Here is a 57,671-nt window from a genome sequence, read left to right as displayed (position 1 = left end):
GGAGGTGCCCCGGCACGATCTGGACCGGATGAGCGCCAACGGTCTGCACCAGGGCGTGGCGCTGCAGGTGCCGCCGTATCGGTACGCACATCCCCACGATCTGATCGAGCGGGCACGGATCGATGGCCGGCCGCCTCTGCTGGTCGCACTCGACCACATCACCGACCCGCGCAATCTCGGGGCCGTCGTGCGCTCGGTCGCCGCCTTCGGCGGGCACGGAGTGGTGATCCCGGAGCGCCGCAGTGCTTCCGTCTCCGCAGTGGCGTGGCGTACCAGCGCCGGGGCCGCGGCCCGGATTCCCGTCGCTCGTGCCACCAATCTCACTCGGACACTGAAGGATTGGGCGTCGAAGGGCGTCCAGGTGGTCGGTCTCGATGCGGGCGGCGACACCTCGCTGGACGATTTCGACGGCAGCGGTCCCGTCGTGGTCGTCGTCGGCTCGGAGGGCAAGGGCCTGTCCCGGCTGGTGCGTGAGACGTGCGACTCGGTGTTGAGCATCCCGATGGCGGGGCCGGTGGAATCGCTGAACGCCTCCGTCGCTGCGGGCGTCGTGCTCGCGGACGTCGCGCGCAGCCGCCGCTGAGTTCTGCGAGTTGTACCAACTCGCGAATGGCGCGTCTTACCGCTCCTGCCTGTCACTGCTCCGGCCGTAGTCGCCACTCCTGATATGCGAAGTGCCCGACGAACACGTTGGGCGCATTCAAACTGGTCGACTCGGCCGTGCGTTGGTACCGTTATGCGGGACAACGGGGGGTGTGAAGTGGGCGAACTGAATGTGTCAGTTGACGAACTGATCGACGCCAGCGTCAGTGTGGAGAACATCGCGAATGACATCGATGGCGGCGTGCGTGCGTTCGCGGCCGAAGTCGACTGCCTGCTTTCAGAGTGGTCAGGATTGTCGGCCAACCAGTTCGAAGGCTCTTGGGTCGAATGGCAGGACGGCGCCAGCCGCGTAGTCGAGGCGCTCCGCATGTCTTCCGGCCTGCTGGCCGATGGCGCCCGAAGCTACGCCAGCCAGGATACGGCGACCAGGGAGAATCTGGGTGGCATTCAGGGGCAGCTGTGACTAGTTTCGCGGTTGACCTCGAACGATTGGCTCAGATCGTCGACCGGGCCGGTGAGCTCACCCGAAGCGTCGACCAGTGGTTGGACGACCTTGATGCACGCGTGACTCGATTGCACGAGACCTGGCAGGGTGACGCTGCCTCGGCCCAGCTTCAAGCGCACCTCGAATGGGCGCGGGGAGCTCAACAGATGCGTGAGGCGCTCGCGGCACTCGAAGTATCTGCACACACAGCTCATTCGAATTACACGTCCGCTGTGTCTGCGAATCTGAGAATGTGGTCGTGACACCGCTCGTATGTGAGGGGCTGGAAAGTTCTCGGACAGCGAGATTTGGTTATCTCAAGCCGCCTGATTCTGCTGGAACCACGCGGACTCTACTTCGTTCGGCGTGTGGTAGTCAATTCCGGAGTGCAGACGAATCTGGTTGTACCGCAACTCGATATAGCGGGTGATATCCCTTCGAGCGTGTTCCCGGGTCGGGTATTGAGTGCGGTTCACGCGCTCATTCTTCAGGGTTCCATTGAAAGATTCCGCCCAGGCATTGTCATAGCAAGTTCCCGTGCGGCCTACCGATCGCACGATGCCGAGTTCTTGTGCCACTGAGGCGAATTCAGCGGAAAGGTACTGGCTGCCGCGGTCGCTGTGGAATATTGTTCCTTCGACCATGATGGGCAGGTTCCGGATGGCCATGCGCAGGGCGTCGGTCACCAATTCGGTGCGCATATGGTCCGCCATCGCGTACCCGATCACCTTCTTCGAATAGCAGTCGAGCACGGTGGCCAGATAAAGCCACCCTTCCCAGGTACGGATATAGGTGATGTCACCGACGAGCTTGCGTCCCGGCGCGTCGGCGGTGAAGTCGCGTGCCACCAGGTCGGGCAGGTCGGCGGCGTCGCCGGCGATGGTGGTGACCGGTCGGAACGGCCGGGGCTGGCACGGCACCAACCCCAGCTCACGCATGATTTTCCGAACGGTGTCCGGATCGACCTGGGTTCCCCACCGGGCGAGCTGGGCGTGGACGCGGCGGTAACCGTAGGTGCTGTCGGAATGATCGAAGCAGAACCGGACTTCTGCTTCGAGGATTTCCCGCCACCGCGCGGTGGCCGAGGGTTTCCGGCTTCGCCAGTCATAGAATCCTGAGCGGGAAACTCCTGCCCACCGGCACATATCGACCACAGCGTAATTGCCTTCTTCGGACGCGATGAACGCGTACTTGACCGTTACCGGTGCTTCTTCGCGAAGAAGGCCACCGATTTTCCCAGGAAGCGGTTCTCGTCCTCCAGTTCCCGGACCCGCCGCTCCAATTCCTTCAAGCGGGCACGTTCCGGCAAAGACAACCCGGTATCCGCTGCCGAGTTCGTGCGCTGGAGCTGTTTCACCCAGTTCCGGATCGTCTGATCGGTTACCCCGCAATCGCGCGCGACATCGGCGATCGGCCGAGACTTCTCGAACACCTCACGTGCCGCCGTTTCCCGGAACTCCGGGCTGAACTGACGCGACTTCTTCTGTGCCACAAACAACTCCGTTCAGTCACCCAAATCTTACTTTGGGTCGCTGTCCGAGAAAGTTCCGGCACCTCAATGCAGGCCTGCGGACTACGCGACTGCCGGTGAAGCTGTAGGCAGAACCTACGAAGAAGTCGACGCCGTTTCCCAACACGCGCTCTCCGAGCTCTCGGGGCTTGCGGGCATGGCTGGATGGGACAGTGCAGGACAGGAGTTTGCTGCAGCGTACGACGACGCAGCGGGTGCTCTTTTCATCTCGATGTCGCATCTGATCGACGGGGCCGGTCAGATCGCGGACCTCCTACACGCGACTGGATTCAACCACGCCAACGCCGACGACCCGGGTTCCGCTCCCGACGCCGCGGCCTCGGACTACCCTCCCGCTCCGAATCTTTCGGCGATATCGCGGCCGGCAGTGCGGACACCTCCGAGCGCGAATGGTGGGGACGACGACCCGCCCTGGGGCTGGAGCCTGGTGGAAACTGCAGTGGGCTACCTGTGGCCGAACGGCGATGAATCCAAACTTCGCTCGGCAGCATCGGCTTGGCGCCTGGCGGGTGCCGGCTTGGGTACAGCGGCTCTTCCCATTCATGATGCGATCGACATGGTTGCTGCGCAACAGTCTCCAGAGGTAGGCGTCGTTACCGACGCATGTGAGGAGTATCGGGCGCAGCTGCTCGACATTGCCGACTGCTGTGCAAGTCTGGCGGCCGCATGCGATGAGTACGCTGACCATCTCGCCACCGCGCACGAGGAAATTCTCGATCTGCTGAACCAGCTTCTTTGGGAAACGGCAGTCATCGGCACGATCGGAGTCGCCGGAGCCTTCGTCACAGCCGGGGGCGCCGCAGCCGGAGGCAGTGCCGCAGTGGCTGCAAGGGTGACCATGTACGCCGCAAGGATCAGCACGGTGATCGACAAGCTCGTAGCCGCGACCGGGTTTGTCGGCCGAACGATTATTGCGATCGTTGGCCGAAGTACCGAGGTTGGCAGCCGGATTTGGGCAGCAGTGATGTCTCGATCGCAGGTCCTGGCGAGCAAGATCCCAGGCGTCAGTCACCTCGGACGCATTCCGTTGAAGCAGGAGTTGGACAACGCGCAAGTATGGCGTGGGAGGTTCCCCAATGACGGTGGGCCACCGAATGGGTTCTTGGTCCGCCGCGACCAGCAGGGAAACGTCACGCACTACATTCAGTATGACAGCGACGGCAAAGGGATCAAGCGTGTCGACATCACCGGTGCTAGCCACGCTGGTGTGCCTACCCCACATGTTGTCGACATCTGAGGGGCTGGAAAGTTCTCGGACAGCGAGATTTGGTTATCTCAAGCCGCCTGATTCTGCTGGAACCACGCGGACTCTACTTCGTTCGGCGTGTGGTAGTCAATTCCGGAGTGCAGACGAATCTGGTTGTACCGCAACTCGATATAGCGGGTGATATCCCTTCGAGCGTGTTCCCGGGTCGGGTATTGAGTGCGGTTCACGCGCTCATTCTTCAGGGTTCCATTGAAAGATTCCGCCCAGGCATTGTCATAGCAAGTTCCCGTGCGGCCTACCGATCGCACGATGCCGAGTTCTTGTGCCACTGAGGCGAATTCAGCGGAAAGGTACTGGCTGCCGCGGTCGCTGTGGAATATTGTTCCTTCGACCATGATGGGCAGGTTCCGGATGGCCATGCGCAGGGCGTCGGTCACCAATTCGGTGCGCATATGGTCCGCCATCGCGTACCCGATCACCTTCTTCGAATAGCAGTCGAGCACGGTGGCCAGATAAAGCCACCCTTCCCAGGTACGGATATAGGTGATGTCACCGACGAGCTTGCGTCCCGGCGCGTCGGCGGTGAAGTCGCGTGCCACCAGGTCGGGCAGGTCGGCGGCGTCGCCGGCGATGGTGGTGACCGGTCGGAACGGCCGGGGCTGGCACGGCACCAACCCCAGCTCACGCATGATTTTCCGAACGGTGTCCGGATCGACCTGGGTTCCCCACCGGGCGAGCTGGGCGTGGACGCGGCGGTAACCGTAGGTGCTGTCGGAATGATCGAAGCAGAACCGGACTTCTGCTTCGAGGATTTCCCGCCACCGCGCGGTGGCCGAGGGTTTCCGGCTTCGCCAGTCATAGAATCCTGAGCGGGAAACTCCTGCCCACCGGCACATATCGACCACAGCGTAATTGCCTTCTTCGGACGCGATGAACGCGTACTTGACCGTTACCGGTGCTTCTTCGCGAAGAAGGCCACCGATTTTCCCAGGAAGCGGTTCTCGTCCTCCAGTTCCCGGACCCGCCGCTCCAATTCCTTCAAGCGGGCACGTTCCGGCAAAGACAACCCGGTATCCGCTGCCGAGTTCGTGCGCTGGAGCTGTTTCACCCAGTTCCGGATCGTCTGATCGGTTACCCCGCAATCGCGCGCGACATCGGCGATCGGCCGAGACTTCTCGAACACCTCACGTGCCGCCGTTTCCCGGAACTCCGGGCTGAACTGACGCGACTTCTTCTGTGCCACAAACAACTCCGTTCAGTCACCCAAATCTTACTTTGGGTCGCTGTCCGAGAAAGTTCCGGCACCTCAATCGTCCATGACCTGAATCCGCATACAGGGCTTACGGTTCCACGTGAACTCAAGCGTACCGTTCGACCTGCAACCCCAGGTGAGGTGCCATGATCGACGATATGAACAACCCCGACGGACGGGAAGCCGTCGATATCCTGATCCAGGCGTCGCACTCTTCCGAATGGAGTTTGCGAGAGCGGGCATGCTATGCGATGTCCCCGCACATCTCCGATCAGGCAATCGCAAATCGGTTGGCCGAGATGCTTCATGATCCGGACATCGCAGTGCAGGTTGCGGCGGCCGAAGTGCTCGCCCGTCGGGGCGGACGTTCCGGGCTCATCGCAGTGCTCACGGAACTCGGCCGACGAGTCGACGACCCGGATGCCGACCACATCGCATACAAACTTCAGGAGCTGCAGGGTCTCGACGACCTCCCGATTCTACGGGAAACAAGAGACGTGGTTTCAGACGGTACCGTTCCCGAAGTCGTAAGGGCCGGAGCCTCCGAGATAGAAGCACTTTTCGGCCACTATTCCCCGTAAGGACAACGCATGCCTCGCTATCCAACCGATGCTGACCAAGGTCAAGTCCCAGGGCGTGGTGTACGACGGTCGTCGCGTGACTCCTCGTGGGGTTATGCGGTCAGAGCCGCCGGCGTCACCTCCTCGGTAGGTTCGTGGGTGCCGCGGGACCGAGTCAGCACGTCGAGGCCGAGGTAGCGGCGGCCTTCGATCCACTCGTCATGCTGCTCGGCGAGTACCGCGCCGACGAGCCGAATCAGGGCGGTGCGATCGGGGAAGATCCCGACCACGTCGGTTCTGCGCCGGATCTCCTTGTTGAGCCGTTCCTGAGGATTGTTCGACCAGATCTGCCGCCAGATCTGCTTCGGGAAGGCCGTGAAGGCGAGGAGGTCTGCCCGCGCGGAGTCGAGATGATCGGCTACCGTTGGGAGCTTCTCCGACAAGGCGTCGATCACCCGATCATATTGAGCATGAACAGAATCGGCGTCCGGCTGGTCGTAGACGGAGTGCAGGAGCGCACGCACCCAGGGCCACGAGTTCTTCGGTGTCTGGGACATGAGATTGGTCGAATAATGCGTCCGGCACCTCTGCCAAGCGGCCCCGGGCAGGGTGGCGCCGATCGCCGACACGAGGCCGGCGTGGGCGTCGGAGGTCACCAACCGCACTCCGGACAGGCCGCGGGCGACCAGCGACCGGAAGAAAGCCAACCAACCGGCCCCGTCCTCGGCGGAGGTCACCTCGATTCCCAGGATCTCGCGGTAACCCTCGGCGTTCACTCCGACCGCGACCAGGGCGTGCACGTTCACCACCCGGCCGTTCTCGCGGACCTTCAGGACGAGGGCGTCGGCGGCGACGAACGTGTACGGGCCGGCGTCGAGCGGGCGGCTGCGGAACGCCTCCACCTGGGTGTCGAGGTCCTTCGCCATCACCGACACCTGGGATTTCGACAGGCTGGTGATGCCGAGCGAGTCGACGAGTTTCTCCATCCGTCGGGTCGAGACCCCGAGCAGGTAGCAGGTGGCCACCACCGACGTCAGGGCCCGCTCGGCACGCTTGCGGCGCTGCAGTAACCAATCAGGAAAGTACGAGCCCTGACGCAGCTTGGGGATCGCGATGTCGAGGGTTCCGGCGCGGGTGTCGAAGTCCCGGTGGCGGTAACCGTTCCGGCTGTTGGTGCGGTCCTCGGAGCGTTCACCAAAACCGGCGCCGCACAGGCTGTCGGCCTCGGCGCCCATCAGCGCGTCGATGAACGTGGACAGCAGGCTGCGCAGCAGGTCGGGGCTGGCGTCGGTGAGGCGATCGGTCAGGAACTGGTCCAGGTCGATATCGTGGGCAGTGGTCATCGCGTGCTCTTTCGTCGAGTCGAGTTGGTAGCTCTCTCGAAGAATCACGCGATGACCGCCTACTTTCCGGCTACGACACGCCGGTGACGTCCTGATCCGGCTCTTACACCATCGTCATGGACGCAACCCTGACCAATGGATGCATGAAAATGCCGAGAAACTCGCTCAGATCCAAGCCACGGCCGAACGGACACGTCAAGTAATCGGATCTATCAAGGGGTGCTCACGAAGCCCTGACGGATTCGTGGAGGTGGTCGTTGATGCTGCGGGAGAACTCGAGTCGCTTCATATCAGTCGTGCGGCTATGTCTTCGAGTCCCGATGTCCTTGCTCGTACTTTGATGTCGACCATACGATCCGCTCGTGCGGAGGGTGCGGCAGAACTACGAAAGCACTTGAGTTCCGACCCAATTGCCCAGGAAGGAATCGATGTTCTGGAGATTCTGGGAGTTTCTGATGAGGAGTGTTCCGAAACCGTCCGGCCGGCCACACCTCGGGACATTCCCAGCGATGAGCCGTGGGGGCAGCGCAGCATTCTCCACCGTCCGTAGTCGTACCAGGGCGCCGGGCTGTGGGGGTGTATCCATCCGGTGGAGTCGCTGAACGCCTCCCTCACGCGCAGCCGCCGCTAGGACGCGCCGCTCCGCGACCTGTTGGCCAGTTCGATCAACTGGCGCACTGCGGCGGCGTCGAAGCCGATTCCCGGGATGGCGGGCAGTCTCCCGACCGGGAGTGAGCCGAGCATCTCGAGGGTGCCCCTGTCCTGTTCCAGGTGCCCCGCGGCGTCGGCGCCGATCGCCTGTTCGGCGAACTTCAGCACCACCTCGCGCACCTCGGGAATGTGCATCAGTTCGCCGAGCGTGGACTCCTCGGTGGCAGGCACGATCGGCTCCTCGCCGATGACCTGCACCTGCGCGCGATCGCGGATGTCCCGGCTCGATTCGCCGACCTCGACGGTGTAGGTCCCGCTCTCGACCACCCAGCCCCCGCTCCGGATGTCCCAGTACGCCAGGTCCTTTCGTGACACCTCGACCGTCACCCGCCGCGACTGACCGGCCTCGAGTTCGACACCGGCGAAGCCCTTCAGCTCGCGGGGCGGCCGGGCCACCGCGGAGCGGGCGAGGCCGGTATACACCTGGACGACGGCCCGTCCGGCCCGCGGCCCGGTATTCGACACCGTCACCCCGACGTCGAGCCCTGTCTCGGTGACGGTCACCTCGAGGTCGGTGTAGTCGAACGTCGTGTAGGTGAGACCGTGCCCGAACGGGTACTCCACGTCCTGCTCCCGCGCGTCGTACCAGCGGTAGCCGACGAACAGCCCTTCCCCGTACCGCACGTGTGCACTGTCGCCGGGGAAGTCCAGGTAGGCCGGGGTGTCCTCGAGTCGCCGGGGGATCGTCTCCGTGAGCCGCCCGCACGGCGCGACGTCGCCGTAGAGGACGTCGGCGATCGCACCACCGCCCGCCTGGCCGAGCAGCCACGCCTCGACGATCGCCGGCACGGCGGACCCGAAGGGTGTCAACTCGACCACGCCACCGTGGGAGAGCACGACGACGGTGCGGTGATTGGCGGCGAACACGGCGTCGAGCACGGTGAGTTGAGCGTCGGGCAGGTGCAGGTGCGTCCGGTCGAAGCCCTCGGATTCGGCATCGGCGGGCAGCCCGAGGAACACGACCGCGACGTCCGCTGCCGCGGCCACGTCCACGGCGTCGGCGAGCAGCGTCGCCGCAGCGCCGTCGTCGACCGCCTCCCGGTCGAGAGTGAAGCCGGGAGCGAACCGCACCCGTTCCTCTCCCGCGAGTGCGCGCATCTCGTCGAGCGCGTTGTCCAGCCGCGTGGGGTGGATCCGGGAGCTGCCGGCACCCTGATAGCGCGGCGTCCTGGCGAACTCGCCGATCACCGCGACCGAGGCGTCACGGTCCAGCGGCAGGAGGCTGTCGTCGTTCTTCAACAGCACCACGCAGCGCGCGGCGACGTCGCGGGCGAGGGCGTGATGAGCCTCGTGATCGGCGGTGGCCGTCGGATCGGCGTTCGCGGCGGCGCGGCGGGCGAGGGTGACCACCCGGGCCGCGGCCTCCTCCACGACGTCGTCGTCGAGGTGACCCTCCGCCAGTGCGCGCAGCACCCGCTCCTCGCCCACGCCGCCACTCGACGGCATCTCGAGATCCAGGCCCGCGGCGATCCCGGCGACGCGGTCGTGGACGGCGAACCAGTCCGAGACGACGAGGCCCTCGAAACCCCATTCGCGCCGGAGGACGGCATCGAGCAGCCAGGCGTTCTCGGTGGAGTACACGCCGTTGATCCGGTTGTAGGAGGCCATCACCGTCCACGGCTGTTCGGTGGTGACGACGTGCTCGAACGCCCGCAGATAGATCTCCCGCAGCGGACGCGGGTCGATGTCGGCACTGACTCGGAGCCGGTCGTGTTCCTGGTTGTTGGCCGCGAAGTGCTTGAGCGAGGCCCCCACGCCCCGGCTCTGCAGGCCGCGCACGAGGGCGGCCCCGGCGACTCCGCTGACGTACGGGTCCTCCGAGTAGTACTCGAAGTTGCGGCCGCACAACGGTGACCGCTTGATGTTGATTCCCGGCCCGAGGACGACGCCGACGGACTCGGCGAGGGCTTCGTCCGCGACGGCACGACCGACCTGCTCGATCAGGTCCGGGTCGAACGAGCAGCCGAGGGCCACCGCGGGCGGAAAGCAGGTGGCCGCCACGCTGTCGCCGAAGCCGAGACCCTCGCCGTCCTCGTTCTGCTTGCGGAGCCCGTGCGGGCCGTCGGTCAGCATCACCGAAGGGATGCCGGCACGGGCGATGCCCTTCGTGTGCCAGAACTTCTCGCCGGTGGTCAGCGACACCTTCTCGGCGGGTGTCAGTCCGGTCAGGGCTGCGCGCGCCGGATCGTCTCGATTCGCGTCGTGGGCGTCCATGTCCGCCATCTTCCCGGAGCCACCCGGTCAGGGGTGTGGATTCGCGCCGGGACGGGCGCGGAAGCGGAGCCGGTCACCGGGACGCGCCTGCGCTGCGGCGGACAGATCCTCCTCGTCGACGACGGCGATCACCGGATAGCCGCCGGTGACCGGGTGGTCGGCGAGGAACAGAATGGGCGCCCCGCCGGACGGCACCTGGAGCGCGCCCGCGACCATCGCCTCGCTGGGTAGTTCTCCGCGGCGGGCACGATGCAGGGGGCCGGGTCCGTGGAGCCGCACGCCCACCCGGTTCGATTCGGGGGTGACGGTCCACTCGTGCTCGAAGAGCGCTCGGATCGAGGCCGGGGTGAACCAGTCGTCCCGCGGGCCGAGGTCGACCCGGACCACGGTCGGTCCGGCGACGGCCGGTGGCGGCGGAATGATCTCCTCGGCGGGCCATGCGCCGACGTCGGCGCCGACCAGCAGCCGGTCGCCCTCGGTGAGCGGGGCGGGCCCCACTCCGGACAGGGTGTCGGTGGAGCGGCTCCCCATCACCGGCGGCACGTCCAGTCCGCCTCGGACCGCCAGATAGCTGCGCATGCCGGTGACTGCGTGGCCGACCTCGATCAGGTCACCACCCGCCAGGTGGAGCAGGGCATGGTCGGGGCGGTCGGACCCGTTGACGGTCAACGGCACTCGGGCACCCGTGACGGCCACCGAGACCGGACCGACGGTGCGTACGGCCAGTCCGCCCACGGTGATCTCGAGGGTCGCGGCGCCGGAGCGGTTGCCGACCAGGCGGTTGGCGGCGTCGTGAGCCGCCAGGTCCGCTGCACCGGACCGGCCCACACCGACGGCCGCGAATCCGGGTCGGCCACGATCCTGCACCGTCGTCCGGATTCCCGGTCGCACCACTTCGAGCCACGGCATGTGCTTCTCCTCTGTCACGCTCAATTGTGCGCCACGACCGGGCGACTCACAGCTCACATCGCGGTGAACCGCACCCGCACCCCGGGCCGCAACAGGGCAGGCGGAGTGCCCTCGGGATCCCACACGACCGTGTCCGTGGTGCCGATCAGCTGCCATCCTCCCGGCGACGAACGCGGGTACACGCCGGAGAACTCGCCGGCCACCGCGACGGCGCCGGCCGGGACGGCGGTGCGTGGTTCGGCGCGTCGGGGCACCCGCAGTCGGGGATCGCCGTCGACGAGGTAGCCGAAGCCTGGCGCGAAACCGGCGAAGGCGACGATCCACGGCGTTCCGGTGTGCGCTCGTACCACCTCGTCCACGGACAATCCGGTGTGTTCGGCGACGTCGGCGAGGTCGGGGCCGTCGTAGCGGACGGCGAGCTGCACTTCCTCGGCCTCGCCCGGGTCCGGCGGCGGCAGGGCGGTGGCGCCGGTGATCCACTCACCGACCGAGTCCCGGGTGACCTGTGCGGGGTCGTAGCGGACGAGGAGGGTCCGCGACGCCGGGACGATTTCCTGAACGCCGCGCACCGGGTCGGCGTCCAGCGCCCGGAAGTAGCCGAGCACGGTGTCGAGATCCTCGAACTCGGCGAGTATCGCGGATCGTCCGACGTCCCGGAGACGGATCACGCGAAGGGCTCCACGGTGATTCCCTCGGCGTCCAGGACCGTCCAGATCTGCGAGGCCATCTCGACGGCGGCGGGTGTGTCGCCGTGGACGCAGACGGACTCGGCGGTGATCGGGAGCAACGATCCGTCGACGGCCTCCACCACGCCGTCCACCACCATTCGCCGGACGCGCGCGGCCACCTCCTGCGGATCGTGCAGCACCGCGCCCGGGTGGGAGCGGGGCACGAGTGTGCCCTCCGGCGTGTACGCGCGGTCCGCGAACGCTTCGGTGACGGTGCGTAGACCGACCTTCTCCGCCTCGCGCAGGAACTCCGATCCGGGTAGTCCCAGTACGGGCAACGAGTCGTCGTAGGCGCGTACCGCGGTCACCACCGCCCGGGCCTGGTCGGTGTGGTGGACGATGGCGTTGTAGAGGGCGCCGTGCGGTTTGACGTAGGCGACGCGGGCCCGGGTCGACTTCGCGAGGCCGTCGAGGGCGCCGATCTGGTAGATGATGTCGGCCGTGAGGTCGGCGGGCTCGACGTCGATGAAGCGCCGGCCGAACCCGGCCAGGTCGTGGTAGCCGACCTGGGCGCCGATCCGTACCGACTGATCGGTGGCTCGCACGCAGGTGAGAAGCAGGGTCTGCGGGTCGCCCGCATGGAACCCGCAGGCGACGTTCGCACTGGTGACGACCTTCAACATGGCGTCGTCGTCGCCGAGGCGCCACTGCCCGAAGCTCTCGCCGAGGTCGCTGTTCAGATCGATGGTCGTCACACCACCGATTTTAGGCCTCGGCGAGAGTTCGGACGTGGTCGGAGCGATGAGCGACGAATCAATCGATCGTCTCCGCGGGGTCGGTCTCGACCGGTGTCAGCCCGAACTCGGCCACCTGCCGGTCGTACACGTACACGGTGCCGTTGTAGACCCCGTCCGGCCCCTCGGTGATCCGGTCCTGGAGGAACCCGAGCCCGGACGGCGTGTAGTCGATGATCGTCTCGCCGTCCTCGTACGTGGTGGTTCCGGGGAGTCCGTTGAAGCCGAACACGAAGTTGTTGCTGACCGTGCCCTCCCCGAAGGTCTTCCCTTCCCAGATCAGCTCGCCGCCGGGCACGTCCGTGCTGCCGTCGTACGTGCCCGGTGGTACAGGATCTGCTGCGGCTACGCCGCCACCCAGTGCCCAGGCCCCGGCGGCGAGTCCGGCAACGGTGATTCCGGAGGTGATCGCAGGCGTCAATCGGCGCATGTGTCATCCCTTCGTCGTTCCGGTCGGGAAGTTCCCGTCCGGACCCGTGGGCTACCCGCTCGAGTCGGGATGAAACGTCGGCGGCTGCCCGCCTCAGGGTGAGATGTCGGCGGCTGCCTCAGGGTGAGATGTCGGCGACGACCCGCCCCCTGGTGTCCCGCCGGGACCGGCCGGCCAGCCGGCACACCAGATAGATGACGAAGGAGATCGTCGTCACGAAACTGGACACCGGAACACCGGGAGCCAGCGAGATCAGGATGCCGCCGACCGCGGCGACCTCCGCGAACACGACCGCCAGCACAGTCGCCTTGAGAGGGCTCGCCGTCAGGTACGCGGCCGCGGCCGCAGGGGTGATGAGCAGCGACATCACCAACAGCGCTCCGACGATCTGGACGCCGAGCGCCGCGGTGATCCCGACGAGCACGGCGAAGACGATCGACAGGCCCCGGACCGGGACACCCCGGGCCAGTGCCACCTCCGGGTCGGTGCTCGCGAACAGCAGCGGCCGGTAGATGAAGGCCATCACCGCGAGGACGACCACCGCGCAGATGCCGAGCAACTGCAGCCCGGTGCTTCCCGGCGCGACGATCTGGCCGATGAGCAGCGAGAAACTCGTCCCGGTCCGGCCGTCGTAGGCCCAGATGAACAGCACCGACAGGCCGAGCCCGAACGCCATGATCACACCGATCACCGAGTCCCGGTCCCTGGCCTTGGTGCCCAGCAGCCCGAAGAGGACCGCCGCGACCACCGAGCCGACGATCGCGCCCATTCCGACGCTGATACCCAGCAGCAGCGCCGCGGACGCGCCGGTCAGCGACAGTTCGCTGGTGCCGTGGACGGCGAACGACATCTGGCGACTGACGATGATCGGGCCGATGACCCCGGCGAGCAGCCCGAGCACCGCGCCGGCGACGAGCGCCTGCTGCACGAAGTCGTACTGGAGCAGGTGCCACGTCTCGCGGAAGTCGAACATGCGCGACATCGCGTCGGCGAACTTGCCGTTCATGGGTGTTCTCCGTGGTGATGGTGGTGCACACCCTCGCCGGGCCGCAGGCCGCCTGCGCTCCCGAGTGCGTCGATCGCATCCCCGGTGCCGACCACCACGAGTCGGCCGCGCACGTGCAGCACCTCGACGTCGGTGCCGTAGAGCTGGGACAGCACCTCCGAGGTCATTACCTCGTTCGGCGTGCCGATCCGGAACTGGCCGTCCACGAGATACAGGACACGGTCGACCATCGGCAGGATCGGATTGATCTCGTGGGTGACGAACAGGACGGCGGTGTCGTGCGTGTGGCGCCGCTTGTCGATCAGCCCGGACACGAGTTGCTGGTTCGCCAGGTCCAGGCTCAGGAGTGGCTCGTCACAGAGCAGTACCCGGGGGTCCCCGACGAGTGCCTGGGCGATCCGCAGCCGCTGCTGTTCACCGCCGGACATCGAGCCGATCGGGGCGTCGGCGAAGGCCTGGGCGCCGACCTCGGCGATCGCGTCGTCGACGACGGCACGACGGTGGGCTCGGTACCGCAGGCCCGTACCCCACTTGTGGCCGTCGACGCCGAGGCCGACCAGATCGCGTCCGCGGAGCGGCAGTCCCGCATCCATCGACTTCTGCTGGGGGATGTAGCCGACGTGCGAACTGGCTGCCCGGGCGGGAGCTCCGGCGACGCGGGCCACGCCGTCGCTCAACGCCAGCTGGCCGAGCAGGACCTTCAGCAGAGAGGTCTTTCCGGATCCGTTGGGGCCGAGGACGGCGACGAACTCGCCCGGCCGGACGGCGAGGTCGAGACCGTCCCACAGCACACGGTCGCCGAAGGCGAGACGTGCACCGGACAGTTCGACAGCCGGGACGATGCCGGAGGTTCTGCTCGGGATGCCGGGCGTCCCAGGGTGTGTGTCGGTCACTGTCGTTTCTCGGTCACTGTCTTCGCTTCTCTACTTCCCGCTGCTCGGCTACTCGGTCGCCGTTCGCCACTCCGACGCCCGCTACTCCGACGCCCGCTACTCCGACGCCCCGCTACTCCAACGCTGAAGCGAGGGCATCGACCGTCCGAGTTTGCCACTGAATGTAGTCGAGGCCTTCCGGGAGGGTCTCGGTAATCTCCACGACCGGTATCCCGGCCGTCTCGGCCGTGGACCGGATGTCCTGGGTCACTCGATCCTGCGTCTGGACGTTGTAGACGAGGACGCGGACCTGGTTCTCGGCGAGCAGCGCCCGGGTGGCGGCGATCGCGGCGGGGGCCGGGTCGGTCTCGTTCTCGATGGCGCTGACGAAGTCCGGTGGCGTGAGATCGCGCAGCTGTGCGGCGTCGAGCAGGTACTGGGCGACCGGCTCGGTCTGCGCGACCGGGTCGCCGCCGTGTGCGGAGGCGATACCGTCCACGACGGTGCTCACGTCCGCCAGCTGAGCCGAGAAGGTGTCGGCGTTCGCGCGGTAGGAATCGGCGTTGTCGGGATCGAGGCGTGCGAGTTCGTCCGCGACGGCGTGTGCGGTGGCGTCGACCGTCGGCAGGTCGTACCAGACGTGCTCGTTCACCGAACCGTGGTCGTGCCCCGCATGGTCGTCGTGACCGCCCTCGTCGTGGTCGGCATCGTGGTCGTGGTCGTGGTCGTCCGTCGTGCCGTGCGTCGCCTCGAAGAGCTCGAACGCCGAGACCGTGGCCCGCCCCGAGTCGTCCGCGATGATGTCGTCGACGAACTGGTCGTAGCCGCCCCCGTTGTAGACGAGCAGCGATGCGCTGGTGATCCTCGCCGCGTCGGAGGGGCTGGCCTCGAAGGAATGTGGGTCCGCGGACGGCTCGGCGATGATCGAGCTGACCTCGAGGTGGTCGCCCGCGACGGCCTGGGCGACGCTGCCCCAGACGTTCGTGGAGGCGACGACGGTCAGCTCGTCGGAGTCGGGGGAGGTTCCGCACGCGGTGAGTGCGAGGGCCGCGGCCAGCGACAGTCCGGCGGCACCGGCCACCGCACGGCGTGGGCGGCGGCCGCCGCGGGAGTTCTCTGGTCCTGGGTGCTCGGGCACGGACTGCTCCTGACGAGTTCGTTCGACTACTGCAATCTATTGGAAATGATTACCAGTTCTCACTGTATCGGATCGGCCCAGGTGGTCCACTCGCGGGGACGGCCGCGCACGCGGCTTCCGACGCCAGGTACTAATGTCCGCATATGCCGAGGTCACGTCATCCACGCCGTCCGGCCACGCTGGCGTCGCTCGCGGCGGAGCTGGGCGTCTCACGGACAACAGTGTCCAACGCGTACAACCGACCGGACCAGCTTTCGTCGGAATTGCGCGAACGGGTCCTGCTGGCAGCCAAGCGCCGCGGTTACCCCGGGCCGGACCCGGTGGCCCGCTCGTTGCGGACCCGGAAGGCCGGCGCCGTCGGTCTGCTCCTCACCGAGGATCTGAGCTACTCCTTCCGTGATCCGGCGGCGATGAGCTTTCTCGCCGGCCTCGCCGAGTCCTGCGAGGTAGCCGGACAGGGGCTGCTGCTCATCCCCGCCGGGCCGGGCACGGGCAGCGGCGGGGCCGACCCCGCGGCGGTGGTCCATCAGGCCGCGGTGGACGGATTCGTCGTCTACTCCGTCGCGGACGACGACCCGTACCTGGCGGCCGTCCGCGAGCGTCATCTGCCCATCGTGGTCTGTGACCAGCCGCGCGGAATCTCGGACGCGGCGCTCATCGTCATCGACGACAGCGCGGCGACCGGCAAGGTCACCGAGTACCTCCTCGGGCTCGGCCACCGACGGTTCGGTGTCCTGGCGATGCGTCTGGGACGCGAACGCGCGGACGGCCCCGCGGCAGCGGAGCGGCTGCGCTCGCCGCATTTCCACGTGCAGCGCGAACGGATCGCCGGCGTCCAGGACACCCTCGCCGCGGCGGGCGTGAGTCCGGCCACCGTCATCGAACGCTACGACCACACGGTGGCGGCAGGAGCCTCGGCGGCCGCGCAGGCGCTCTCGATCGACCCGGAGATCACCGCACTGGTCTGCACCTCGGACGTGCTCGCGCTCGGCGCGCTCGACCATGCCCGCCAGGCGGGCATCGACGTGCCGGGACGCCTCTCGGTCACCGGATTCGACGGTGTCGAGGCCGCGACGAGGGCGGGCCTCACCACGGTCGGGCAACCGCAGGAGGAGAAGGGCCGCCGTGCCGGGGCACTGTTGATGTCCTCGGCACGATCGGGTGTGGCGGGCATCGAGACCCTGGACACGGAACTGGTCGTCGGTACGACGACGGGCACCGCGCCCGCTGCCGACCCGAATCGACGAGGAAGGTAGGCGAGATGCGGACGAACGAGACTCCGGTGTGGCGCGCCGTCGGCGGAGCGGGACGCCGACGCACCGTGCTGGCCACCGCCACGGTGTTGAGTGCAGTGCTGCTCGGCGGGTGTGGCGACGGAGGGACGGATCACCCTGACCCCACCCCGGAGGCCACGGTCGACGCGGGCGCCGCACGGACGAGCGATCCGGCAGTGGTACCCGCAGACGACTGGGCCCGCCTGTACGCGAGTTACGGGCCCCGGCTCGGCGCGATCGACTGCACCACCGACGCCGATCCGGTCCGTTGCATGAGCGAGCTGGCAGACCTGGAACGGGCGCTGACCGCCGAAGTCGAGCGGTCGGCTCCCGGAGCAGTTCGTTCCGAACTCCTCGATGCCCTCGACGATCTCGAGGACGAGATCGAGGACTACTACGACGATCGGTGCGATACGAACCCCGGTGACGCGGAGTGCACCGAGGAACTGAGGGAAGCCGCCGACGAGGCCCGTGAAGTGCACCGGATCCTCGAACGCCGGGGCGGGCCGAACTGACCCGGACCGCCGGTGCGTGCGTGGACGCCGCTCAGGCCAGCAGCTGCGCGCAACGCAGCAGGCCGAGATGGCTGTACGCCTGCGGGTGATTCCCCAGTGACCGTTCCGCGACCGGGTCGTACTCCTCGCTGAGCAGGCCGGTCGGGCCCGCCGCATCCACGAGCTGGGCGAACAGTGCCTCCGCCTGCGATCGCGCTCCGACGAGCAGGTAGGCCTCGACCAGCCACGCGGCACACAGGTGGAAGCCGCCCTCGACCCCGGGCAACCCGTCGTCGTGGTGGTAGCGGTAGACCGTCGAACCGCTGCGCAGTTCACGCTCCGTCGCCACCACCGTCGCGCGGAAGCGTTCGTCGGTCGGGTCGATCAGCCCGGACAGGCCGATGTGCAGGGTGGCGGCGTCGAGGTCGGTGCCGTCGTAGGCGGCGGTGTAGGAGCGGACCTCGTCCTTCCAGCCCTGTTCGACGACCTCCGTGGCGATCTCGTCGCGCAACACGCTCCAGCTCGGCTCCGCGTCCCTGCCGAATCGTTTGGCGAGTTCGATCGCCCGGTCCACGGTGACCCAGCCCATGACCTTCGAGTACACGTGGTGCCGCGGGTTGTCCCGGATCTCCCAGATGCCGTGGTCGGGTTCGAACCAGCGACGCTCGACCGCCTCGACCATGGCGCGAACCAGTTCCCAGTCGCGATCGCCGAGTGCCGTCGCGCCGTCGGGCGCGCCCTGCTTCTCGCGGGCGTGCGCCAGCTGGGCGATCAACTCGACGATCGGGCCGAACACGTCCAGCTGAACCTGCTGGTTCGCCGCGTTGCCCACGCGCACCGGCCGGGAACCGGCGTACCCGGGGAGCGAATCGAGGACGGCCTCCGGCGGAAGCGTGGTGCCCCACAGCGTGTACAGCGGGTGCAGCCGCTCCGGTCCGGGGAGAGTCTCCAGCACGTCGTGCACCCAGTCGAGGTAGTGCTCGGCCTCGCCGAGCGAGCCGAGGCTCACGAGCGCGGACGCGGTCAGTGCGGCGTCCCGCAGCCAGCAGTATCGGTAGTCCCAGTTGCGGACACCGCCGATCTCCTCCGGCAAGGACGTGGTGGCCGCCGCCATGATCGAACCCGAATCGGCGTGGACCAGGCCCTTGAGCGTGAGGGCGGACCGCTTCATCAGGTCCGGCTTGAGTGCCGGGAGATCGAGCCCGGAGACCCACTCGGACCAGTACGATTCGGCAGCCGCTCGCCGCTCTTCCTCCGGAACGGTGGAGGGGCCGAGATCTTCGGTGCCGCAGCGCAGCTCGAGAACGATGTCGCCGTACGCGGGCTCCACCGTGGCGTGTGCGGTCTGCTGGGTCCCGTCCGTGGTGATGTTCCACTTCACGCCGGGGGAGCGGAGCACGAACGGCTCGTTGGAACCGAGGACGCGCAACCCGTCCTCGTCTTCCTCGAGCAGTACCTGGCCCTGGCCGAACTCCGGGCGCGGCGCGAACGTGACGACGGCCGGCGCGACTCCGCTGATGACCCGGGTGAGGTCGGTGCGGCCGGAGGGGACGTCGTGCGGGAGATAGTCGGTGACCGCGAGGCTCGCCCACCGCGTCTGGACCGTCATGGTGCCGTCGATGTACCGCTGGCTGAGCGGGAGCGCGGACCGCTGCGGGCCGACACTGAAGTGGCCGGCGGCGACGCCGCCCAGCAGGTGAGCGAACACGGCGGCCGAGTCGGGTTCGGGATGGCAGAGCCAGGTGACGGTCGCGTCCGGGGTCAGCAGCCCCACCGTGCGCGGGTTGGCGAGCATCGTCAGTCGCTCGATCGGCGGGGCGTCCGCGCCGGACAGCCAGGTGCGCCGCTCCTCGACCAGGAAGGCGAGCGCCGCACTGACGTCTTCGGTGGTGTCCACCCGGTACTCGGCGAGGGATTCGCCGCCGCCGACCTTGATGCCGACGTCCGGTCCCTGTAGCCGGTCGAACGCCTTCTCGTCGGTGACGTCGTCACCGATGAACACGGCAGCGGTGGCACCCTCCTGGTGGCGGATGGTGTCGAGGGCCTGCCCCTTGTCGGTGGGGATCACCGCGAGCTCGATGACGGACTTGCCTTCGGTCACCTGGACGCCGGCCCACCGGGCGGCGTCGGCGCGCGCCTCGTTCAGTGCTTCCTGAGCGTGCTCGGGGGTGACGGCGTTGCGCACGTGCAGGGCCGCGCTGGCCGGTTTGACCTCCACGCCCGTTCCGGGGTGACGGGTCGAGATCTGCTGGAACTCGTCGACGATCTCGCCGAGCAGCCGGCGGGCGTCCGCGTCGATCGCATGGATGAAGCCGACGTCGAATTCGGAGCCGTGGCTCCCGACGAGCTGAACCTCGGCGGGAAGCCGGGACAGTGCGGCGAGGTCCTTGAGTGCGCGACCGGAGATGACCGCCGCGGCGGTGCCGGAGAGGGAGGCCAGGGCGCGCAGGGCACGCACTGATTCGGCATGGGGAAACGCCTTGTCGGGATCCGAGACGATCGGGGCAACGGTGCCGTCGTAGTCGGACGCGACCAGGAGTCGGGGCGTCCGGGCCACGGTCGACAGTGCCCGGCGGAGTTCGATCGGCAGATCTTGCGCGCTCACGTCCACAAATCTAGGCGATGGTGCGTGCCGCGGCGCGTTGTCGTCCCGGACTGCCCGGACGGCGGCGTCACAGCGCCCGTTCGTCCCCGCCGCCCAGCAGCAGCTCCACGGTCAATTCGAGCCGATTGGCGACGTCCGTGGCGGACGAGCGGCGTGTGAGCCACGCAACGAGATTGGACAGCCACACGTCGGAGATGACGCGAGCGATGGCCAACTGGTCCGCGTTGGGCTCGTCGTCCGTCATGGCCCGGGCGAACAGCCGGTCCATCAACTGCCCGACCTGGTCGACCTCGGCGGACGCGGAGGCGTCGGCGAACATGAACGCCCGGGTCATCGCCTCGGTGAGCAGGGGATCGCGCTGCATCGCGCGGGTGATCTGCGAGAGGATGAGCCGCATCTTCTCGAGCGGATCTCGGCCGGGAGGTGTCTTGCCCTTGGAATCGATCCGATCGAACTCGCGGGCGAGCGCCGACACGAGCAGGTGCACCTTGGACGGGAAGTAGCGGTAGAGCGTGCCCACCGCGACATCGGCGCGTTCGGCGACTGCACGCATCTGGACCGCTTCGTACCCGCCCTTGGACGCCAGGGTCAGGGTGGCGTCGAGGATGCGCTTGCGCCGTTCGCGCTGCGCCTGGGAACCGAGATCCTCCTCGCCGAGCGTTGCAGTGGCAACCGGCGTGGATCGTGATCGAGAAGATGCTGTCATTGCCCGCCTATTCCTTCGCGCCTCGCCGTGCCTTGACTCTGGGCCAGGTGTCATATTAGAACACGTTCTAGACTTGTGTGTCATTCCGAAGAGACGGGAACCGGCTGTGACAATTGCCACCACCGACGAGCAACGTGCGGCGGTCGACGCGGTGCGGTCGTGGGCCGACGCGGTCGATCCTAGGGCTTCCACGAGGCAGGGACCTGCGGGTTCGTGGCGGGGCACATGGCAGGGCCTGTCGGAATTGGGAATCTTCTCGGTCGCTGTGCCCACGGACATGGGCGGATCCGGTGCCTCGATCGCCGATCTCGCCGCGATGGTCGAGGAGGCTGCCCGTGCCCTCGCACCGGGTCCTGTTCTCACCACTGCCGTGGCCGCCACCGTGGTCGGTCGCAGTGGCGGCGTTGCCGCGAAACGCTGGGCCGCGGAACTGGCGGACGGGGCGCTCCCGTGCGCACTGATCGCGCCGGCAGACGTGGGGGAGGTGCGTGCGTCGCCGAGCGCCGACGGCGGCCTGGTACTCGACGGGGACGCGGGCTGCGCGATCGGCGCGGACGGCGAGACCGCGATCCTGCTGCGGGCGGATACCGGCGACGGATCGGTCTGGGTCCTGGCCGATCCCGCGGCGGACGGGATGGAGATCGAACTCCTCGACTCGATCGACAAGAGCCGGGCTCTCGCCCGGGTGGTCTGCGAATCGGTGGTGGTGGCGGCCGATCGCGTCGTCGGTGACGTTCCGGACGGGCTCGTCGACGATTTCCTCGCCGCACTCGCGGCGGCCGAGGCGGCGGGCGTGGCCCGATGGTGCCTGGGCACCGCCGTCGAACACGCGAAGGTGCGGGAGCAGTTCGGTGCGCCGATCGGGTCCTTCCAGGCGATCAAGCACCTCTGTGCCGAAATGCTGTGCAGGGTGGAGAAAGCCGGAGTCCTCGCGTGGGACGCGGCAGTGGCAGCCGAGGACGGATGGCAGGCGGACTCGGAGCTTCCGGTCGCGGCGGCAGCGGCAGCGGCGGTGGCGCTCGATGCCGCAGTGGACAATGCCGAGGACTGCATCCAGGTGCTCGGCGGAATCGGATTCACGTGGGAGCACGACGCCCACTTCTACCTGCGCCGCGCGATCGGCCAGCGCCAGCTGCTCGGCGGGTCGGGACGTCACCGCGCGCGCCTGACCGCACTGTCCCGAGCGGGACGGCGCCGGACCCTGTCACTCGACGTGGAGAGTGTGGACGGCACCGTCGACGTGGCCGCCGAGCGCGCCCGTGTCCGGGCGGACGTCGCTGCCGTCGCGGCCCTCCCGGAGGGGGAACGCCGGGTGGCGCTGGCGGATTCGGGATACCTCGTACCGCACTGGCCACCCCCGTTCGGGCGGGGTGCGACCCCGCTCGGGCAGCTCATCGTCGACGAGGAGCTGGATGCGGCGGGGATCGAGCGTCCCGATCTGGTGATCGGCGCCTGGGCCGTTCCGACGATCCTCGAGCACGGGGTTCCCGAGCAGATCGAGCGGTTCGCAGGGCCCACCCTGCGCGGCGAGATCGAGTGGTGCCAGTTGTTCTCCGAGCCGGGCGCCGGGTCCGATCTCGCCTCGTTGCGGACGGTCGCCGAGCGCGTCGACGGGGGATGGCGCCTGCAGGGGCAGAAGGTGTGGACGTCGCGGGCGCGCGAGGCGGACTGGGGTATCTGCCTCGCTCGCACGGACCGTGACGCTCCGAAACACCGTGGTATCACCTACTTTCTGGTGGACATGCGCTCCCCGGGCATCACCATCGCCCCGTTGCGGGAGATCACTGGCGACGCCCTGTTCAACGAGGTCTTCCTGGACGATGTGTTCGTGCCGGACGACGCCGTGGTCGGATCGCCGGGTGACGGCTGGAAGCTCGCCAGGACCACGCTCGCGAACGAGCGGGTGGCGATGAGCGGTGGATCGGCGTTGGGCGGCGCGATGGAGGAGTTGTTGGCACTCGCCGACCGGCCGGATCCGGTGGTGGACGATCGTATCGGCGACCTCGCGGCCCACGCGATGGTGGGATCGTTGCTCGGCCTCCGTGGCACGCTGCGGGCCCTGGGCGGCCAGGATCCGGGACCGGAGTCCAGCGTGCGCAAGCTCGTGGGGGTGCGACAGCGTCAGGACGTCGCCGAGCTGGCGATGGACATCGCCGGCACCGCGGGTTGGGCAGAGGGGCCGCTGACTCGCGAATTCCTCAACACCCGTTGCCTTTCCATTGCCGGTGGGACCACGCAGATCCTGCTCACCGTGGCCGCCGAGCGGCTGCTCGGGCTTCCGCGAGGCTGAGGAGACTTCCCCTCGGCGGGGGAGGGTGCTACAACTGAAACACGTTCTAATTGAGTTGGCGCGTCGATCGGTAGGCGGGAGCAGAGTGGACTTCACCGGAGATGACACCCAGGAGGCCGTTGCGCAGGTCGCGGGCGGTGTCCTGGCTCGCGATCTCGAGCCCGACGAGATGTGGGCAGCATGCGTCGAGGCGGAACTTCCCGGTCTCGCCGTGCCGTCCCACCTCGGCGGCGAGGGGCTGACCTTCGCCGACATCGCCGCGCTGCTCGCCGAGGTGGGACGGCACGCGGCCGGGATGCCGCTGCTCGCCACCCTCGGTTTCGGGGTGATGCCGCTGGTCGCGCTCGGCGACGAGGAGTTACTCGGTCGCATCCTCCCCGAGGTCGTGCGCGGTCGTCGGCTCACCGCGGCACTCGCCGAACCCGGTGCGCCCTTCCCGGCGCACCCCACCACGGCCGTGACTCCTTCCGGCCAGGGGCACGTCGTCACCGGCCGCGTCGTCGCGGTCCCGTTCGCCGACAGTGCGTACCGCATCCTCGTTCCCACCGCGGAGGGCGTCGTCCTCGTCGACCCCGAGGCCACAGGAGTGACCCTCACCGCGACCCCGAGCTCGGCGGGAGCCCCCGAGTTCGCCGTCGCGTTCGACGAGGCGCCAGCCGAATTCGTCTCCACAGGAGAGGATTCGGTCACGAGGCTGTACGACTGCGCGCTCGCCGCGATCGGCGCGGTGTGCGACGGTCTGCTGTCCGGAGCCACCGCACTGGCCGCCGAACACCTGGCGACCCGGCATCAGTTCGGCAAGCCCCTCGCCACCTTCCAGGCGGTCGCCCAGCAGATCGCCGACGTCTACGTCGTCTCCCGCACGCTCCACGTCGCCGCGCTCTCCGCGGGCTGGCGCGTGTCCGAGGAATTGGACGCGGCAGAGGATCTCGACGTCCTCGCCTTCTGGATCGCCGCCGAGGTGCCGGCGGCGATGCAACAACTGCACCATCTGCACGGCGGTCTCGGCGTCGACGTGACCTATCCACTGCACCGCTACTACTCGACCTCGAAGGACCTCGCCCGCCTCGTCGGCGGCGCCGCATACCGACTCGACCTCGTGGGGGCACGGTGTTCATCGATCTGACAGCGGAGCAGCGTGAGCTGCAATCCGAATTGCGTAGGTACTTCTCCGGTCTCGTCGCCCCGGCGGAGGCCGCGATCATGCGCACCGAACGGCACGGCGAGACCTACCGTGAGGTCATCCGCCGCATGGGCAAGGACGGGTGGCTGGGCGTCGGCTGGCCGGTGGAGTTCGGCGGCCGTGGATTCGGCGAGATCGAACAGCAGATCTTCGTCAACGAGGCAGTGCGCGCCGACGTGCCCCTGCCCTCGGTCACCCTGCAGACCGTGGGGCCCACCCTGCAGGAGTACGGCACCGACGAGCAGAAGCGGAAGTTCCTGCCCGCCATTCTCTCCGGCGAGGTGCACTTCGCCATCGGGTACACCGAGCCCGAGGCGGGCACCGATCTGGCCTCGCTGCGTACCACCGCCCGCCGGGTCGGCGACGAGTACGTCGTCAACGGCCAGAAGATCTTCACCACGGGCGGTCACGACGCCGACTACATCTGGCTCGCGGTGCGTACCGGCGACTCCGATTCGCGGCATCGCGGAATCTCGATCCTCATCGTCGACACCACCGACCCCGGATACACCTGGACGCCGATCATCACCTGCGACGGGGCGCACCACGTGAACGCGACATACTACTCGGATGTGCGAGTACCGGCGAACATGCTCGTGGGCGAAGAGAATCGGGGATGGCGGCTCATCACGACACAGCTCAACCACGAACGGGTGATGCTCGGCCCCGCAGGCCGGGTCGGTGGTCTCTACGACCGGGTGCGGGCCTGGGCGCAGGCGAACCGCCTGCTCGATCGGCCCGACGTGCGCCGAGCGCTCGGCGAGATCCACGCGACGTACCGGCTCAACGAACTCCTCAACTGGCAGGTGGCCTCGAGCGAGGCGGGCGCGGTGGACATCGCGGACGCGTCGGCGACCAAGGTGTTCGCCACCGAGCGCATCCAGCGCGTGGGACGGCTCGCCGAGGAGATCGTCGGGAGGTACGGCGATCCGACGGATCCGGACACCGCGGACCTCATGCGGTGGCTGGACATGCAGGTCAAACGCAATCTCGTCATCACCTTCGGTGGCGGGGTCAACGAGGTGATGCGTGAACTGATCGCGACGGCCGGGCTGAACCTGCCCCGGGTGCCGCGATGAGCGCGGGACTGGACGACCCGGAACAGGTGCTGGCCGCGGCCGAGCGCGTGCGCGCGGACGGTGCCAGCGCGCCGCGCGCCGGGCGCGATCCGATCAACCTGCCGATGATCCGCAACTGGGTCGAGGCGATCGGGGACGAGAACCCGATCTACGTCGACGAGGCGGCCGCCCGGGAGGCCGGACACGACGGGATCGTCGCACCCCCCGCCATGGCGCAGGTGTGGACGATGCGTGGTCTGCACGGCAGGAGGGAGGCCGACGATCCACTGGGCCGGATGACCGCAATTCTCGACGAGGCGGGATTCACCTCCGTCGTCGCCACGAACTGCGATCAGACGTATCACCGGTACGTGCGTGTCGGCGAGGAGGTCAGTGTCACGACGGTGCTCGAGGACGTCGTGGGGCCCAAGAAGACGGCCCTCGGCGAAGGCTGGTTCTTCACCACCCGGAGCCACTGGACCGTGCGGGCACCGGACGGCGCGGACGAGCCGGTCGCCGAGATGCTGTTCCGGATCCTCAAGTTCGCGCCGCCACCGCGGTCCGGGTCGGAGCCGGCCGACGCCGGTACCGACGGGGCTCAGGTGTCGGCGTTCCCGGATCTGGATCCCGCGCGCCTGATGCGTCCGAGCGCGTCACTCGACACCCGGTTCTTCTGGGACGGGGTGGCGGCACACGAGTTACGGATCCAGCGCAGGCCGGACGGAGGCCTCCAGCACCCACCGATACCCGCGCTCTGGAAGGCGAAGGACGAGGAGACGGACTACCTCGTCGCGTCCGGGCGAGGCCGGGTGTTCAGCTTCGTCGTCCATCATGCGCCGAAGGTGCCCGGACGCTCGCTGCCCTTCGTGGTCGCCCTCGTCGAACTCGACGAGGGAGTGCGCATGCTCGGGGAACTGCGGAACATCACGCCCGAGGAGGTACGGATCGGGATGCCGGTCGAGGCGACCTTCCTCGATTTCCCCGGCGACGAATCCGGATCCGAGCCGTGGACGTTGTTCGCCTGGCGCCCCGTGAAGGAGGAATCGTGACATCCACCGCGTCGTCCGCCGGCCCCGTGCTCGGCTCCGTGGCAGTCGGTGACGTCTTGCCGGAACTCGTCGTCGAAGGCACACCGACGTTCGTGGTCTCGGCAGCGCTCGCGACGAGAGACTTCCAGGAAGTCCACCACGATCGTGATCGGGCACGGAATCAGGGCTCGAAGGACATTTTCGTCAACATCCTCACCGACACCGGCCTGGTCCAGCGGTTCGTGACGGACTGGGCCGGTCCACGCGCCGTGATCCGTTCGATCGCACTGCGTCTCGGCGTCCCCTGGTACGCGGGCGACAGCCTCGTCCTCACCGGCCACGTCACCGCGATCGACGGCGAGGTCGTCACGGTCCAGGTCACCGGCACCGACAGTCTCGGCGCGCACATCACCTCGACCGTCACGCTCGTGACGGACGGAAGCACTCCCGACACGGACGGAAGCAGGGGACGATCATGACCGGACTGTCGGGACAGGCCGCGATCGTCGGGATCGGCGCCACCGACTTCTCGAAGGACTCCGGGCGCAGTGAACTCCGGCTGGCGGCCGAGGCGGTGACGGCGGCTCTCGCCGATGCGGGGCTCACGCCCGCCGACGTCGACGGACTGGCTTCGTTCACCATGGACACCAACATCGAGGTCGCCGTCGCGCGTGCCGTCGGCATCCCGAACCTGAAGTTCTTCAGCCGGATCCACTACGGTGGCGGCGCGGCCTGCGCGACCGTGCAGCAGGCCGCGATGGCCGTGGCCACCGGCGTCGCCGACGTGGTCGTCGCCTATCGTGCGTTCAACGAGCGGTCGGGGATGCGGTTCGGTCAGGTCAACACCGGGCTGGTGCAGCAGGTCAACTCCTCGGGTGCGGACAATGCGTTCTCCTACCCGCACGGACTGTCCACCCCGGCCGCGTTCGTCGCCATGGTGGCGCAGCGGTACATGCACGAATATGGCGCGACCAGTGAGGATTTCGGGAGGATTGCCGTCACCGATCGCAAGCACGCCGCGGTCAATCCGGACGCGTTCTTCTACGGAAAGCCGATCACGCTGGAGGATCATCAGAACTCACGGTTCATCGCGGAGCCGCTGCACCTGCTCGACTGCTGTCAGGAATCGGACGGTGGCATCGCCCTGGTGATCACGTCGCCGGAACGGGCGAGGGACCTCCCCGCGACACCCGCGATCGTCGCGGCGGCGGCGCAGGGCAGCGGGACCGACCAGTTCATCATGACCAGCTACTACCGTGACGAACTTGCCGGGCTCCCGGAGATGAGCCTCGTCGGGAACCAGCTGTGGGACCAGTCCGGGCTGGGGCCGCAGGACATGGACGCCGCAGTGTTGTACGACCACTTCACCCCGTACGTGCTGATGCAGCTCGAGGAACTCGGGTTCTGCGGCCGCGGTGAGGCGAAGGACTTCATCGCCGACGGCGCGATCGAGCTCGGTGGAACGCTGCCGCTCAACACCCACGGTGGCCAGCTCGGTGAGGCATACATTCACGGGATGAACGGAATTGCCGAGGGAGTCAGGCAGATTCGCGGAACGTCCGTGAACCAGGTCGAGGACGCGCGGTCGGTGCTGGTGACCGCGGGGACGGGTGTGCCGACCTCCGGGCTGGTACTCACCGCCTGACGTTCCCGGTCACCGGGAGTCCGCCGGGCGCCCGGCGGGGGGAACGGGTACCGATAGGGGACCGCGTCCGCCGCGCCGGGCGCGACGCGGCCCTACCCCGAACCGAACGACACCAGGAGCGTCATGGACAACTTCGAAGGCAGGGTGGCGCTGGTCACCGGGGCTGCGCGTGGGCAGGGCCGCTCGCATGCGATCGCGTTCGCCGAACGTGGTGCCGACGTCGTGGTGTGCGACCGCGCCGAGAGTTCCCCTGCCGTCGGCTATCCGCTGGCCACGGAGGCGGATCTCGCGGAGACGGTACGTCTGGTCGAGGCGACCGGCCGCCGGTGCCTGTCGGCGAAGCTCGACACCGCGGATCGAGCAGCGGTCGACGCGCTGGTGGCGCGGGCGGAGTCCGAAGTCGGCCGGGTGGACATCGCGGTGGCGAACGCGGGTGTCTCCGTCGCCGCCCCCGTACAGGACATGACGTCCGAGCAGTGGGACGAGACGATCGCGAGCAATCTCACCGGGGTCTTCAACACCGTGTCCGCAGTGGCGCCGGGGATGATCGGCCGTGGTTACGGACGGATCGTGACCGTCTCGTCGATGATGGGACGTGCGGGCAACTACACGATGGCGGCCTACGGTGCGTCCAAGTGGGGAGTCATCGGCCTGACCAAGAGCGCTGCGATGGATCTGGCGGCACACGGGATCACGGTCAACGCGATTGCACCGGGCAACATCTCGACGCCGATGATCCACAACGACTGGCTGTACGGGACGCTGCGTCCGGATCTCGACGCGCCCGGCGAGCAGGACGTGGCCCCTGTGCTGCAGATGCTGCACGCGCAGCCGGTTCCCTGGCTCGACCCGTTCGAGGTGACCCGGGTCGTGCTCTTCCTCGCCGAGGAGGCCAATGCGCACGTGAGCGGCATCGTCGTGCCGATCGACGCGGGAAACGCGGCTCGCGTCACCGGCTGAACCGCCGTGATCGATCCCGCGGTGTCGGTCCCCTCCGGCAGACTGTCCTGCAGACTGTGATGTGCCGAAGGCGGCAGCGCACGAGAAATCTGTGATGTGCCGAAGGCGGCAGCGCACGAGAAATCTGTGATGTGCCGGAGGCGGCAGCACACTCGGTGACGGGACGGGGTGATTCGATGGCGGACGCGATCGTGGCGGAAGGCCTGGTCAAGAGGTATGGGAACGTCACTGCGCTGGACGGGATCGATCTGACGGTCCGTGAGGGCACGGTGACGGCACTGCTCGGGCCCAACGGTGCGGGCAAGACGACGACGGTCCGGATACTCACCACCCTCCTCACACCGGACGAGGGCACGGCCGAGGTCGTGGGGCTCGACGTCGTCACCGATGCCCGCGCGCTCCGGGCACGGATCGGTGCCTCTGGCCAGTACGCGGCAGTGGACGAGTACCTCACCGGTTTCGAGAACCTCGAGATGGTGGGCCGGCTCTATCACCTGGGCGCGAAGCGGGCCAGGGAGCGGGCTCGGGAACTGCTGGCACAGTTCGACCTCGTCGACGCGGGCGACCGCCCGGTCAAGGGCTACTCCGGCGGCATGCGGCGGCGTCTCGACCTGGCGGGTGCCCTCGTCGCCGATCCGGAGGTGCTGTTCCTGGACGAGCCCACTACCGGGCTCGATCCGCGCGCCCGGCTCGCATTGTGGGACGTCATCGAGGAGCTGGTGGCCCGCGGGACGACGCTGCTGCTCACCACCCAGTACATGGAGGAAGCCGAGCGGCTCGCGGACCAGGTCGCGGTCATCGACCACGGCACGGTCATCGCCCGCGGCACCACCGACGACCTCAAGCAACTGGTGGGTGGTGAGCGGATCGAGCTCACCGTCGGGGAGTCCGCGGACCTGTCGGTGGTGCGGGAGGCGGCGGCCGCCGTGGCTGCCGGGGAAGTCGTGGTGGAGGAGACCGTCCACCGCGTCACGATCCCGGTCTCGGGCGGAGCGGACGATCTCGTGCGACTACTCGGGAGATTGTCGGAACAGGGAATCCCGGTGGCCGACGTCGGGCTGCGCAAGCCCACGCTCGACGAGGTGTTCCTCACCCTCACCGGCCACGAGGCCGAGCAGGCAGAGGAGGAGACGGCATGAACTCGGTGCAGATGGCTCTCGGCGACGGCATGACGATCGCCAAGCGCAATGTCATCAAGATCAAGCGGGTGCCGGATCTCCTGGTTTTCACCATCCTGTCGCCGATCATGTTCGTCCTGCTCTTCGCGTACGTGTTCGGCACGGCGATCGAGATCCCCGGCATGTCGTACCGGGAGTTCCTGATCGCGGGCATCTTCACCCAGACGGTCATCTTCGGGTCCACCTGGACCGGGCTGGGCATGGCGGAGGATCTGCAGAAGGGCATCATCGACCGGTTCCGGTCGCTGCCGATGGCGCCGTCGGCCGTACTGGTCGGGCGCACGTCCTCGGACGTGCTCATCAACATCGTGAGCCTCGTCGTCATGTCTCTCACCGGCCTCGTCGTCGGCTGGCGGATCAACACGGACGTCGGGCGGGCGTTGCTCGCGTATGTGCTGTTGCTGTTGTTCGCCTATGCCCTGTCCTGGGTGATGGTGGTCGTGGGTCTGTGGATCAGGACGCCGGAGGTGTTCAACAACGCGAGCTTCGTGGTGATCTTCCCGCTGTCCTTCATGGCCAACACGTTCGTCGACATCAACAGCCTGCCCGGTCCACTGCGGGTGGTCGCCGAGTGGAACCCCGTGTCGGCGCTGACCCAGGCGGTGCGCGAGCTGTTCGGTAACACCAATCCCCAGATGGTGGTCCCCGACGTGTGGCCGCTGCAGAACCCGATCCTGGCCTCACTGCTGTGGACGGTGCTCCTGCTCGTCGTGTTCGTGCCGTTCGCGATCCGGCGGTACAAGAAGGCGGTCAGTCGCTGAGCGCGGCCCACACGCGGGCGGGCGTCATCGGAAGGCGGCGCAATCGGGCGCCGGTGGCATCGGCGACGGCATTCGCCAATGCCGGTGCCACCGGGTTGTACGGTGACTCGCTCATCGACTTGGCTCCGTTCGGCCCCAGCACGTCGTAGGTGTCGGCGAAGTACACCTCCGTGTCCGGGACGTCCGCGTACTGGGGGAGGTGGTAGTTGCGCAGTGCCGTCGTCGTGACGCGTCCGTCCTCGCTCCGCATCTCCTCGTACAGTGCGGTTCCGATCGCCTGCGCGACCCCACCCTCGACCTGGCCGCGGCACTGCTGCGGGTTCAGCACCACCCCGGCGTCGGCGGCCTGGATCGACTGGAGGATCCGGATCTCGCCCGTTCCGGTGTCGACCGCCACCCGGAATGCCTGGACGTTGAACACCACCGATCGTGGGCTGCCGTCGTTGTCGCCGCGTGCGTGCAGCGGTCCGTCGGCGGTCAGTTCGGCGAACGACACCCGGCGGTCGCCGATCGAGACACCGTCGGGGGTCATCACCACCCCCGTGTCCTGTGTCGCTCCTGTGAGACGGCGAGCCCGGGTGGTCAGGAGTTCGCGCAGGGCCGTACAGGCGGCCTGCACCGCCTTGCCCGCGACCACGGTGCCCGCCGAGCCGAACGCGCCGGTGTCGTGCTCGGCGACGTCGGTGTCCGCGTGCAGCACGGTGATCGCATCGGCTGTCGTGCCGAGCAGGGTGGCGGCCAGCTGGGCATGCACCGTGACGGTGCCGTTGCCGAATTCGGCGGTGCCGACACGTAGTTCGTACCGGCCCTCGGGAGTGAGGGTGCAGGTGGCATCGGCGAAGTGGCCCCGCGGCGGGACGGTCGCGATCAACGATGCCGCCATGCCCTCGCCGGTCTGCCACCGAGGCCCGGGCGGGGCGGCAACTCCGTTGCCGCGCCGCAGCGCCGCCTCGGCGAGATCGAGGCACTGGTCCAGTCCGTAGCTCCCGTACGAGAGGTCTCCGTCCTGCACGTGTGCATCGACGAACGGATCGCCCGGCACGATGACGTTCCGGCGACGGAACTCGAACGGGTCGATACCCAGTTCGGCGGCGAGCTGGTCCATGGCCGACTCCACGGCGAAGATCACCTGGCCGAGGCCGTAGCCACGGAACGCGCCGGACGGAATGTTGTTGGTGTACACCGCCCGGGCGTCGACCTTCTTGTTCGGGCACCGGTACAGCGCCACCGATTCGCCGACGGCGTGGAACATCACCCCGGGCGAGTGGTTACCGTACGCCCCGGCATCCGAGAGCAGGTCCACGGCGAGTGCGGTGAGCATCCCCTGCGCGTCCGCCGCCGCCCGCACCGCGATCCGCATCGGGTGCCGGCACGGGGCGATCGTGAACTGGTCGGCGCGGGAGAACTCGTACTGCACGGTGCGTCCGGTGCGTAGCACCGCGAGGGCCACGAGATCTTCGACCAGCATCTCCTGCTTGCCGCCGAAGCCTCCTCCGACACGGGCCGCGAACACGCGGACCCGGGAACGATCCAGGGAGAAGACGTGGGCGAGTTCGTCGCGCACCAGGAAGGGGACCTGTGTACTGCTGCGGAGGGTGAGCCGCCCGTCCGCGTCGATCCACCCCGTCGCCGCGTGCGTTTCGAGGTGAGCGTGCTGGACTCGCTGGGTGTGCCACACTCCCTCGACGACGGCACCGGGCCGGCTCGCGTTCCGTGCCGACGCCAGGGCGGCTGTGACATCACCTGTCTCGCCGTGGGTCTCGGCCACCAGATTGCGTGACGGGTCCGCGATCCGGGCGGCGACGTCCTTGTCCGCATGCAGCAGGGGCGCGCCCGGCTCGGTCGCTGCCTCCGGATCGAAGACCGCAGGCAGGACCTCGTACTCGACGTCGAGGAGCGTCAGCGCGCGCCGGGCGACATCCACGGATTCGGCCACCACGGCGGCCACTCGCTGCCCGACGAACCGGAGGGTGCGGTCGAATACATACGTATCGTCGGGGTCGTCGGTGCGGTGTTCGTGCCGGGCGGTGGAGAACGGCACGTCCGGGGAATCGAGATGGGTGAGGACGGCATGTACGCCCGGAAGTGCTCGCGCGGTGGTGGTGTCGATCGAGACGATGCGGGCGTGCGGGTGCGGGCTTCCGAGCACCTGGACGTGCAGCGTGTCCGCCCGGGAGAAATCCAGGGTGTAGGGCTCCGTCCCGGTGACGACGCGTTCGGTGGCGGGCGCGGGCAACGACCGGCCGGCAGAGGTGCCGGCACCGTCGTCTTCGACCACGGACGTCCCGGCGATCGCATCTCGAATCGCCCGGTACCCGGTGCATCGACACAGGTTTCCCTTGAGCGCGCACGGCAGATCTGCCTTCTGCTCGTCGTCGAGCGCGGCGGCGGTGACCACCATTCCCGCGGTGCAGAACCCGCACTGGAAGCCCGCGGCCTCGGCGAACTGCCTCTGCACGGGGTGGAGGCCGGTGTCGGTGCCGAGTCCGGCGGCGGTCGTCACCGTCGCTCCCTCGACCCGGTGCGCGGGGATCAGGCACGAGTGCACCGGTGCACCGTCGAGCAGGACCGTGCAGGCACCGCAGTCCCCGGCATCGCAGCCCTTCTTCACCGAGTGGATCCGGTGGTCGCGGAGCAACGTGCGCAGGCACTGCCCGGGACGGGGCCGGGTGTCGATCATGGTGCCGTCCACCGTGAACTTCACGTCAGCTCCTCCCGGATCTCCTCTGCCAGTAGTGCCGTCACGTGCCGCCGCCACGATGCGGTGCCGTGGGCGTCGGTGAGATAGTCCGTGGGCGCCACGGTGGCCGCGAGGGTTTCGGAAAGCTCACTCGCGGTGGGCGGCTCCGGGAAGCGGAGCAGATGCGGCCGTACGGTGCCGGCCGTGACCACGAGGGTCCAGCTCCCGTCCGTCCCGTGCCGGGCGACGAGGAGGGCCCCCGACCGCCCCAGCGGGGCATAGGCGACCTTGCGGACGGCGACTCGCCCGCACAGCGCCGCCGACCCGATCGTGATGGAGCGCAGAATCTCCCCGGGCCGGAGGACATTGGTTCCCACGCCGGTGACGAACGCCTCGGCCGGGAGGTGGTACTCGCTGCCGTCGGGCGTCCAGATCGTCAGGGTGGCGTCGAGGGCGCAGCAGGCGGCGATCATCGCCCCGGCGGGCAGGCTCAACGCCAGATTGCCGCCGACGGTGGCGGTGTGCCAGATCTTCCACGATGCGAGCAGTGCGTCCGCGCAACTCCGGAAGGCGCGCGCGCCGGACCAATTCTCGGGAAGTCGGACAGCGCAGAGTGTTTCGATCGTGCAGGTGGCGGAGATCGTGAGCCCCGATTCGGATGTCGTGACGGCGGGCCAGTCGAGGGCCGTCAGATCGACCAGTCGGTCCACGGCCGGTTGTGGCTCCGAGTACACCCAGGTGCCGCCGGCGAGGAACGCGGTGCCCGGACGCGGCGGCGGCAGGTCCTCGCGCCGGCGGGGCGAGGCGACTTCGGTGACGAACGACAGATCCACTCGTTCACCCGGCCTTCCGGAGCAGTTCACGGTGCGCCCGGGCCACGTCCAGGGCCACCTGCTCCTCGTCCACCATGACCACCCGGTCGTCCTCGACGACGACGTCGCCGTTCACCCACAGACCGCGCAGGGGTGGAGTCGCTCCGAGGACGAGCGCCGCCACCGGATCGGTGATTCCGGCGTGTGCCGGTGTGTCCAGCCGCCACAGCGCCAGATCGGCGAGTTTTCCCGGCTCGATCGACCCGAGCTCCCGCTCCCGGCCGAGGACGCGTGCGCCGCCGAATGTTGCGAGCTCGAGTGCGGTACGCACCGTCATCTCCTGCGGGCCCCCGCGGGCGCGGGCGAACAGCAATGCATGCCGGGCTTCCTCGAGCATGCTGGCGGCCTCGTTGCTGGCGGCTCCGTCCACGCCCAGGCCGAGTGGTACTCCGGCGGTGTGCAGATCCTTCGCGCGTGCGATGCCGGCACCCAGTCGGGCATTCGAGGTGGGGCAGTGCGCCGCTCCGGTGCCGGTCGTCGTCATCACGGCGACAGCCGGGTCGTCGAGATGCACCGCGTGTGCGAACCAGACGTCCTCTCCGACCCAGCCGAGCTGCTGCATGTACTCGACCGGGGTCGCATCGAAATGCTCTCGGCAGTAGTCGAGTTCGTCGACGGTCTCCGCGAGGTGGGTGTGCAGCCGCACACCCGCGGTGCGGGCCAGGTCGGCGGACTCACGCAGCAGATCCGCGGTGACGGAGAACGGTGAGCAAGGTGCCACCGCGATCCGCAGCATCGAATCCGGGGTCGGGTCGTGCCAGCGTTCGATCGCCTGCTGGGTTCCCTTCAGGATGTCGTCGAGATCCTCGACGATCGAGTCGGGTGGCAGCCCGCCGTCACTGCGGCCGAGGTCCATCGATCCGCGGCAGGGATGGAATCGGAGTCCGACGGCCGCGGCCGCGTCGATCTCCGCGGCGAACACGTCTCCGGCATCGCGGGGCACCACGTAGTGGTGGTCGGTACTGGTGGTGCATCCGGTGCGGGCGAGCCGGGACAGTCCACCGGTGGCGGCCGTCCGCACCAGGTCGGCGTCGATGCCGGCCCAGACCGGGTAGAGCGTGGTCAGCCACTGGAAGAGCGTCGAGTCGGCGGCGAGACCCCGGGTGATCCACTGGTACAGGTGATGATGGGTGTTCACGAGGCCGGGTGTGAGCAGGCAACCGCGGCCGTCCACGACGCGGGCGCCGTCGACCGCCGGCGGGTCCCCGGCACCCACCTCGGTGATCCGGTTGTCTCGGAACACCACGTATCCCCGCGGGTGTTCGGTGCGGTCCGGATCGACCGTCGCCACGTAGGCACCGGTGATCACGGTGGGACGGTCCACCGCGATCATCGGGGGACGGCTGTCCATCAGGACAGCCATCCGGCGTACGGACGCCAGGCGGGTCCGGCGTCCGGGGCGTCGGACCGTTCCACGGTGGCCTGGATCAATCCGTAGGGGCGGTCGTCCGCGTGGAACACCTCTCCGCGGTTCTCCACTCCGAAGCGACCCAGGTCGTAGTCGAAATGGTGCTTGTTGGGGGCGGAGAGCCGTACCTCCGCGATGTCCGGATATCGCTCGAGGATTGCCTTACCCATCTGGAAGAGGGTCTGCTGCAGGGCCAGCGAATGCAGGTTCGCGAACACCCCGACGGCCGTCTCCCGGACGCCGCGGTAGACGTCGTTCCAGTCGACGGAGCCGGCTTCGCCCGCCCCCGCGGTGTGCCGCCACTGCATCACCAGCGAGGTCGCCATCATCCGGTCGTCGGTGGGAGGCAGCGTCGTGTAGCCGTCGGACAGGAAGCCGGAGAACTCGCTGCCGGTCGACTTGAGGATCACCAGATCCTTCAATCCGCTGACGACCCATGCCCCGGTGTCGTCGACGGTCACTGCCGCGGTGCGGGTTTCCTGCCCCTGCCTGATCCAGGTGTGGTCGTGCTCGGTGCCGTCGACGACGACGCGTTGCCACGCGTACTCCTCGACCTCGACCCGTGCGCTCGTCACCGGGCCGATGTCGTCGACGAAGTGGCGTGCCAGCGCGAGGGCGTAGTCCTCGATGGAGTCGACGCCCTTCTCCTTCGCGTACGAGTACGCCGTGTTCTTCTGGGTGTCGGTGGGCAGCACCGCACCCTGGTCGCCGGTCAGGTAGGCATCGGCGAATTCGCCCCGTAGGCAGGTGGTCACGTTCATGTCGCGGATCTCGTGCCGGGGCGTGTCCCGCGTGATACGGACGACTCGATTCTCCGCCTTCCCGTACTGGTTGGCACCGAGAACGATCTCTCCGGTCAGTTCCGAGCGGCCGGTCACCATGGTCATGTCAGCTCCCGCGATAGGTCGAGTAGGCGAAGGGGGACAGGAGGAGTGGGACGTGGTGTCCCCGCTCCGGGTCGTCGATCCGGAAGGTGACGACGACCTCGGGATGGAAGTGCTCGACGCCTCGATCGGTGAAGTAGGCGCCGGTGTCGAACACCAGGCGATGGACACCGGCGACGAGGCCGGCCGGCGCGAGTTCGGCGATCCGCCCGTCGGCGTCGGTCTCGGCGCGCGCGAGTACCTCGCCGTCGCGGGACTCGAGGCGTACGGCGACCGCGGCCGCCGGGGCGCCCGAGGTGGCGTCGAGTACGTGTGTGCTCAGGGTCGTGCTCATGTCTGCTTCCGGTCGGGGTCGGGGAGGAACTCGTCGTCGGTGGCCATCCGGGTCAGTCGTAGTCGGGTGATCTTCACGAGTTCGTCTCGGAGGATGAGCCTTTCGGTTGCGGCGTCGTGGCCGAGACGGGTGCGGAGTACGGCGAGCAGTTCCTCCGCGGTGCGCCCGCTGGCGCACACGAGATAGACGTGCCCGAAGGTGCGCTCGTACTGCTCGTTCGCCTCCCGGAGGTCGGCGAGGACGGCACGGTCCGCATCCGTCACCGCCGACTGCTCGCGTGCGGAGGCGGCGTTGTCCGGGCGGTCACCGATCCGGGGGTGACCTGCGAGTGCGGCGTCGATCTCGGAGTCCGGCAGGTTCGTCAGCACGGTGTCCGCGTACTCGAGCAGGGCGCCGAGATCGGCGTAGGGACGTGCGGCGGCGATCCGTGCGGCCCACTGCGGGGACGCGCAGCAGGCCAGCAGGGTCGCGACGGCCTCGTCCTCGGTGAGATCGTCGAAACGGGTGGTCGCCGCCGTCATCCGTGCACTCCCGCGAGCACTCCGGGGGCGAGGTCCGAGAGCCGGGAAACCAACGCGGTCTCGTCGATCCGGGTGCTGCGCCCGTCCCGGATCACCGGCTCGCCCGCCACGAGGACGGTGTCGACGATCTGTCGGCTGCCGGTGGTCAGCAGGGACGCACCCGGGTCGCGTACGGGCAGGCAGCCGAAGTCCCGCTCGAACCGGATCAGGGTGAGGTCTGCCGGATCGCCGACCGCGACCCCGCCCGGTCGGGGCGCCATTCCGAGCGTCGTGTTCGCGCCGTCCGTCGCGAGCGACATCATGGTGTCGAAGCCGAACAGATCGGCCTTCCGGTGCAGGGCCCGTTGGACGTACGAGCCGATACGCAGTGTCTCGAGCATGTCCTGGGTGTCGTTGCTGGCTGCCCCGTCCACCCCGAGTCCGACGTCGATGCCCGCCTCCAGCATCTCGGGGATCGGTGCGACGCCGCTGCCGAGTCGCATGTTGCTCATCGGGTTGTAGGAGACCGCCACACCGCGCCGGGCCAGGAGTTCCCGGCCGTGGGCGTCGAGTTCGCAGCAGTGCACGGCGAGCACCCGGTCCCAGAGGAACCCGTGGGCGTCGAGATGGTCGACGGCGCCCCGGCCGGCATGCTCTCGGCACATCGTGTCGTCCGTGGTGGTCTCGAGCAGGTGGATGGACACCGTCATCGCCCGGTGCTGCGCGAACTCGCGTACGGCCGTCATGCCCTCGGGGGTCAGGCACCGGGGATTCGGCACCGCCAGGCCCACCTGCACCCGGGTGCCACGCGCCGCGGTCGCGAGTCGTTCGGTGTGTTCGAGGATCTCGCCGAGAGGTTGCAGCAGCCGCGGGTCCATTCCCCACTTGCGGGAGGCGTCCGGCCGATCCGCGACACCCCGCCCCAACAGTGCCCGCACCCCGGTGTCGTCGAGGGCCCGCAGGACGGCGGCGTGTACCTCCTCGGACGGATGCGGCCACATGTGCTCCACGAGCGCCGTGGTCCCGCTGCGCAGGGCATCGAGGCTGCCGGCGACGGCGGCGAGATAGGCGCGCTCGGGAGTGATCGCTGCGGTCTCCTCGCCCACGGTGAGGAGCCAGTTCAGCAGTGGCTGTCCCTCGCCGATGCCACGCATCACGGACTGTTGCAGGTGGGTGTGGGTGTTGACGAAGCCGGGGATCAGGTGGCCGCCGGAACCGTCGAGGTCGCCGTCTCGGGGCTCCAGGTCTGCGGGCGCGATCTCGACGATCGTGCCGTCGGCGACGAGCACGTCGCGGTGCGGCACCCACTGGCCGGCCGCGTAGACGGTGACGTCACGGACCCGCCGGACGGGGCCGGGCCGGGTGATGGGGAAAGTGTCCATCCGCATGTCTCCTGGTTCTCGAGGCAGGTGCGGCTGGTTCGCGTCCGCCGAACGCGGTCCGCCGGTTGCTCGTTTCAGCCATGGGCAACGTGACCTCGAATGTAGGAAGCCCGTGTTTCCGGTTCGTTTCGGCGTCGCTAACGGGGCATCACCGCCCGAATCGGTCGAGGAATCCCGTGTACTGCTTGGTCGGGGGAGACGCGAACTCGCCGCGCGACCCCGTCGAGAGTCCCTGCGTGATCAACGACTGCACGGTGAGGGTCGCGGCCGCGACACCGTCCACGACGGGGACACCGAGTTCGCGGGACACGCGGGAACACAGGTCCGCCATACCGGCGCACCCGAGTACCAGGGCGTCCGATCCGTCGTGCTCGAGCGCGTCCCGGCACGCCTCGGTGATCACCTTGGCCGCGTCGGGATCGCGGTCGAGGTCGAGGACGGGGATGTCGCAGGCGTGGACTCCCCGGCAGAACCTGTGCATTCCGTACCGCTCGGCGAGCTCCCAGGCTCGTCCGCGGGTCCGCGCGAGTGTGGTGACCACGCTGAAACCCCGGCCCAGAAGGCTCGCCGTGTGCATCGCGGCCTCGGCGATTCCCACGACGGGGCCGGCGGCGACCTCCCGCGCGGCATCGAGCCCCGGGTCACCGAAACAGGCGATGACGTATCCGTCCGCTCCGGCGGATTCGCCGCGGGCGACCGCTTCGAGGATCCCGGGAACGCTCAGAGCCTCGTCGTAGTGGCTCTCGATCGACGGTGGTCCCGCGGACGAGGTGACCGCCTCGACGAGCGTGCCCGGGCCGGCGACGGCCCGGGCGCACTCGCCGATGGTGGTGGTCATCGACGCGGTGGTGTTGGGATTGACGACCAGGATGCGCACGATTCAGCCCTGTACCCCGGTCCGTACCGGGGCGTTCGCCGCCGTTCGCATCGACAGCGCGGTGAACACCACCAGGCCGACTCCCATCCCGATGAACCAGGAGAATTGTGCGGCCCCGGCCATGCCCCACACCGCGATCCCGAACGGCTCGGCCTGCAGGAGCACCGGGATCACGGCGGTCAGTGCGCCCACCGCGGTGGCGAGCACCGCAATAGGGTTGAATCCGTGGCGGAACCAGTAGGTTCCCGACTCCGACATCGTGTACAGGTCGTCGACGACGATCTTCTGGCGGCGGATCAGGTAGTAGTCCGCGATGAGGACACCGAACAGGGGGCCGATGAACGCGCCCAGCGTCTCGAGTGTGTAGTGAATGACCTCGGGGTTGTTGTAGAGGTTCCACGGGGTGATGAGCACGGAGCCGACCGCCGCGATCATGCCGCCCGTCCGCCAGCTGATGCGCTGCGGCGAGACGTTCGAGAAGTCGAAGGCGGGGGAGACGAAGTTGGCGACGATGTTGATGCCGATCGTCGCGACGATGAACGTGAGCAGGCCGAGCGCCACCGCGAAGATGCTGTCCATCTGGGCGACGGTCTCGACCGGGTCGGTGATCAGCTGCCCGTACACCGGCAGCGTCGCCGAGGCGGTCACGACGGTGAGGACGGAGAAGAACAGGAAATTGACCGGCAGCCCGAGGAAGTTGCCCCGCTTCACCGCGTCGAAACTCTTTCCGTACCGGGAGAAGTCGCCGAAATTGAGCATCGGTCCGGAGAAGTAGGACACGACGAGGGCGATGGCCCCGAGGACGACGGGGACCGCCGAGAGCCCCGTGTAGCTGACGTCGCTCAGATTGAGGCTGACGTTCGACCAACCGGCCCGGCTGATCAGGTAGCCGGCGAGAAGGAGCATCACGACGTAGACGGCGGGGCCGCAGAAGTCGATGAACTTGCGAATGCTCTCCATGCCACGCCAGAACACCAGTGCCTGCAGCACCCACATGGCCAGGAAGCCGGCCCAGCCCAGCGCCGAGAGCCCGAGGAAGCCGTGGATCTCGACGTCCGCCCAATCGGCCAGCCCCGGCCACAGTTTGAGGCCGAGGACGACGAATGCGTGGGATGCGAGGTAGGTCTGGATTCCGTACCAGGCGACGGCGATGAGCCCGCGGATGACGGCCGGGATGTTCGCACCCCGCACGCCGAAGGCGCTGCGGCAGATGACCGGATACGGTGCGCCCGTGAGCTGGCTGGGCTTGGCCACGAGATTCGCGAAGACGTTGACGATCGCGATACCGACGACCAGTGCGACGAGTACCTGCCAGCTGGTCAGCCCGAGCGCGAACAGGCTTCCGGCCGTGACGTATCCGCCCACGCTGTGCACGTCGGACATCCAGAACGCGAAGATGTTGTAGGAGGTCCAGGTCTGCTTCTTCAACGGCGCGAGATCGTCGTTGGTCAGGCGGGGGTCGTAGCCGGGCTTGATCATTCCAGCACCGGCCGGATGATCCACCGAGGGAGGGGCCGGGCTATCGGGCGGCGGCGCGGCCACGGGCATGGTGCGGGTCATCGGTGTGCTCCTTCTTCTCCGCCGGGCGCGATACTTGGCCGGGTCGGGAGCAAACCTAGAATCGTGGTGTTTCGGTGCGATTGTGCGCGATTACCTGGTGGTGACGGCGAGAATATATCTTCGCCACCTGCGCGGATGCGTTGCTGCGGAGTCAGGGACGCAGGGCCTCGACCAGATCTGCCGGGTCGTCCACGTACAGGCTGATCCGGGTCGCGCGGCCCGCTCGGCGCCAACTGGGCACGATCGACTCGAGTCGGGTGTCGACCGGTTCGCCGAGAGTGAGGTCGAGGTTGGTTCCGTCCTGGTTCGGCAGGTACAGGTGCTCGTCCCCGAGCGTCGGTGCGGTGGGCGAGAACCGGGAGACCGTGCGGATGCCGGTGATCGCGGCGCGGGGAATCGTCGCCACGACGTGGCCGGAGCGGCGCAGGATCAGGCTACCGGTGTGTGCGTCGACGTAGTGCGGATGAACCCGCTCGACCGCGAGGAGGCAGAACAGTTGCAGCAGCGACCACACCGAGAGGACGGCCACGGCGACCTGGACCCACAGCCAGGGGATCAACAGATGGAGCACCGCGATCTCGACGGCGGTGGCGGCCGCGAAAGCGAGCGGCAGCGCGAGAGTCCCCGACGCCGCGTGGACCATCGTCTCGCCGGAGGCAGTGCGGTCCGTCCGTCCACGGGCCCACAGCAGCAGGGAACGATAGCCACCGACCCGGCGGTGGGTATCGCCCGAGGTCGACGGCGAGGCCCTCACGATCGGGCTCCGGACGCGGCGCCACCGTGTCCGGCGAGGGCCTCGGCGATCCGGGTGATCGCCGTGCGTTGCGCGAGATCGGGGACGATCTCGTCGAGTCCCACCCCGATTCCCGGAAAGTCGTCGAATGTGTGGGGGATATCAGGTGGTTCGAGGGCTCCAGGTGATTCAGGGATTTCGGGGCAGTCCCGGCTCCGGCCGAACTCCGGCCCGACCCGTCGCACGATGTCGGTGACCAGATCATCGATGAGTGGTTCGGCGCGGTCGAGGGGCAGACCCTCCAGGGCGGCCCAGGATCGTATGACGGCGAGGTAGTCGGAGCGGTGGCCGGGGAGGGCGAGCATGGCGGTGAACCAGTCGAGCAGTTCGGTCGGTGCCTCGCCGCACAGGGCCAGGACTTCGAGGAGCTCTCGCTCCCTGGCGAGGACCGCCCGCTCGGCAGGGTCCGTGGCCTCCGCGTCCACGCGTGCGAAGGCGTCGACGAGGCTCTCGGGGAGCGCGGACAAGGCTCGCCCGGTCTCGGCCGCGGCGAGCATGGAGCGGAGCCGGTCGCGTCGGCGGGTCCAGATGACGATCTCGCGTTCGCTGTTGGCGACCAGCGCGGTGAGGTCGGCTCGGACGTCGGTGGCGTCGTGATCACGGGTCCCGGCGGGGACTGCGGGATCGGGGTCGTCGGGTGCGTGTCTCCCGGAGAGCATCGCCGAGATCGATCCGAGGGGGACACCGTTGTCGGCGAGCCACCGGATGCGCAGGAGCCGTGCCAGGTCGGCCAGGCTGTAGTCGCGGTAGCCGTTGGCTCGTCGCGCCGGCTCGGGGAGCAGGCCCAGCCGGTGATAGTGGCGGATGGCGCGGGGTGTCGTGCCGGCCGCCCGTGCTGCTCGTCCGATCATCATGTCCCCAGTCTCGACCATGACGCTGCGTCAAGGTCAAGGTCGAGAGCTGGGTAGAGGTCGAGCGTGAGCGGCGCCGAACTCGCCGACCTCGGCCGTGAACTCGTCGGCGAAGCTGCCTCCGCCGTGCCCGGCGTCGTCGAGGACGACCAGTCGACTGGTCGGCCAGGAGCGTGCGAGATCCCAGGCGATGTCGAGGGGGCTCGACACGTCGTACCGACTGTGCAGCAGGGTCGCGGGAACACCGTCCAGGCGGTCGATGTGTGCGAGCAGTGGGCGGTCGGCGAGGAAGCAGTCGTTGCTCCAGTAGTGGGACACCAGACGGGAGAAGACATTTCGGAAGTCCGGGTCCTCGTACCGGGGATTCGGTACCCAGCCCGGCAGGAGGGAGACATGGGTGTCCTCGCAGGTGCACCAGCTGCGTGCCGCCTCCGCACGGACGGTCGGATCGGGATCGACGAACAGCCGCGCATAGGCCGCGGCGGGTGGGAGATCGCGATGGCGCTCGGGAATCCCGGCGGCGAAGTCGTCCCACTCGCGAGGAAACACCCGCCGCATGGATTCAGTGATCCAGGCGATTTCCGCAGCGGTGCCCGTGGTGACCGCACCGAGAACCATCGCCGACACCCGGTCCGGGGTCTGCTTCTCCCGCAACCTCTCTGGTGGAACAGGATCGCCGGAAGACGTCGGGATCGAAGAATCGGCGGGCGCCCGTCGTGCAGCCGGAGCCCGTTCCGCCGTGCAGGATCAGCACCGGCACGCCGTCCGGATCGCCCACGGTCTCCCAGTGCAGACTCTGTCTGTCCGTCACGTCGAGGGAGTCGTGGTCGTGCGGTTCGACGAGAGGATGCAGCATCGTCACAGCGTGCCATGAGCGAGTCCGTGGCGGGAGTCGACGGACTGGATGGTGAGGCTCCTGCCCGGGCGCTCGACCGCATCGCGAACGTGTTCGAATCAGCCCTTGTTTCGAACATTCTTTCGAGGTAATGTTCGTGTATGGGGTATCAGGGGGATCGTTTCCGGGAACGGACCAGTCGTGAGTTGTTGTGTGACGCTGTCGCGTTGAGCGCGAAGATCGCGGCGTTCGAGGCGCAGCGGGTCGCGGTGGTGGCCGAGGTGGAACGCCGGTGTACGCGGGTAGATCACGGCTACGCCTCGACGAAGGGGTGGTTGTCGTCGGTGACGGTGGTGTCGCCGGGTGCGGCGGGGCGGATCGTGGAACTCGGTGCCGGGTTGGCCGAGCATCCCGCGGTAGCGGAAGCGTTCGATGAAGGTCGGATCGCGTTCGAGCACGCGTTGCTGATCGTCCGGTTCTGCACGAAGCCCCCGAAAGGGATGCCCGCGGAGGCGTTGCCGGGGTGTGTCGCAGCACTGCTGGCGGCGGCGGACGGGCCGTTGGCGCGTACCGACGGGGTGCGGACGGCGATCGCGAAGTTGGAGGCGATCTTCGAATCCGACGACCAGCCCACGTCGGAGGACACCGACCGTAACGAGCTGTACGTGTCGAAGACGTTGAATGGTCGGGTCGCGATTCGTGGTGACGTGGACGCGGTGACCGGGGAGATGCTGCTGACCGCCCTGTCGAAGTACTCGGCCCCACAGCCCGCATCTGAGGGAACGCCGGATGCTCGTGCGCCGCGGCAGCGCCGCGCGGACGGGCTCACCCAGTTGTTGTCGATGCTCCTCGCGTTCGGCGAGCTGGGGGTCGAGGGCGGGGAGCGTCCGCACCTGTCGGTACACGTACATGCACGCGATCTGGGCCAGGACCGGCGGGAAGAATATGCCCGCCGGCATGCCGGCGCGGGTGCCACGGCGAACACGCGACCACCACAGGACCCCCACCACCCGGACAGCGCGAACGGCTCGGACAGCACGGACAGCTCGGATGACACTGACGACACTGACGACCTGACTGATCTCGCGGATCGGCGGGGTATTGCGTGGTCGCCGTGGATGGGGCCACTGACCATCAACACCGCACGCTTGTTGGGGTGCGATGCGAACGTCACCGCGATCATCCTCGACGAGCACGGTGCCCCGCTGAGTGTGGGACGCACCCACCGCACCGTCACCCGGGCCCAACGCAAGGCCCTCGCTGCCCGCGACGGTGGCTGCGCCTTCCCCGGCTGCGGAGCAACCGCCGCCTGGTGCGAGGGCCACCACATCACGCATTGGGCGGACGGCGGACCCACCGACCTCGACAAGCTCGTGTTGCTCTGCGGCACCCACCACCGACTACTCCACACCACCGACTGGGAAGTGACGATCGGCAAGACCAGGCACCCGGTGTTCACCCCACCGACGAGCGTCGACCCGGCACGAGAACCGGTGCCCTCCCGGCAGCGCGTCGGAACTTGCACACGAACTCGGGTCGCTGATCGGCATCCCCCTCGACGGAGCACGGTCCGGAGATCGAATGTGAGTGGGGAGAAGGACTCCGCCGACGACGCGGCTCCTGTCCATTGACAGGTGATTCACCGGCGGTGGAAGTGACTACGAGGACCGCCGTTCGGTCATCCGCCCGTCCACCGGAACATGCCCGTATCGGTGGGAAGTGCAGCGATGACGTGGTCGAGCTGCGCGTTGTGACGCTCCGTGACGACGCGCAACCGATCTCCGTCGCGTGCCAGAAATGCGTCGAGCATCGCCCGATGATCCCGGTGTAGCTGAAGGCGCTCCGGGGTGGCGACCTTCGACATCGACTGCACCGGTTCGGTGACATTCCATGCCGAATCGAACATGCCCAACAATCGATGCATCCGGCACGGGGTCGCCAACGCGAAGTGGAAGTTCCGGCTCTCGCGGTGGTAGGCGATCGGGTCGTCCTCGGTGACCGAACGATCCAACGCGCGGTACGCGTCGATCGCGAGAGCGTCGTCCGCCTCGGTCGCCTGGGCGACAGCCACCGCATGTGCCGCGGATTCGAGGACCCCGCGCACGAGGTACAGCTCCTCGAGCTCGGCGATCGTCAACTGCGCGACCGTGTATCCACCGCCTGTGCGGTGATCCACGAGATCCTCGCCGATCAACGTCTTCAACGCTTCTCGCACCGGTATGCGGCTGACGCCGAAGTGATCGGCGACCTCGTCCACCGGAATCGAACTACCCGGTGGGGCGTCGCCACTGAGGATCACACGGCGGAGCTCCCCGAGAATCACGGTCTGTGAAGCGCCGAGATCACGGGTACTCAGATGCCGGACCAGCGGCGAAGGGCGACGCGGCATGTCGCGATCCTGGCACGCCGAGGGTCAGGGCGCCACTCGCGGCGGGTGCACCTGCCGCCAGTGACGGGCGATGTCGATCCGCTGCGCCACCCAGACCTTCTCGTGCGCCTGCACATGGTCGAGGAAGCGTTCGAGTGCTGCAGTGCGTGCCGGCCGCCCCACCAGGCGGCAGTGCAGACCGACGGAGAGCATCTTCGGTGCACCCGCGACGCCCTCCGCGTAGAGAACGTCGAACGCGTCGCGGAGATGGGCGAAGAACTGTTCACCCGTCGGGAAGCCACCCGGAGACGCGAACCGCATGTCGTTCGTGTCCAGGGTGTAGGGCACCACCAGATGGTCCACGATCTCGGAACCGGACTCGGTGGCCCGGGGAACCCGCACCCAGTACGGCAGATCGTCGGCGTAGGAATCCGAGTCGTACTCGAATCCGCCGTGCTCGACCACCAGGGACCGGGTGTTCGGCGAGTCACGGCCGGTGTACCAGCCGAGCGGGGCCGCCCCGGTCAGTGCGGTGAGCAACTCCACCGCCTCGGCCATGTCCCGCCGCTCCGTGGCAGGATCGGTGAGCTGGTAGGAGGTCCATCGCAATCCGTGGCAGGCGATCTCGTGCCCGAGCTCCTCGAAAGCGGCGACGGCCTCGGGATTTCGCTGCATTGCCTGCGCCACCGCGAATATGGTCAGGGGGAGACCGCGCCGTTCGAAGACGCGGAGCACACGCCACAACCCGGCGCGGGAACCGTACTCGTACAACGATTCCATGCTCATGTGGCGGTTCGGGAAAGCCTGCGCGCCGATCATCTCCGACAGGAACGTCTCGGATGCAGGATCTCCGTCGAGGACGTTGTTCTCCGCGCCCTCTTCGTAGTTCAGGACGAACTGGACGGCGATCTTCGCGTCGTCGGGCCACCGGGGATCCGGGGCGTGCCTGCCATACCCGACCATGTCGCGTGCATGGCCGTTCGCCGCGGGGTCATTCACGGTTGCGCCTCGTCGAGCGCGCCCCACAGCCGGAAGCGTGCCATCCCGCCGTCCGGGTAGATGTCGAGACGCGCCTCCGAAGCCGGCGGAGCGTCCTCGACCACGAAACGATGCCGGGTGTCCGGTTGCAGAGCGGTGCGGGGAAGTAGATCGATCCACTCGCCGTCCCCGTCGCGGACACGCACCCGGGCCGAGCCGGGCGCGTTGCCGAGAAAGTACGAGGTGTCGAGTTCGACGAGCGACACGCGCCCGCGTCCTGCGAGCGCGACCTCTACCCAGTCGTTGCCGTCGTCACGGCGGCGGGACGTCTCCCAGCCGTCGCCCATCACCCGGGCCAGGCCCGGGAGCAACATGTTCTGTGGAGACCCGTAGAACATGTTGGAGCATCCCGTGACCCGGCCGCCGTTCTCGATCGCCGCCAGGTCGACCGGCCCCGCCGCCAGGATCCTGGGGTCGGGCTTCGCCGCCCCGTGCACGCGCAGTCGCGCGACGCCCCCGTCCGGGTACATCGTCAGCTTGACGTGGGTCCAACGTTCGGGCGAGTCCACGGTGAAGGGGTTCTCACAGTCGCCCCCGACCGGTGAGCGCGGAATCAGCGTGGTCCACCGTGCATCGGCGGCCAACTCGTCGGCGGACGGGTAGCCCTCCACCGCGGTGGCTTCGACCGAGATCTCCGGGGGGTAGTTGCCCGTGAACCATGCGGTGTCCACCACGACGCCGTGGACGACACCGGGAGCGCCCAGCCGCACGATCGCCTCGTCGACGCCGGACACCCGCCGCCTCCGGGTCTCCCATCCGTCGTAGATCTGTCCCTTGTGCCCGAAGGTGGACGGCTGGTACTCGGGACGGGTCGGGCGGATGAGGTTTTCGCGTTCTGCGAACAGTTCGTCGTTCGCCCACACCACGGCTCCACCGAGCGTGCGGACCGCGAGGTCGGGATAGGTACGGAAGTCGTGCGCGGTCACGGGGTGGGCATTCCTCCAGGTGGGCGGCGTGGTCGGCTCGAGCTTAGGCGACCTCACGGTTTTCGGCGCGCCGAGCGCACGGGTCAGGGGAGCGGCGAGCCCGGCGAGACGGTGCGCGCGACGAGGGCGCGCAGTGTCTCGATCGTGCACCCGCCACCGAGTCCGAGGACGGTGTCCTCCTCGAAGGCCCCGGCCGCCAGTCCACGCAGGACGACGGTGGCGAGCGCCTGGGCGGTGGCGGGTTCGTCGACGACGTCGCCGCCCACTCGGTCCAGATACGCCTGTAGCCGCTCGGCCGCGGGCTCGAGTGCGCTCCGGTAGAAGGCGAACGTCGCCGCGTAACGGGTCACGAGGTGCCCGGCGTGCATGTCCCAGCCCTGGTAGTAGCCCCGTTCGAGCGATCGGGTGACCAGCCCGAAGTGGCGGCGCAGCGCCGCGTCCACGTGCGCATCCGATCCGGTCGGAACCACCTGGGTGGATCCGTCGCAGACCCAGACGCCCGTCTGGGCGGCGGCCGCGAGCATGACCGCCTTGGCATGGTCGGCGACCGGATGATCCAGCGACTGGTACCGGGAGGCGATACCGCACGCCGCGCTGTAGTCGTAGGTTCCGTAGTGCAGACCGGTGCAGCGTCCCTCCGCCGAGTGCAGTGCACGGGCCACCGTGGCGGTTCCGTCGGCGTCGATCACCGCTTGCGGGCTCTCGATCTGCAGTTCGAACCGCAGCGAGCCGGGCGTGAGCTCGTGGGCCCGCTCGAGTTCCTCGCAGATCGCGACCACGGCGACGACCTGTTCGGCGGCCCGCAGCTTGGGCACCGTGAAGACGAAGCCCGCCGGGACGCCACCCGCGGCGTCGAGGACCAGTTCCAGTGTCCGGATGGCACGCCTGCGCTCGTGCGGTGCGAGTCCCTTCGGACGGATACCGACCACATCCGGTCCGGACGGGTCGCCGGCGAGCGCCGCGAGTGCCCGTCCCGCGGCAACGGCATGTGCGTCCTCGACGGAGTCGTCCCGCCAGCCGTATCCGTCCTCGAAGTCCACCCGGAGGTCCTGGATCGGCCGGGTGCTCAGGGCCGCGCGCACATCCTCGACGACCCGCTCGCCGACGAGGTCGTGCAGCGTGCCGACGTGCCGGTCGAGAATATCGAGCGCGTGCGCTCCCCAAGCGATGGGAGTGTGGGTCGACGCATCGGCGGCGGAGACGTACACGGTGTGCAGCGGCTGCCCCTCCGGGTCGTCGCCGGGGTACCGCCGGTCGAGGTCTCGGTCGACAGGGGCGAGCAGGGAGTCGATGCGGTCGAGAGGAATCACCGGCAGATCTTCCCAGAGATCGAGAACCGATGACGGGTGAGCGCGGTGCACGTGCCCGCCCGTGGTCGCACGAGTCTGCGGTCGCCCTGCCCGACGGAGCTCGGGTGATGGGGGTCGGCGCTTCGAGCCGAAGGTGTGCCGATCGATTGCCTGACATCCGCGCGGCGGGCCGTCGTGGCCGCGCTCGGGGCCGACGGTAGGCGGCCTGTCGAGGCCGTGTCCCGTGAATGTCCTGGATTCACTGGGGGATAACACGCGTCCTGTTGACGTTTGCCGTGCAGTTGCCCCGCCTGATTCGGGGAGAAGTGAGGCGTGGGCTGGCCAGGGAGGGGATTGCGGACGTATGGTCGGAACGCCGGTATCCTGTCCGGTTTCGCCGAATGTGCCGGTGAAAGTGCCAGGGAAGGCGACCCTTTCATGGGCTCGTCGGCGTCGTCGCACAGTCTGTGGCAGGTCGGTGATGACAATCATGGTTTGAACCGGTGGATTCGGGGTAACGAATTCGCCTGTTCGACGATGTCGACGACACCGCTCCGGACCACTCGTGGAACTGCGAAATCGGCGATGACCTCGGGCGACGGGTGGAATTCAGCTTGATCCTCACACCCGAGCCCGAGGGTTTCCGCGTATTCAACTCGCCGGTAACCACTTTCGAGCCCTCGGATTGATCATCCGTCCAGTTCGCCATTGAATTGAGACGAGGGACGCGAATTTGATAGACACGAATGGTTATGTCCAGCAACGCGTTGAGTGACCGACTTCGAGGAGGGCGTGTGATGCACGGGTCCGGCATCTCGAAGATGTGTGAAATTTCTGGTGAAGTAAGGGTTTCCGTGGCCGAGGATTCGGCAGCCGGAGCGGTGACCTGTGTCGGTTGACGCCCGACAGAGTGAACCTCGGACGCCGCGCGACGCTGCTGGAGACCCCTCCGGGAACCCGTTCCCCTTGTCGACGGCGCAGCGCGGGATGTGGTTTGCCCAGCAGCTCGCCGGCGACACGCCCCTGACCATCGCGCAGTTCGTCGAGGTCGACGGGTACGTGGACGTCGCGACACTGTCGCGAGCCAGCAGCGCGGCCGGACGCGAGTTCGGGTCGGCGTTCCTCCGGCTGGTCAAGGTGGACGGCGAACCCTGGCAGTACGTCGACCGATCCCTGGACATCGGCGTCGATCACCACGACTTCCGGTCCGCGGACGACCCCGAGGCCGCCGCTCGCGAGTGGATGAGGAACGAGTACGCCTCGCCGGTGGATCTGTTCCGCGACCGGCTCGTGTATTCGGCGGCGCTGCAACTCGGGGACCGGAGATGGTTCTGGTACTGCCGGATCCACCACATCGCGATCGACGGCTACGGCGCGATGGCGCTGATGAACCGCATCGCCGAGCGCTACACCGCGGCGATCGAAGGCCGCGAGCCGACTCCGTCGAAAGCCCGGGACCTCGTCGAGGTCTACGAGGACGACGTCGCCTACCGGGACAGTGACCGCTTCCGCAAGGACCGCGAGTACTGGCTCGAACGGACCGCCGATCTGCCCGGTCCGCTGAGCCTGGCCGGCCGTGGTGACCAGGTCGAGTCGCATGCGACGGTGGCCAGCGCCGCGCTGCCCCCGCGGACCGCGCGGCGGTTGGACGATTCGGTGGAACAGGGCATTTCGGGCGCGGCGCCGAGTGTGATCGCCGCCTTCGCCGCCTTCCTGTCGCTGATGACCGCGGAGGACGACGTGGTCCTGAGCGTGCCGGTGTCGGCGCGTACCACGGCGAAGCTCCGGCAGTCCGGTGGCATGACGTCGAACATCGTCCCGCTCCGGCTTCGGGTGGACCGCGAGACCACCGTCGGAGGTCTCCTCGCGGCCGTACAGCTCGAGCTGACCGGTGCGCTGCGCCGGCAGCGGTACCGGCACGAGGACATGCGGCGGGACATGGGTTCCTCGGGGGAACAGCGCGGGTTCTTCGGTCCCTCGGTGAACATCATGATGTTCCACAGCGAGATCCGTCTCGGTGAGGCGCAGGGGCGGCTCAACATCCTCACCACCGGACCGGTCGAGGACCTGTCGGTCAACCTGTACCCCTCGGTGGCGGGTGACACGTTGCACGTCGATTTCGAGGGCAACCCGCACCTATACTCGCAGGAGGTGCTCGCTGGTCACCACGAGCGGTTCTTCCGGCTGTTCGACCGATTCCTCCACGCAGACCCGGAACATCCGGTGTGGGATCTCGACGTCCTCACCGAGGACGAGCGAGACACGCTGGCGCCCGCTCGTGGCCCGGCCGACCTCGGCTTCGTCCCACTCGCCGATCTGTTGACCGAGGCCGCGGCGCGCGACCCGGAGCGACCCGCTCTGCGGAGTGGCGGCCGCTCGCTGAGCTACCGTGACCTGGATCGTGCGTCGAACCGGCTCGCGCGTCGGCTGATCGCACAGGGCGCCGCACCGGGCACCTTCGTGGCAGTGGCCGTTCCGCGATCCTTCGAATCCGTCTGTGCCATCTGGGCGGTCGCCAAGACCGGCGCCGCGTTCCTGCCGATCGACCCGCAGCTGCCCTCCGCGCGGATCGGGCACATGCTGGCCGATTCGCGACCGGTGCTCGGTCTCACCGTTCCCGGCCACGCCGACGACATGGCTGCGATCGACACCGCCGGCGTCGACCTGCCCTGGGCGAACGTCGATGTCGATGCGCTGATCGCGGGGGCGAGCTCGGGCGACACGGACGCCGGTCCGATCGACGCGGACGCCGGTCCGATCGACACGGACGCCGGTCCGATCACCGACGCCGAACGGGCCCGCGCGGTCCTGGCGGACGATGCCGCCTACGCCATCTACACCTCCGGCACCACCGGACTGCCGAAGGGCGTGGTCGTCGCCCAGCGCGGCCTGGCCGACTACTTCGCCGCCCAGCCCGAGGTGGCCGAGGTGGACGGCGACGCCCGCACGTTGCACTTCTCCTCGCCGAGCTTCGACGCCTCGGTGCTCGACTACGCGCTGGCCTTCGGGGCCGGGGCGACCATGGTGATCGTTCCTCCGTCGGTGTACGGAGGTGACGAGCTGACCGCGCTGATGCGGGACGAGTCCGTGACGCACGCGTTCATCACCCCCGCGGCGCTGTCGTCGGTGGACGACGAGCAGTTGCCGGAGCTGCGGACCGTACTCGTCGGAGGTGAGGCCAGCTCGGCGGAACTGGTGTCGCGGTGGGCCACCGGCCGCCGCATGGTCAACGCCTACGGGCCCACCGAGACCACCGTCGTCGCCGTGCACGCCGCACCGCTGCGCCCGCACGAGCCGGTGCCGATCGGGACACCGATCCGCGGCGCGCACGTCGTCGTCCTCGACGCGCGGCTGCGTCCGGTGCCGGTGGGGGTCAGCGGGGAGCTGTACATCGGCGGCGCCGGGGTGGCTCGCGGGTACCGCAATCGTCCGGCTCTGACGGCGCACCGTTTCGTCGCCGACCCGTACGGCGAGCCGGGAGCCCGGCTGTACCGGTCCGGCGACGTCGTCCGGTGGACCGAGGCCGGTGTCCTCGAGTATCTCGGGCGCAGCGACTTCCAGGTCAAGATCCGCGGCTTCCGCATCGAACTCGGCGAGATCGACGCTGTCCTCGGCGCACACGAGGGCGTCGACTTCGTCGCCACGCTCGGACACACCGATCCGGCGAGCGGCCTGGAGAATCTCGTCGCCTACGTCCTGCCGCACGCCGGTGTCACGCTCGATCCCGCCGAGCTCGCGCAGTTCGCGGCGGAGTCGTTGCCGCGCTACATGGTTCCCGCGGCGGTGACGATCCTCGACACGGTTCCGCTCACCTCCTCCGGAAAGCTGGACCGGGCAGCGTTGCCGGATCCGGTGTTCCTGGCGCGTAGTCACGAGTACCGGCCCCCGGTCACCGCGACCGAGCACCTCGTCGCCGAGGTCTATGCGGAGGTGCTCGGTGCCGAGCGGATCGGCCTGGACGACGGGTTCTTCGACCTCGGCGGAAACTCTCTGGTCGCCACCCGGGTCGTCTCCCGGTTGAACTCCGCGCTCGGAGCGGATGTGGGCGTGCGGGCGCTCTTCGAGGCACCGACGGTGCAGGCGCTGGCCGCCCGATTCGACTCGGCCTCCGCGGTCGACCCGCGGCCGATGTTGCGTGCTCGGCCGCGCCCTTCGGTGATCCCGCTGTCCCCGGCCCAGCAGCGGATCTGGTTCCTCAGCCGGCTCGATCCGGACTCGCCGGCGTACAATCTGCCGTTCGCTGTCCGGATGCGCGGAGCAGTCGACGTCGTCGCTCTGGAACAGGCGCTCGCCGACGTCCTCGACCGGCACGAGTCCCTGCGGACGGTGTTCCCGGATAGCCCGGAGGGCCCCCGCCAGGACGTCCGGGCGGTCGCCGAGGCCGCACCGCGACTGCGCCCGGTTTCGGTCGACGAGGCCGAACTCGGGCGCCTGCTTCTCGATTCCGCCGCACGGGGTTTCGACGTCACCAGGGAACTGCCGGTGCGCGCGCAACTGTGGCGGCTGACCGACGACGAGTACGTGCTCGGGATGGTGGTGCACCACATCGCTGCCGACGGATGGTCGCTCGGCCCACTCGGCCGCGACGTCATGGTGGCCTATGCGGCGCGTACCCGGGGCGAGCAACCCGCGTGGTCCCCGCTCCCGGTGCAGTACGCGGACTACGCGCTGTGGCAGCGTGCGGTGCTCGGCGACGAGTCCGATCCGGGCAGTGTGGCGGCCGGGCAGATCGAGTTCTGGACCCGCGTCCTGGCCGATGCCCCGCCGGAACTCGAGTTGCCGCTGGACCGCCCACGTCCCGCCGAACAGAGCTACCGGGGTGATCGGGTCGAGTTCACGATTCCGGGGCACGTGCATGCCGAGCTCGAGGAGCTGGCCCGGCGTCGGCAGTCGAGCCTGTTCATGGTGCTGCACAGTGCGCTCGCCGTGCTGTTGCGCAGGATCGGCGCGGGGGAGGACGTCCTCGTCGGAACGCCGGTGGCCGGTCGCGGCGAGAAGGGTCTCGACGAGCTGATCGGGATGTTCGTCAACACGGTGGTCCTGCGGACCCACATCGACACCGCGGCGTCGTTCGCCGAGGTGCTCGATGGCGTCCGGGATGCGGACCTGCTGGCGCTCGGCCACGCCGAGGTGCCGTTCGAACGGCTCGTCGAGGTACTGGACCCGCCCCGCGCCGCGGGACGTCACCCGCTGTTCCAGGTCATGCTCAGCGTGGAGAACCTCGGCACCGGCGAGTTCTCGCTGGCGGACCTCGACGTGGCGACCGAGGAGATCGATGCGGGCCTGGCCAAGTTCGATCTCCAGCTGACGATCTCGGACCCGGGTGCCGCCGGCACCTCCTCCGAGGTGCCTGCCGTGTTCTCCTACGCGACGGACCTGTTCGACCGCACCACCGTCGAACGACTCGTCGACTCGCTGCAGCGCATCCTCGCGGCCGTCGCCGACGCGCCGGACCGCGCGGTCGGGGACATCGACATCCTGGATCCGGCCGACGCGGCCGCACTGACCCCGGTGTCCGGCCCCGCGGCAACCGGTCCGGCACAGACGCTGCCGCAGATCCTCGCCGAGGCTGCCGCGGGCGACCCCGCCGCGCCGGCGGTGCGGTACGAGGGGCACTCGCTCTCGTACGGCGAGCTCGAGCAGCGGGCACGGCGCATCGCGACGGTGCTGTCGGCCCATGGTGCGGGCCCGGACACCTTTGTCGCCGTCGGGATTCCGCGTTCGCTCGATTCGGTGGTGGCGATGTGGGCCGTCGCCTTCTCCGGCGCGGCATTCCTGCCCGTCGACCCGAACTATCCCGCCGAGCGGATCGCCACGATGGTCGCCGATTCCGGTGCTGTCGTCGGTGTCACCACCGCCGAACAGCGCGGGTCGCTGCCGGACACACTCGAGTGGCTGGACCTCCATGCGATCGCGGCTGCCGCCCCCGGCGCCCCCGGCGCCCCCGGCGCCGATGACAGCGATGCCGACAGCGATGCCGACGGCGACGGCCTCACGCTCGACCATGCCGCATACCTGCTCTACACGTCGGGCTCGACCGGTGTCCCGAAGGGCGTCGTGGTCACCCATCGTGGGCTGGCGGGTTTCGCCGACGAGCAGCGGGACAGGTACGGCGTCACCAAGGCTTCACGTCCGCTGCATCTGTCGTCGCCCAGCTTCGACGCGGCCGTTCTGGATCTGCTGCTCGCCGCCCGGGCGGGCGCCGAGCTGATCGTGGCTCCGGCGTCGATGTACGCCGACGAGCCGCTGCGCGAGTTGATGATCCGGGAGCGGGTCACCCACACATTCATCACGCCCTCGGTCCTCGGCACGATGGATCCGGAGGGCCTCACCGAGCTGGAGGCCGTGTCGGCCGGTGGTGAGGCGGTGTCCTCGGAGACCGTGCGGCGCTGGGCGCCGGGTCGCCGGTTGTACAACGGTTACGGGCCGACCGAGACGACGATCATGAGCAACATCAGCGCGCCGCTCGAACCGGGCGCGCGGATCACCGTCGGCGGTCCGATCCGTGGCATGTCCGCGATGGTCCTGGACCAGCGGCTCCGGCCGGTCCCGATCGGTGTCCCGGGCGAGCTCTACCTGGCGGGACCGGGGCTGGCGCGGGGATACCACCGCAGGCACGGCCTGACCGCCGAGCGATTCGTCGCGCATCCGCACGGGCGTCCCGGCGAGCGCATGTACCGCACCGGCGACATCGTCCGGTGGACTGCGGAATTCACCGTCGAATACGTCGGCCGGGCCGACTCGCAGGTCAAGTTGCGTGGACAGCGGATCGAACTCGGCGAGATCGAGTCCGCGCTGTCGCGGCATCCGGACGTGTCCTCGGCGGTGGTGCGCGTGTACCGGGCCGACGACGGGGACGAGCGGGGCGGGCAGGAGAGCCTCGTCGGCTATGTCGTGCCGGATCGACTCTCGGAATACTCGGCGAACGCTCCGGCCGGGTCCGCGATCGACCCGGGCGAGCCCGCAATCGACATCGAGTCGGTGCTCGCCCACGTGGCGCGCTCGGTTCCGCGGCACATGGTTCCCTTGACGCTGATTCCGCTCGACCGGTTGCCGCTCACCGTCAACGGCAAGCTGGACACCCGCGCGTTGCCGGCCCCGGAACCCGTGGCCGAACGCGAGTTCGTGGCACCACGCACGGCGACCGAGCGGGCGGTCGCAGCCGTGTTCGCGGAGGTGCTGGACCGCGAGGTCGGTGCGTTCGACGATTTCTTCGATCTCGGCGGCAACTCGCTGATCGCGACTCGGGTGATCGCCCGCGTCGGCGAGGCACTCGGGGTGGATCTGAGAGTGCGTGAGCTGTTCGACGCCCCCACGGTCGCGGCGCTGGCCGAGCGGGTCGACGGACTCGCCCGGTCCACGAGCGGGCAGCCCCCGCTGGTCGCCGGTCCGCGGCCGGAGCAGATTCCACTGGCGCCCGCGCAGCAGCGGATGTGGTTCGTCAACCAGTACGACACGTCGTCGCCCGCATACAACATCGCCTTCGGGATCAGGCTGACCGGCGATCTCGACGCCGCCGCCCTGCGGTTGGCGGTGACCGACGTCCTGGACCGGCACGAGTCGCTGCGGACGGTCTACCCGAGCGTATCGGGCACCCCCACCCAGGTGGTGCTGCCCACCGTGCACGTCGCGCAGCCGTTGACCCCCGTGGTCGTCGGCGACACCGACGATCTGACGGCGCGACTGGGCACCCTCGCGAGTACCGGATTCGACGTGGCCTCCGAGGTGCCTGTGCGGGCGGCGCTGTACCGGCTTCCGGCAGCGCCCGGCCGGGATGCCGAACACGTACTGGCGCTGGTGATCCACCACATCGCCGGTGACGGCGCATCGATGGCGGTGCTCGCGCGCGACCTGATGACCTCCTATGCCGCGCGGTCCACCGGTGCGGCGCCGCAGTGGACTCCGCTGGCCGTGCAGTACGCCGATTACGCACTGTGGCAACGAGATCGGCTGGGGAACGAGGACGATCCGGAGACCGAGCTCGGTCGGCAACTGGAATTCTGGAAGAGGACCCTGGCCGACGCCCCGGACCAGATCGAGTTGCCCACCGATCTGCCCCGCCCGCAGCAGCAGTCGCTGCGCGGTGGATTCGTACCCGTGCAGCTCGACGCCGCGACGCACGGCGCACTCGCCGGGATCGCTGCCGGGAGCGACGCGACGGTCTTCATGG

At 68.5% G+C, this 57,671-nt stretch carries 48 protein-coding genes (2 of these 48 cut by a window edge); 19 read left to right on the top strand and 29 right to left on the bottom strand.

The window, feature by feature from the left end; translation table 11 throughout:
• The 3 genes from rlmB to G4H71_RS22870 all read left to right on the top strand — a co-directional run.
• A protein-coding gene (gene rlmB / locus G4H71_RS07700) for a 23S rRNA (guanosine(2251)-2'-O)-methyltransferase RlmB (protein ID WP_072739990.1) crosses the window boundary here: on the top strand, positions 1-583 show its 3' portion. It extends 389 nt beyond the left edge of the window; 583 of the gene's 972 nt are visible here — the last part of the coding sequence; its start codon lies off the left edge, out of view; it ends in the stop codon at positions 581-583.
• 177 nt (positions 584-760) lie between these two features.
• Entirely contained in the window at positions 761-1,066 is a 306-nt protein-coding gene (locus G4H71_RS07695; RefSeq protein WP_169847192.1) for a WXG100 family type VII secretion target, read from the top strand.
• Complete coding sequence (locus G4H71_RS22870; protein WP_072739988.1) at positions 1,063-1,350, top strand: WXG100 family type VII secretion target; 288 nt, start codon at positions 1,063-1,065, stop codon at positions 1,348-1,350. Before G4H71_RS07695 ends, G4H71_RS22870 begins: the two co-directional genes overlap by 4 nt.
• Before the next feature lie 54 nt (positions 1,351-1,404).
• On the opposite strand, the gene G4H71_RS07685 is transcribed toward G4H71_RS22870, so the two are convergent.
• Positions 1,405-2,579, bottom strand: a protein-coding gene (locus G4H71_RS07685; protein WP_185280442.1) for an IS3 family transposase whose coding sequence is annotated in 2 segments (ribosomal slippage) — positions 1,405-2,324 and positions 2,324-2,579 — 1,176 coding nt in all. Because the reading frame shifts where the segments join, the coding sequence is not laid out codon by codon here.
• Between the two features lie 175 nt (positions 2,580-2,754).
• Here G4H71_RS07685 and G4H71_RS07680 point away from each other — a divergent pair.
• The gene (locus G4H71_RS07680; protein ID WP_083343351.1) at positions 2,755-3,855 is read left to right on the top strand and encodes a WXG100-like domain-containing protein; all 1,101 of its coding nucleotides are present in this window, start codon (positions 2,755-2,757) and stop codon (positions 3,853-3,855) included.
• A 38-nt stretch (positions 3,856-3,893) separates the two neighbouring features.
• Here the strand turns inward: G4H71_RS07680 and G4H71_RS07675 are convergent.
• Positions 3,894-5,068 (bottom strand): IS3 family transposase gene (locus tag G4H71_RS07675; protein ID WP_185280442.1). Its coding sequence is split into 2 segments (ribosomal slippage): positions 3,894-4,813 and positions 4,813-5,068, totalling 1,176 coding nucleotides; the frame shifts between segments, so codons are not numbered across the junction.
• 155 nt (positions 5,069-5,223) lie between these two features.
• Between G4H71_RS07675 and G4H71_RS07670 the strand changes: the two genes are divergently transcribed.
• Positions 5,224-5,658 carry a HEAT repeat domain-containing protein gene (locus tag G4H71_RS07670; RefSeq protein WP_072740411.1) on the top strand — a complete coding sequence of 145 codons (435 nt, stop codon included), beginning with the start codon at positions 5,224-5,226 and terminating at the stop codon, positions 5,656-5,658.
• A gap of 92 nt (positions 5,659-5,750) precedes the next feature.
• On the opposite strand, the gene G4H71_RS07665 is transcribed toward G4H71_RS07670, so the two are convergent.
• Entirely contained in the window at positions 5,751-6,980 is a 1,230-nt protein-coding gene (locus G4H71_RS07665; protein WP_072740403.1) for an IS256 family transposase, read from the bottom strand.
• A 139-nt stretch (positions 6,981-7,119) separates the two neighbouring features.
• Between G4H71_RS07665 and G4H71_RS22865 the strand changes: the two genes are divergently transcribed.
• A complete protein-coding gene (locus tag G4H71_RS22865; protein ID WP_072740156.1) occupies positions 7,120-7,530 on the top strand; it encodes a YbaB/EbfC family nucleoid-associated protein in 411 nt (136 codons plus the stop codon).
• Positions 7,531-7,607: 77 nt separating this feature from the next.
• Here the strand turns inward: G4H71_RS22865 and G4H71_RS07655 are convergent, their stop codons facing one another.
• The 8 genes from G4H71_RS07655 to G4H71_RS07620 form a co-directional block, all read right to left on the bottom strand.
• Positions 7,608-9,905 carry a glycoside hydrolase family 3 C-terminal domain-containing protein gene (locus G4H71_RS07655; RefSeq protein ID WP_217631290.1) on the bottom strand — a complete coding sequence of 766 codons (2,298 nt, stop codon included), beginning with the start codon at positions 9,903-9,905 and terminating at the stop codon, positions 7,608-7,610.
• Positions 9,906-9,932: 27 nt separating this feature from the next.
• Entirely contained in the window at positions 9,933-10,814 is an 882-nt protein-coding gene (locus tag G4H71_RS07650; RefSeq protein ID WP_072740154.1) for a 5-oxoprolinase subunit C family protein, read from the bottom strand.
• A gap of 53 nt (positions 10,815-10,867) precedes the next feature.
• Complete coding sequence (locus G4H71_RS07645) at positions 10,868-11,479, bottom strand: 5-oxoprolinase subunit B family protein (RefSeq protein WP_072740163.1); 612 nt, start codon at positions 11,477-11,479, stop codon at positions 10,868-10,870.
• A complete protein-coding gene (locus G4H71_RS07640) occupies positions 11,479-12,237 on the bottom strand; it encodes a LamB/YcsF family protein (RefSeq protein WP_072740153.1) in 759 nt (252 codons plus the stop codon). Before G4H71_RS07640 ends, G4H71_RS07645 begins: the two co-directional genes overlap by 1 nt.
• 58 nt (positions 12,238-12,295) lie before the next feature.
• The gene (locus tag G4H71_RS07635; protein ID WP_072740152.1) at positions 12,296-12,706 is read right to left on the bottom strand and encodes a hypothetical protein; all 411 of its coding nucleotides are present in this window, start codon (positions 12,704-12,706) and stop codon (positions 12,296-12,298) included.
• Between the two features lie 118 nt (positions 12,707-12,824).
• Complete coding sequence (locus tag G4H71_RS07630) at positions 12,825-13,712, bottom strand: metal ABC transporter permease (protein WP_072740151.1); 888 nt, start codon at positions 13,710-13,712, stop codon at positions 12,825-12,827.
• Positions 13,709-14,605 (bottom strand): metal ABC transporter ATP-binding protein, encoded by an 897-nt coding sequence (locus G4H71_RS07625; RefSeq protein ID WP_371842998.1) that lies wholly within the window; start codon positions 14,603-14,605, stop codon positions 13,709-13,711. Before G4H71_RS07625 ends, G4H71_RS07630 begins: the two co-directional genes overlap by 4 nt.
• A 112-nt stretch (positions 14,606-14,717) precedes the next feature.
• The gene (locus G4H71_RS07620) at positions 14,718-15,722 is read right to left on the bottom strand and encodes a metal ABC transporter solute-binding protein, Zn/Mn family (RefSeq protein WP_072740150.1); all 1,005 of its coding nucleotides are present in this window, start codon (positions 15,720-15,722) and stop codon (positions 14,718-14,720) included.
• 143 nt (positions 15,723-15,865) lie between these two features.
• Between G4H71_RS07620 and G4H71_RS07615 the strand changes: the two genes are divergently transcribed.
• Positions 15,866-16,978: a LacI family DNA-binding transcriptional regulator gene (locus G4H71_RS07615; protein ID WP_072740149.1), complete on the top strand. Its 1,113-nt coding sequence runs from the start codon at positions 15,866-15,868 to the stop codon at positions 16,976-16,978.
• 5 nt (positions 16,979-16,983) lie between these two features.
• Positions 16,984-17,511, top strand: coding sequence for a hypothetical protein (locus G4H71_RS07610; protein ID WP_072740148.1), 528 nt, complete (start codon positions 16,984-16,986; stop codon positions 17,509-17,511).
• A 31-nt stretch (positions 17,512-17,542) separates the two neighbouring features.
• On the opposite strand, the gene otsB is transcribed toward G4H71_RS07610, so the two are convergent.
• Positions 17,543-20,095, bottom strand: a complete 2,553-nt coding sequence (gene otsB / locus G4H71_RS07605) for a trehalose-phosphatase (RefSeq protein WP_072740161.1) — start codon at positions 20,093-20,095, stop codon at positions 17,543-17,545.
• A 67-nt stretch (positions 20,096-20,162) separates the two neighbouring features.
• Positions 20,163-20,801, bottom strand: a complete 639-nt coding sequence (gene kstR, locus G4H71_RS07600) for a cholesterol catabolism transcriptional regulator KstR (protein WP_072740147.1) — start codon at positions 20,799-20,801, stop codon at positions 20,163-20,165.
• 106 nt (positions 20,802-20,907) lie between these two features.
• On the opposite strand from kstR, the gene G4H71_RS07595 reads away from it, so the two are divergent.
• The 9 genes from G4H71_RS07595 (at position 20,908) to G4H71_RS07555 (ending at position 30,904) form a co-directional block, all read left to right on the top strand.
• A complete protein-coding gene (locus G4H71_RS07595) occupies positions 20,908-23,091 on the top strand; it encodes an acyl-CoA dehydrogenase family protein (protein WP_072740146.1) in 2,184 nt (727 codons plus the stop codon).
• An 85-nt stretch (positions 23,092-23,176) separates the two neighbouring features.
• Entirely contained in the window at positions 23,177-24,217 is a 1,041-nt protein-coding gene (locus G4H71_RS07590) for an acyl-CoA dehydrogenase family protein (RefSeq protein WP_072740145.1), read from the top strand.
• Positions 24,202-25,353, top strand: coding sequence for an acyl-CoA dehydrogenase family protein (locus G4H71_RS07585; RefSeq protein WP_072740144.1), 1,152 nt, complete (start codon positions 24,202-24,204; stop codon positions 25,351-25,353). The genes G4H71_RS07590 and G4H71_RS07585 overlap by 16 nt, the downstream gene beginning before the upstream one ends.
• Positions 25,350-26,381 carry a bifunctional MaoC family dehydratase N-terminal/OB-fold nucleic acid binding domain-containing protein gene (locus G4H71_RS07580; RefSeq protein ID WP_072740143.1) on the top strand — a complete coding sequence of 344 codons (1,032 nt, stop codon included), beginning with the start codon at positions 25,350-25,352 and terminating at the stop codon, positions 26,379-26,381. Before G4H71_RS07585 ends, G4H71_RS07580 begins: the two co-directional genes overlap by 4 nt.
• The gene (locus tag G4H71_RS07575) at positions 26,378-26,839 is read left to right on the top strand and encodes a MaoC family dehydratase (protein WP_072740142.1); all 462 of its coding nucleotides are present in this window, start codon (positions 26,378-26,380) and stop codon (positions 26,837-26,839) included. Before G4H71_RS07580 ends, G4H71_RS07575 begins: the two co-directional genes overlap by 4 nt.
• Positions 26,836-28,005 (top strand): lipid-transfer protein, encoded by a 1,170-nt coding sequence (locus G4H71_RS07570; protein ID WP_072740141.1) that lies wholly within the window; start codon positions 26,836-26,838, stop codon positions 28,003-28,005. The genes G4H71_RS07575 and G4H71_RS07570 overlap by 4 nt, the downstream gene beginning before the upstream one ends.
• A gap of 123 nt (positions 28,006-28,128) precedes the next feature.
• Entirely contained in the window at positions 28,129-28,965 is an 837-nt protein-coding gene (locus G4H71_RS07565; protein ID WP_072740140.1) for a mycofactocin-coupled SDR family oxidoreductase, read from the top strand.
• A gap of 176 nt (positions 28,966-29,141) precedes the next feature.
• Positions 29,142-30,104, top strand: coding sequence for an efflux ABC transporter ATPase subunit, DrrA-related (locus tag G4H71_RS07560; RefSeq protein ID WP_072740160.1), 963 nt, complete (start codon positions 29,142-29,144; stop codon positions 30,102-30,104).
• Positions 30,101-30,904, top strand: a complete 804-nt coding sequence (locus G4H71_RS07555) for an ABC transporter permease (protein WP_072740139.1) — start codon at positions 30,101-30,103, stop codon at positions 30,902-30,904. The genes G4H71_RS07560 and G4H71_RS07555 overlap by 4 nt, the downstream gene beginning before the upstream one ends.
• On the opposite strand, the gene G4H71_RS07550 is transcribed toward G4H71_RS07555, so the two are convergent.
• From G4H71_RS07550 to G4H71_RS07495, 12 genes are all read right to left on the bottom strand, one after another.
• Positions 30,894-33,608: a molybdopterin-dependent oxidoreductase gene (locus G4H71_RS07550; RefSeq protein ID WP_072740138.1), complete on the bottom strand. Its 2,715-nt coding sequence runs from the start codon at positions 33,606-33,608 to the stop codon at positions 30,894-30,896. The genes G4H71_RS07555 and G4H71_RS07550 overlap by 11 nt on opposite strands.
• Positions 33,605-34,417 (bottom strand): FAD binding domain-containing protein, encoded by an 813-nt coding sequence (locus tag G4H71_RS07545; protein WP_072740137.1) that lies wholly within the window; start codon positions 34,415-34,417, stop codon positions 33,605-33,607. Before G4H71_RS07545 ends, G4H71_RS07550 begins: the two co-directional genes overlap by 4 nt.
• Positions 34,418-34,421: 4 nt before the next feature.
• Positions 34,422-35,819 carry an 8-oxoguanine deaminase gene (locus tag G4H71_RS07540; protein ID WP_246442465.1) on the bottom strand — a complete coding sequence of 466 codons (1,398 nt, stop codon included), beginning with the start codon at positions 35,817-35,819 and terminating at the stop codon, positions 34,422-34,424.
• Positions 35,807-36,745 (bottom strand): factor-independent urate hydroxylase, encoded by a 939-nt coding sequence (pucL, locus tag G4H71_RS07535; protein ID WP_072740159.1) that lies wholly within the window; start codon positions 36,743-36,745, stop codon positions 35,807-35,809. Before pucL ends, G4H71_RS07540 begins: the two co-directional genes overlap by 13 nt.
• A gap of 7 nt (positions 36,746-36,752) precedes the next feature.
• The gene (gene uraH / locus G4H71_RS07530; RefSeq protein WP_072740135.1) at positions 36,753-37,082 is read right to left on the bottom strand and encodes a hydroxyisourate hydrolase; all 330 of its coding nucleotides are present in this window, start codon (positions 37,080-37,082) and stop codon (positions 36,753-36,755) included.
• Positions 37,079-37,603, bottom strand: coding sequence for a 2-oxo-4-hydroxy-4-carboxy-5-ureidoimidazoline decarboxylase (uraD, locus tag G4H71_RS07525; RefSeq protein WP_072740134.1), 525 nt, complete (start codon positions 37,601-37,603; stop codon positions 37,079-37,081). The genes uraH and uraD overlap by 4 nt, the downstream gene beginning before the upstream one ends.
• A complete protein-coding gene (locus G4H71_RS07520) occupies positions 37,600-38,970 on the bottom strand; it encodes an amidohydrolase family protein (protein ID WP_139183131.1) in 1,371 nt (456 codons plus the stop codon). The genes uraD and G4H71_RS07520 overlap by 4 nt, the downstream gene beginning before the upstream one ends.
• A 142-nt stretch (positions 38,971-39,112) precedes the next feature.
• The gene (locus tag G4H71_RS07515; protein ID WP_072740133.1) at positions 39,113-39,841 is read right to left on the bottom strand and encodes an aspartate/glutamate racemase family protein; all 729 of its coding nucleotides are present in this window, start codon (positions 39,839-39,841) and stop codon (positions 39,113-39,115) included.
• 3 nt (positions 39,842-39,844) lie between these two features.
• Complete coding sequence (locus G4H71_RS07510) at positions 39,845-41,389, bottom strand: NCS1 family nucleobase:cation symporter-1 (protein WP_072740157.1); 1,545 nt, start codon at positions 41,387-41,389, stop codon at positions 39,845-39,847.
• Positions 41,390-41,552: 163 nt separating this feature from the next.
• The gene (locus tag G4H71_RS07505; protein WP_072740132.1) at positions 41,553-42,155 is read right to left on the bottom strand and encodes a hypothetical protein; all 603 of its coding nucleotides are present in this window, start codon (positions 42,153-42,155) and stop codon (positions 41,553-41,555) included.
• Positions 42,152-43,048: a helix-turn-helix domain-containing protein gene (locus G4H71_RS07500; RefSeq protein WP_169847198.1), complete on the bottom strand. Its 897-nt coding sequence runs from the start codon at positions 43,046-43,048 to the stop codon at positions 42,152-42,154. The genes G4H71_RS07505 and G4H71_RS07500 overlap by 4 nt, the downstream gene beginning before the upstream one ends.
• A gap of 33 nt (positions 43,049-43,081) precedes the next feature.
• Positions 43,082-43,699 (bottom strand): alpha/beta hydrolase family protein, encoded by a 618-nt coding sequence (locus G4H71_RS07495; protein ID WP_072740130.1) that lies wholly within the window; start codon positions 43,697-43,699, stop codon positions 43,082-43,084.
• Between the two features lie 342 nt (positions 43,700-44,041).
• Here G4H71_RS07495 and G4H71_RS07490 point away from each other — a divergent pair, with 342 nt between their 5' ends.
• Positions 44,042-45,511 (top strand): HNH endonuclease signature motif containing protein, encoded by a 1,470-nt coding sequence (locus G4H71_RS07490; RefSeq protein ID WP_074700600.1) that lies wholly within the window; start codon positions 44,042-44,044, stop codon positions 45,509-45,511.
• 47 nt (positions 45,512-45,558) lie between these two features.
• Here the strand turns inward: G4H71_RS07490 and G4H71_RS07485 are convergent, their stop codons facing one another.
• The 4 genes from G4H71_RS07485 to G4H71_RS07470 form a co-directional block, all read right to left on the bottom strand.
• Positions 45,559-46,269, bottom strand: a complete 711-nt coding sequence (locus G4H71_RS07485) for a GntR family transcriptional regulator (protein ID WP_072736293.1) — start codon at positions 46,267-46,269, stop codon at positions 45,559-45,561.
• A gap of 24 nt (positions 46,270-46,293) precedes the next feature.
• Complete coding sequence (gene puuE, locus G4H71_RS07480; protein WP_072736383.1) at positions 46,294-47,211, bottom strand: allantoinase PuuE; 918 nt, start codon at positions 47,209-47,211, stop codon at positions 46,294-46,296.
• Between the two features lie 32 nt (positions 47,212-47,243).
• Positions 47,244-48,212 (bottom strand): allantoicase, encoded by a 969-nt coding sequence (gene alc, locus G4H71_RS07475; protein WP_072736292.1) that lies wholly within the window; start codon positions 48,210-48,212, stop codon positions 47,244-47,246.
• 83 nt (positions 48,213-48,295) lie between these two features.
• A complete protein-coding gene (locus tag G4H71_RS07470; RefSeq protein ID WP_072736382.1) occupies positions 48,296-49,528 on the bottom strand; it encodes a DUF6986 family protein in 1,233 nt (410 codons plus the stop codon).
• 861 nt (positions 49,529-50,389) lie between these two features.
• Here G4H71_RS07470 and G4H71_RS07465 point away from each other — a divergent pair.
• On the top strand, positions 50,390-57,671 hold the 5' end (the start) of the coding sequence (locus G4H71_RS07465) for a non-ribosomal peptide synthetase (RefSeq protein ID WP_072736291.1). Its footprint extends 19,379 nt past the window's final position; 7,282 of the gene's 26,661 nt are visible here — the first part of the coding sequence; it begins with the start codon at positions 50,390-50,392; the stop codon falls past the right edge of the window.

Source organism: Rhodococcus triatomae (assembly GCF_014217785.1).
Lineage (GTDB): Bacteria > Actinomycetota > Actinomycetes > Mycobacteriales > Mycobacteriaceae > Rhodococcus_F > Rhodococcus_F triatomae.
The sequence above is the reverse complement of the archived record's forward strand: the minus strand, read 5'-3'. Positions and strand labels throughout refer to the sequence as shown.

Excerpts from the sequence above, each read along its gene's own strand:
- G4H71_RS07615 (WP_072740149.1), top strand. The coding sequence starts at position 15,866 with ATGCCGAGGTCACGTCATCCACGCCGTCCGGCCACGCTGGCGTCGCTC.
- G4H71_RS07635 (WP_072740152.1), bottom strand. The coding sequence starts at position 12,706 with ATGCGCCGATTGACGCCTGCGATCACCTCCGGAATCACCGTTGCCGGA.
- G4H71_RS07565 (WP_072740140.1), top strand. The coding sequence starts at position 28,129 with ATGGACAACTTCGAAGGCAGGGTGGCGCTGGTCACCGGGGCTGCGCGT.
- pucL (WP_072740159.1), bottom strand. The coding sequence starts at position 36,745 with ATGGTGACCGGCCGCTCGGAACTGACCGGAGAGATCGTTCTCGGTGCC.
- G4H71_RS07650 (WP_072740154.1), bottom strand. The coding sequence starts at position 10,814 with ATGCCGTGGCTCGAAGTGGTGCGACCGGGAATCCGGACGACGGTGCAG.
- G4H71_RS07670 (WP_072740411.1), top strand. The coding sequence starts at position 5,224 with ATGATCGACGATATGAACAACCCCGACGGACGGGAAGCCGTCGATATC.
- G4H71_RS07570 (WP_072740141.1), top strand. The coding sequence starts at position 26,836 with ATGACCGGACTGTCGGGACAGGCCGCGATCGTCGGGATCGGCGCCACC.
- G4H71_RS07555 (WP_072740139.1), top strand. The coding sequence starts at position 30,101 with ATGAACTCGGTGCAGATGGCTCTCGGCGACGGCATGACGATCGCCAAG.
- G4H71_RS07680 (WP_083343351.1), top strand. The coding sequence starts at position 2,755 with ATGGCTGGATGGGACAGTGCAGGACAGGAGTTTGCTGCAGCGTACGAC.
- G4H71_RS07490 (WP_074700600.1), top strand. The coding sequence starts at position 44,042 with ATGGGGTATCAGGGGGATCGTTTCCGGGAACGGACCAGTCGTGAGTTG.
- G4H71_RS07500 (WP_169847198.1), bottom strand. The coding sequence starts at position 43,048 with ATGATGATCGGACGAGCAGCACGGGCGGCCGGCACGACACCCCGCGCC.
- G4H71_RS07655 (WP_217631290.1), bottom strand. The coding sequence starts at position 9,905 with ATGGACGCCCACGACGCGAATCGAGACGATCCGGCGCGCGCAGCCCTG.
- puuE (WP_072736383.1), bottom strand. The coding sequence starts at position 47,211 with ATGGTCGGGTATGGCAGGCACGCCCCGGATCCCCGGTGGCCCGACGAC.
- G4H71_RS07610 (WP_072740148.1), top strand. The coding sequence starts at position 16,984 with ATGCGGACGAACGAGACTCCGGTGTGGCGCGCCGTCGGCGGAGCGGGA.
- G4H71_RS07485 (WP_072736293.1), bottom strand. The coding sequence starts at position 46,269 with ATGCCGCGTCGCCCTTCGCCGCTGGTCCGGCATCTGAGTACCCGTGAT.
- G4H71_RS07580 (WP_072740143.1), top strand. The coding sequence starts at position 25,350 with ATGAGCGCGGGACTGGACGACCCGGAACAGGTGCTGGCCGCGGCCGAG.
- uraH (WP_072740135.1), bottom strand. The coding sequence starts at position 37,082 with ATGAGCACGACCCTGAGCACACACGTACTCGACGCCACCTCGGGCGCC.
- uraD (WP_072740134.1), bottom strand. The coding sequence starts at position 37,603 with ATGACGGCGGCGACCACCCGTTTCGACGATCTCACCGAGGACGAGGCC.
- G4H71_RS07665 (WP_072740403.1), bottom strand. The coding sequence starts at position 6,980 with ATGACCACTGCCCACGATATCGACCTGGACCAGTTCCTGACCGATCGC.
- G4H71_RS07630 (WP_072740151.1), bottom strand. The coding sequence starts at position 13,712 with ATGAACGGCAAGTTCGCCGACGCGATGTCGCGCATGTTCGACTTCCGC.
- G4H71_RS07520 (WP_139183131.1), bottom strand. The coding sequence starts at position 38,970 with ATGCGGATGGACACTTTCCCCATCACCCGGCCCGGCCCCGTCCGGCGG.
- G4H71_RS07510 (WP_072740157.1), bottom strand. The coding sequence starts at position 41,389 with ATGCCCGTGGCCGCGCCGCCGCCCGATAGCCCGGCCCCTCCCTCGGTG.
- kstR (WP_072740147.1), bottom strand. The coding sequence starts at position 20,801 with ATGACAGCATCTTCTCGATCACGATCCACGCCGGTTGCCACTGCAACG.
- G4H71_RS22865 (WP_072740156.1), top strand. The coding sequence starts at position 7,120 with ATGCATGAAAATGCCGAGAAACTCGCTCAGATCCAAGCCACGGCCGAA.
- G4H71_RS07560 (WP_072740160.1), top strand. The coding sequence starts at position 29,142 with ATGGCGGACGCGATCGTGGCGGAAGGCCTGGTCAAGAGGTATGGGAAC.
- G4H71_RS07540 (WP_246442465.1), bottom strand. The coding sequence starts at position 35,819 with ATGGCTGTCCTGATGGACAGCCGTCCCCCGATGATCGCGGTGGACCGT.